The sequence below is a fragment of the Comamonas faecalis genome (assembly GCF_039538025.1).
Taxonomy (GTDB): domain Bacteria; phylum Pseudomonadota; class Gammaproteobacteria; order Burkholderiales; family Burkholderiaceae_C; genus Comamonas_C; species Comamonas_C faecalis.
Genome location: NZ_BAABBP010000005.1, coordinates 57,041 through 111,501, shown reverse-complemented (window position 1 = coordinate 111,501; position 54,461 = coordinate 57,041). Strand labels below are relative to the sequence as shown.

Sequence of the window (54,461 nt, the reverse complement as noted above, 5' to 3'; positions counted from 1 at the left end):
GCGACGCCACCAGCTCGGGCATGACGGGCGAGGCCCAGGCCTGCTGCAGCATGCGCGCCAGCGCATCGGCGCTGATGCGGGCGTCGCGGCTCAGGCCGGCGCCGTTGTCCACCTGCGGCGGCTCGCCGCCGATGCGCGTGCTCCACCAGCGCGCCAGCGCCGCACGCGCGCCGTCGAAGCTGCCCACGCCACTGTCCTGCAGACCCATCGTCAAAAAGAGTTGCTGGGTCATCACGTTGTTGCTGTATTTGTTGATGGAGCGAATCACCTCGGCCAGCGGCGGCGACTGCAGCGTGAGCGCCGGGGCCAGGTTGGGCGGCACGCTGCCCTCGCGCACCTGGCCGGTCAGCGCGCCGCCCACCTCGCGCCACATCGCCTCGATGGCGCGGGCGCCGTAGCCGCCCGGGTCGGCCGGCGCCACATGCCACTGCTGCGCACCGCAACTGGCCGGGTAGCTGCCGGCAAAGGCCACCTGCCGCGCGTCGCCCAGCTGGGGTTGCAGCTGGGCGCGCCAGTCGCCGCAGGCCTGGCCGGCTGGCGCCAGCGCCACGCTGACGGGCAGCTGCACGCCGGCCAGCGGCGGCTCGTAGGCAATGCGTGCCACGCCGGCCGCAGTGTCGGGCGTGAAGCTGAGCGTGAGCGACTTGAAGTTGATCAGCAGCGCGTCGGGCGCCGCGTTGTAGGGGCGCCAGGGTTCGTCGTCGAACGCGGCCGCGTCGTGTGTGGGCAGCACAAACGCGCTGCGGTCGAGCACGATGTCGCCCATCACGACGGTCACGCCCTGCGCGCGCAGGCGCTGCATCAGCAGCCACAGGCGCTCAACGACCAGCTGCGGGTCGCCCTGGCCGCGGATGTAGACATTGCCCTGAAGCCGCCCGTCGACCGGCTGGGCGTCCAGGTAGACCGTCGTCGGCCAGGTATAGGCCGGGCCCAACAGCTCAAGCGCGGCGTAAGTGGTCACCAGCTTCATCACCGACGCCGGGTTGGACTGCGTGTCCGCGCGCCAGGCCAGCAGCGGCTGCGCGCCGGGTGAGGCCGGGGCGACGACGACGGACAGCGCCTGGGCCGGCAGCTTGGCGCGCTGCAGCGCGGCCAGCACCGGCGCGGGCAGCGTGGCGGCGGTGCCCGCAGCTGCGGGCACCGGTGCGGCCAGCGCCAGGCACAGGGCGGCGGCCAGGACGGAGAGGAGGGAGAGCGGGCGCATTGCGCAAGTCTATGCCCGCGCGGGCGCGCCGATGGCCGGTGGGGCGGGCGTATTTCAGGATAATCCGGCGCAATGAAACTGCTTGCCTTCGATACCAGCACCGATACCATGCACGTGGCCGTGCAGCACGGCGACCGCGTGCTGGCGCACCAGGGGCCGGGCGGCGCGCAGGCGTCGGCCCATTTGATTGCCACCGTGCTGGACTTGCTTGCCCAGGCCGGCCTGGCGCTGGATGCGCTTGACGCGCTGGTCTTTGGCCGCGGTCCCGGCTCGTTTACCGGGCTGCGCACCGCCTGCTCGGTTGCGCAAGGGCTGGCGTTTGGCGCGCGCGGCGGCGCCGGCCTGCCGGTGCTGCCCGTCGACACGCTGCAGGCGGTGGCCGAGCAGGCGCGGCTGGATCATGGCTGCACCCAGGTTGTTGCCACGCTGGACGCGCGCATGGGCGAGGTCTACAGCGCGGCCTTGCAGTGGCAGGACGGGCGCTGGCAGCAGCAGGGCGACTTTGCCCTGGGCGCGCCCGAGACGGTGCAGCTGCCCGCGGGCTGGGCGCTGGCGGGCAACGCCCGCGCAGCCTACGGCGAGCGGCTGGCGCCACAGGCGCCGGCGGAGTGCATCGCCACCGCGCTGCCCACGGCGCGCGCGCTGCTGAGCCTGGCGCCGGCGCTGTTGCAGGCGGGCGCGGCGGTGGCGCCCGACGAGGCGCTGCCTTTGTACGTGCGCGACAAGGTGGCGCAGACCACGCAAGAGCGGGAGGCGGCCCGGCGCGCGGCCGGCAAGCCGTGAGCGCGGTGCCGGACATCCCGCAGGAGGCGCGCTTCGAGCCGCTGTCGCTGGCGCGCCTGGACGCGTTGATGGCCGTCGAGGACAGCGCCTACGCCCACCCCTGGTCGCGCGGCAATTTCATCGACGCGATGGCCGCCGGCTACACCATCGAGCTGCTGCTGGCCGGCGAGACGCTGCTGGGCTACTTCGTCGTGATGCAGGGCGTGGATGAGGGCCATTTGCTCAACATCACCGTCGCGCCTGCCTACCAGCGCCAGGGCTGGGCCTGGGTCATGCTCGACGCGCTGGCGCTGTGGGCGCGCGCGCGCAACGCCCAGGCGCTGTGGCTGGAGGTGCGCGTGAGCAACCAGCGCGCGCAGCAGATCTACGAGGCGCACGGCTACCGGCGCGTGGGCCTGCGCAGAAACTACTACCCCGCCGGCGACGGCCTGCGCGAAGATGCCGTCGTGATGAAATTGCCGCTATGAGCCTGGAACTCGACCCCCGCCAGCGGGCCATGCTGCAGGAGATGGGCGTGACCGTCTGGCTGCCGGCGCCGCCGAAGCCGGCGGCCCCGGCGCCTGCTCCGGTCGCGGCCGTGCCCGCCCCTGCCCCTGCCCCCGCTCAGGGATCACCGGCCGCCGCCATGCCGGTGGCACCCCGCCCGCCCGCGGCCGCTGCGCCGCCTGCCGCCCGGCCCGCAGCCGCGCCCGCAACTGCCCCTGCACGTGCGGGCCAGGCGCCGGCGCTGCAGCTGCATGCGCCCGTGCTGCTGTACCCGCAGGGTGCAGATGTGCCGCCGCAGTCCAGTGGCGGCGGCTGGCTGGTCATCGTCGAAGGCCGCGACCCCGCGCAGCCGCTGGCGGGCGACGCCGGCCGGCTGCTAGACAACATGCTGCGCGCGCTCGGCCTGCACCGGAACCCGCGCTGCCACGCGGCCGTGCTCACGCGTGCGGCGCAGGGCGACGGCGCCGCGCCGCAGGCAACCCTGGAGCAGGTTGCGGCCGACCTGCGCCCGGACATGGTGCTGGCGCTGGGCCTGGGCGCGGCGCGCCACGTGCTGGCCAGCCATGAGCCGCTGGGGCGCCTGCGCGCCCAGCCCCACCGATTGGCCGATGGCACGCCCGTGGCCGTCAGCCACGACCCCGGCTACCTGCTGCGCACGCCCCAGGCCAAGGCCGCCACCTGGGTCGACCTGTGCCGCGCGCTGGCGCTGGTGCGCGCGCAGGCCTGATTCCATTTTTAAATCAAACGGTTACTTTGTCGGCTTCGCTTGCCGTGCTGCAGCACTGTCTGCGCTGCGCCTTCGCGTACCCGATTGATTGAAAAATGGAATGACACGGTTTCGCTTTCAGACGCATCACTGCGTTGGTTCGCCCTGCCGTGCCACGGCACTGCCCACGGCTTCCCGCCTCATCTTTGCCGGGTGGGTTTTCTGTTTCTGGCAATCAACAGCAAAAACCACGCGGCGGCACCGGCGATGCCCGCGGCAATGCAGGCCCGGTGCAGCGCGTCGGGCGACACGAGATGGAGCAGCGGATTGCCCGCATACAGCGGCACCAGCGGCGTCATGTCGGCTTGCATGATGCTGTCGATGGCCACGTGCAGCAGCGTGCCGGCCAGCGCGCTGCCCAGCGCCACCTTGGTGGCCAGCTGCGTGGGCTGGGCAAACCGGCCCAGGTTCCAGCGCCACAGCTGGCGGTTGCAGCGTGTCGCCAGCAGGCGGCACACCCACGGGGCGACGGCGGCGACCAGGAAGGCGACCAGCACGGCCACCGGGTAGTTGTGCGTGTAGCCCGGCTGCGCCGGTGCGCAGCGCAGCGCGGCGATCAGCGGCTCGATGTCCATGGCGACCTGGGCCAGGCCAAAGGTCACCATGCTGAAGCGCTGACCGGCGACTGCTTTGATGACCATACCTGGCCCCAGGTGGAAGGCAGTGAAAGGCATAGAGGTTGGGGGAGATGGCAGCCCCGGGCGCGCACCGAAAGCGCGATGGGACGCGGCATTGTTACATAATCGTAACTAAATGTGCGATCCTCTTGCGCGTATCGCCGCAGTGGTGCGGGCTGGGGCGGTGCGCCATGGCGGGCGCGCACTGCTGCGATAATCCCCGGTTTGCGCAAGGCAAGGAGAGCATCGCCATGGAAGCCAGCCCCAGTTGCTAGCTTTCAGCTCCTGCACCGATGGTGGGGGCTGAAAGCGCCCCGTCCCACACAACAACACACCGTCACCGCAATCCGGGAGTGAGCCATGCTCAATGTTTTTTCGCTCGTCAATGGCCGGCTGGTCCAGGAAGAGATCGAGTCGCTGCAGGAGCTGTCGCAGTTCCAGCCGATCTGGGTGGACCTGGAGTCGCCGACGCTGCAGGAAAAGCGCTGGATCAAGCAGTACTACGGCCTTTCGATCCCCGAAGACGCGATGGAGGAGGACATCGAGGAGTCGGCGCGCTTCTACGAGGAAGACAACGGCGAGCTGCACCTGCGCAGCGACTTCCTGATCGACGATGACGACGACCCGCGCTCGGTGCGCGTGGCCTTCATCCTCAACCAGCACAACACCGAGCTCAAGAGCTGCGGCGTGCTGTTTTCGGTGCACGACGCCGACATTCCCGTCTTTCGCCTGGTGCGCATGCGCGCGCGCCGCGCCCCGGGGCTGATCGAGGATGCCAAGGAGGTGCTGCTCAACCTGTTCGACACCGATGTCGAGTATTCGGCCGATACGCTCGAAGGCATTTACGATGACCTGAAGAAGGTCAGCGACCAGGTGCTCGAAGGCCAGGTGACCGACGACTACGCCCAGCAGGTGCTGGCCGACATCGCCTGGCAGGAGGACTTGAACGGGCGTATCCGCCGCAACATGCTCGATACGCGCCGCGCGGTGAGCTTCATGATGCGCAGCAAGATGCTGGACGCCGAGCAGTTCGAGGACGCGCGCCAGATCCTGCGCGACATCGAGTCGCTGGACAGCCACACGCAGTTCCTGTTCGACAAGATCAACTTCCTGATGGACGCGCTGGTGGGTTTTCTGAGCATCAACCAGAACAAGATCATCAAGATCTTCTCGGTGGCCAGCGTCGCGCTGCTGCCGCCCACCTTGATCGCCAGCGTCTACGGCATGAACTTTCAGGCCATGCCCGAGCTGCAGTGGAAGTACGGCTACATATTCGCCCTCGTTCTGATGGTTGCCAGCGCGCTGGTGCCCATGATGTATTTCCGCAAGCGCGGCTGGCTCAAGTAAGCCTGGGCGCCAGGGCGCGTGAAGACTGCCTGAATACGCATTCGCAGCGCTGGCATTGCGCACCGGCGTTGTCGCCCGTGCGCGGCAGGCGTACCGTTCACGACAGATGGACGGCGTGGCGGTGCAGGCGCCATGAAAGACCATGAGCAGGGTTTCTTAAGCTTCGGCTAAGGCAGGCTGTCCACAGTCAATGCAACGCGCAGGCCCGTGTTGGCGCGCGCTTCGATTGTTTTGGACCATGAAAGGAACAGCCATGAATGCAACAGCCCCCACCCCCGTACGCGCCAGCACCACGCTCAGCCTGAAGGGCAAGACTGCCCTCGTCACCGGCGCCGCCAGCGGCCTGGGCAAACGCATTGCCGAGGTGTTTGCCGACGCCGGCGCCAACGTGGTGATTGCCGACCTGCGCCTGGCCGACGCCCAGGCCACGGCCGATGCGATTGCCAAGAAGGGTGTCAAGACGCTGGCCGTCGCGATGAACGTGACCGACGAGGCGGCTGTCGATGCCGGTTTTGCGCAGGTGCAACAAAGCCTGGGCGCGGTCGACATCCTGGTGAGCAACGCCGGCATCCAGATCGTCGCGCCCATCCAGGACTTCACCTTCGCCAACTGGAAGAAGCTGCTGGCGGTGCACCTGGACGGCGGGTTTCTGACTTCGCGCGCCGCGGTGCGCCAGATGATCGCATCGGGGCGCGGCGGCTGCCTCATCTTCATGGGCTCGGTGCACTCCAAGGAGGCGTCCAGGCTCAAGGCCCCCTACGTCACCGCCAAGCATGGCCTGGAAGGGCTGGCCAAGGTGATCGCCAAGGAGGGTGCGGAGCACAACATCCGCGCCAACGTCATCTGCCCGGGCTTCGTGCGCACGCCGCTGGTCGAAAAGCAGATCCCCGAGCAGGCGCAGGAGCTGGGCATCAGCGAGGCCGACGTGGTCAAGACCGTGATGCTCAAGGACACCGTGGACGGCGAGTTCACCACCGTGGACGACGTGGCCCAGGCCGCGCTCACCTTTGCCGCCTGGCCGAGCAACGCGCTGACCGGCCAGTCGCTGGTGGTCAGCCACGGCTGGTTCATGCAGTGAGCGCCAGCGTGCTCACCGCACAACGCACAGGAGAGATGACCATGTCAACCGCTGCACCCCAAACCCTGGGCAGCCACATCGTGATGGCCGTGTTTGATACTCACGAGGGCGCCGATGTCGCCGTGCGCCAGCTCGGCAGCGCCGGCGTGCCGCTGGCCGCCGTGTCGGTAGTGGGCAAGAATTACCACAGCGAAGACCAGCCCGTCGGCTATTTCAACGCGGGCGACCGCGCCCGCTACTTCGGCAAGCAGGGCGCTTTCTGGGGCGGGCTGGCCGGGCTGCTGCTGGGGTCGGGGTTTTTCTTCATCCCGGTCGTCGGCCCAGTCGTGGCGCTCGGCCCGATGGCGTCGATCATCGTCGGCGGCATCGAGGGCGCGGTGCTCGCCGGCGGCGCGTCGGCGCTGGTGGGTGCGCTCACCGCTGTCGGCGTGCCCAAGAATTCGGTCGTGCGCTACGAGACCGCGATCAAGGCCGACAAATTCCTGGTCACCGTGCACGCGCAGCAGGTGGACGTGGCGCGCGTGCAGCAACTGCTGGGCCAGGCCGGCGGCAGCGAGGTGGAGGCCCATGCGCTGGCCACGACGGCCTGACAGACTTTGCTTCAAGCCCCTGCGCGACGGGCGTGAGCGATGACACCACAGGACACGGCATCGTCGTCCTCGGCCACGCCGGTCGAGGAAGGGCCGGGTGGCGCAGGGAGCTGGCCGCTGGCGCTGGCCGTGCTCGGCGTGGTCTATGGCGACCTGGGCACCAGCACCATCTACGCGCTGCGCGCCGCGTTCTCGGCACAGGCGGGGGCGCTGGCGCCCAGCGCGGCCAATGTGCTGGGCATGGTCTCGCTGGTGCTATGGACGCTGCTGCTCGTCGTGACGTTGAAATACGTGGTGTGCGTGCTGCAGGCCGACAACCGCGGCGAGGGCGGCGTCTTCGCGCTGATCGCGCTGCTGCGGCCGTGGCGCGGACTGGATCGCTGGGGCCGGCGCGCGCTGATCCTGACCGGCCTGGCGGGCGCGTCGATGCTGTACGCCGGCATCATGATCACGCCGGCCATCTCGATCCTGAGCGCGGTCGAGGGCCTGGCGATCGTCTCGCCGCGCCTGGGCGGCTTCGTGGTGCCGGCCACCATCGCCATCCTGGCGCTGCTGTTCGCGGTGCAGCATCTGGGCACGGCGCGCATCGGCGCCCTTTTCGGGCCGCTGATGGCGCTGTGGTTTGCCGCCATCGCGGCGCTGGGGCTGTATGGCATCGTGCAGGCGCCCCAGGTGCTGGCGGCGGTCGACCCGCGCCACGCGCTGCATTTCTTCGGCGCCAACGGCGTGGCCGGCTTCGTCGTGCTGTTCGCGGTGTTCCTGGTCACCACCGGGGCCGAGGCGATGTACGCCGACATCGGCCATTTCGGGCGCGCGCCGATCCGTCGCGCCTGGTTCGTCATGGTGCTGCCGGCGCTGGTGCTCAATTACTTCGGCCAGGGCGCCGTGTTGCTGCGCGATGCGCATGCCGTGCAGCAGCCGTTCTTTCACCTGGCGCCGGCGCCGCTGTTGCTGCCGGTGGTGGTGCTGGCGACGCTGGCCACCGTCATCGCCTCGCAAGCGGCCATCACCGGCGCGTTCTCGATGACGCGCCAGGCCGCGCAACTGGGCCTGATGCCACATTCGCGCGTGGTGCAGACTTCGGACGAAACCGTCGGCCAGGTCTACGTTCCACTGGTCAACTGGATGCTGATGGGCGCGGCCATCGTGCTGGTGGTGCTGTTCCAAAGCTCCGACCGGCTGGCCAGCACCTACGGCATCAGCGTCAGCACCACCATGGTGGTGACGAGCATCCTGGCGTTCTTCGTGGTGCGCGAGCGTGGCCACTGGCACTGGGCGGCGGCGCTGCTGTTCCTGCTGGGCTTTCTGCCGATCGACCTGGCCTATCTTGGCGCCAACGCGCTGCAGATCCCGCACGGCGGCTGGTTCCCGGTGCTCGCTGGCGCGGGGTTTTTCACCGTCATGTCCACCTGGCGGCGCGGCGGCGAGCTGCTGGGGCGCCAGGCGGGCGAGAACGCGCGCACGCTGGACGATTTGCTCCATGTCTTCGAGCGCGACCAGGTTGCGCGCGTGGCCGGCACCGCGGTGTTCCTGACGGCGCAGCGCGGCGGCATGCCCGCGGCGCTGTGCCACCACGTCGAGCGCAACCATGCGCTGCAGCGTCAGGTGGTGCTGCTGACGGTGTCGATCGAGGACGTGCCGCGCGTGAGCGGTGACGAGCGCATCGAGCTGCACGATCTGGGCCTGGGATTTTTTCGTGTGGTGCTGCACTACGGCTACATCCAGGGTGTGAACCTGCCCGCCGACCTGGCGGCCTGCGGCGACCGCGGCCTGACGATCGACCTGGCGGCGGCCACCTACTACATCGAATACCGCTCGCCCCTGAGCGCCCACGGCCGGCGCGACGGCATGGCCGCCTGGCGCGACCGCCTGCTGGGCGTGCTGGTGCGCAACTCGGCCGACGTGACCCAGGGCTTTCGCATCCCGGTCGACAAGATCGTCGAGGTGGGCCTGCGGGTGCGCATTTGATGCGCGAATGCCAATGCGCCCGGCGAATCCACTTTGCCTATAGCCAGGACGCCATCGGTTCGATACGGGCAGCCATTTGCCAAGCGCCAGTACGAGGAATACCGTGGAATTCCCCGCAATCGACACAAGGAGACCGTCATGGAAAAAGACATTCAGGGCCCGCAGCGCCTGGGGCCGCTGACCCCACTGGTGGGTGAATGGGAGGGCAACGCCGGCGTCGACCTGTCCTACCACAACGAGGACGACGTCACTGGCGAGACCGGCTACTTCGAGAAGGCCGTGTTCCGCCCCATACCGAAGCAGGAGAACGGCAAGCAGTCGCTCGAAGGCCTGACGTACCACATGACCGCCTGGCGCCACGGCGAGGAGGCCATGAACCCGTTCCATGACGAGGTCGGCTACCTGCTGTGGGAGAAGGCCACCGGCCAGGTCATGCGCGCCGTCGTGTTCGGCCGCGGCATTGCGGTGCTGCAGGGCGCTACGGCCCAGCCGCGCGACAGGGCGATTGCCTTCAAGGCCACGCCCGGCGACCCGTCGTTTGGCATCCTGCAGAACAAATACCTGCTCGAACGCGCCGAGCTGCGCGAGTTCACGACCACCTTCACCTTCAACGCCGACGACAGCTTCAGCTACAGCTCGGATCTGGTGCTCAAGCTGGCGGCCCAGGGTGGCAAGGAAATGCACCACACCGACCGCAACACGCTGCACCGGGTCAAGAGCCATGGCGGCGCCGAAGGCTGACGCGGGCCGCGCGCCCGGGCGTGCGGGTGCATCGCGCAGTGCATATCGATGAAAGAAAACGGTCTAAGAGGATGGCCGTTTTTTGCGCCTGTTCGCAGACGCTTGCGGCACAATGCGCGGGTTTTCCCGTGAGATTGTCCGGCCGCGGCTGCGAGGATCTTGTCCAGTGCACCGCCATGAGGCAGCTGCCGCAGCCTTTCGCGGATGCGCCGCCCGTCCAGCGATGCCGTCCAACCCTTTTTCATCGACCATGAGCGCATTCCTCGAAGAGCGGGTCCTCTCCGTGCACCACTGGACCGACCGCCTGTTTTCCTTCAAAACCACACGCGACCCCGCCCTGCGGTTCTCCAACGGCCACTTCACGATGATCGGGCTGAAGGTGAACGACAAGCCGCTCTTGCGCGCCTACAGCATCGTCAGCGCCAATTACGAAGAGCACCTGGAGTTCCTCTCCATCAAGGTGCCCGACGGCCCGCTGACCTCGCGCCTGCAGCACATCCAGGTGGGCGACTCCATCGTCGTCGGCAAGAAGCCCACGGGCACGCTGCTCATCGACTACCTGCTGCCCGGCAAGCGCCTGTACCTGCTGTCCACCGGCACCGGGCTGGCGCCGTTCCTGAGCGTGATCCGCGACCCCGACACCTATGAGCGCTTCGAGCAGGTCGTGCTGGTGCACGGCGTGCGTCAGGTGGCCGAGCTCGCCTACCACGACTACCTCACGCGCGAACTGCCCAAGCACGAGCTTCTGGGCGAGATGATCAGCGGCCAGCTCAAGTACTACCCCACGGTCACGCGCGAACCGTTCAGGAACCAGGGCCGCATCAACGAGCTGATCGACAACGGCAAGCTGGCCGCCGACCTGGGCCTGCCCGCGCTCAACCCGCTGGAAGACCGCGTGATGCTGTGCGGAAGCCCCGAGATGCTGGCCTCGCTCAAGGCGCTGCTGGAGGGCCGCGACTTCGAGGAAGGCAACACCACGCGCCCGGGCGACTTCGTGATCGAGCGCGCCTTCGTCGAAAAATGACCGCGCCGGCCGACGCTGGGGCCGCTGCCCCGCTGCGCATTGCGCTGGTGGGCATGCCCGGCAGTGGCAAATCGACCGTTGGGCGCCACCTGGCGCGCCGCCTGCGCCTGCCGTTCGCCGACCTGGACCAGTTGCTCGAACAGCAGCTGGGCACCAGCATCCGCCAGCATTTCGAGACGCATGGCGAGCAGGACTTTCGCGACCGCGAGGCCGCGCTGCTGGCCGACCTGGCGCGCGCCGGCGGCCCGCTGGTGCTGTCCACCGGCGGCGGCGCCGTGCTGCGCGAGGCCAATCGCCAGGCGCTGCGCGCGGGGTTCGACCCCGTGATCTACCTGCGCGCCTCGGCCGACGAAATCTTCCGGCGCATCCGCCATGACCGCAGCCGCCCGCTATTGCAGGTGAGCGACCCGCTGGATCAGCTGCGCCAGCTGCACCGCGTGCGCGATCCGCTTTACCGCGAGGTGGCGCACCACGCCGTTGAAGCGAGGCGCCCGTCGGTGCAACGCCTGGTGCAGCTCGTCGTCGCGCAGCTGGAGCTGTCCGGGCGCTGCCCGGCGCTGGCTGACAACGAGCCGCCGGCCGAAGACCCGGGCACGGCGCAGCCGCCACTGGTGCGGCTGCTGCGCATCCACGGCAAGGTGCAGGGCGTGGGCTTTCGCCAGTCCACCGTCGAGGTGGCGCAGGGCCTGGGCCTGCGCGGCTGGGTGCGCAACCGCCGCGACGGCAGCGTCGAGGTGCTGGCCAGCGGCGCCGAGATCGACGTCCAGGCGCTGATCACCTGGGCGCACGGCGGCCCGCCCGCCGCGCGCGTCGAGCGCGTCGAAGTGCAGCCCGCGCTGCTGCAGGCGGGCGACGCGCTGCCCGGCTTCGAGCAGCGCCAGACGCTGTAGCGCGCCTTCCCTCGTTTTTCCTGAGCGCTTCGGCGCTCAGCGCATCGCAAACGACTCGCGGTGCAGGCGCCAGTCGCGGGCGTCGTGGCGTTCGAGCGCGTCGCCGAGGCCCTGCGGGCCGCAGTACCAGATGTCCAGCGCGTCTTTTCCGGCCAGGTTGCGCGGCGACAGGCGTTGGCCGTGGGCCTGGCTGTGCACCGTGAGCGTGACCGCGGGCCGGGCGCCGGCGCACAGCTGGCGCAGGCGCGCCAGCAGCGGGTCGCGGTCGGCGTCGCGGGTGCAGTAGTGCATTTGCACCGGTTGCGCGCCGGGCGGCTGCACATGACCCCTCTGGCGCGCCTCCAGCAGTGCCAGGAATGGCGTGATGCCCACGCCCGCGGCCACCCAGACCTGCTGGCGCCGGGCACTGCCGCGTCCGTCGAAGTGGCCGTAGGGGCCTTCGATGTCCACGCGCTGGCCGGTGCGCAGGCGGCTGGCCAGCGTGCGGGTGTAGTCACCCAGCGGCTTGATGACCAGGCGCAGCAGCGCCTCGCCCGCGTCGCTCTCGGCCAGGCCGTCCGCGCTGGCAATGGTGAACGGGTGCGCGCCTTCGCCGCGGTCGAAGCGCACAAAGGCGAACTGCCCGGCACGGTGGCCCGGCCAGCTGGCGGGCATGGCGCAGGTTACCTCCAGCGGCGCGTCGGCACCCTGGCCCAGCAGCTGCACGTGCGCGATGCGCGCCGCGTGGTTGCGCCGCACGCCCACCCAGCCGGCCAGTGACCACAGCGCGGCGGCGCTGCCGGCCAGCATCAGAGTGACCATCAGGGCGCCCAGCGGCGAGGCCCACAGGTACAGCGGCGTGAGCGCCACCGCGTGGAACACCAGCGCCAGGTACAGCAGCGGCATGGCGCGGTGCAGCACGCGCCAGTTGCGGTAGGGCAGCAGCCGCGTGAGCAGCGTCAGCGCCACCATGGCCAGCAGCAGGTAGAAGGCCCATTCGCCCGCGTCCTTGGCCAGGCCGCGGCTGTCGGTCAGCCAGGCCCAGACGGCGTCGCGCCCGGGCTTGCCGGCGCGGCCCCACAAGTCCTTGATCCAGCCGCCGCCCTCCTTGGCGCCCCAGTGGGCAATGGCCGCCAGCGCCGCGCCGATGCCCGCCCATTTGTGCAGGCGGTAGACCTGGTCCATGCCGCCCAGCGGGCGCTCCAGCAGCGGGTGGCGCAGCGCCAGCACCATTACCAGGCTCATCAGCCCCATGCTCCACAGGCCGCTCAGGTAGATGGCGTGGCGGCGCAGCATCCACCAGCCGCCTGCCGCGCCCTGGGTGTCGACGAGCGGGCTGATTCCCAGGTCGGCAGGCGCGGCGGCGATCCAGGCGGCGGTGATCAAGAGCAGATAGAGCGACAGGGCGGTTTTGGTTCTCATGCGGCCTCCGTGGTGGTGTTGGTGCCGGCGCCGGGCGCGCCGAAGAAGATCAGTGCTTGTCGTAGGTGCGTGTGTGCTCGATGGCGCCGCTGCTGCCGTTGACGTAGAGCTTGACGCTCTCGTTCTGCGCGTTCAGCGCCTTGACCTCGTAGCGGCCCTTGTCCCACTCGATCTCGCGGATCGCGTGCATGCCGGCGGCCTCCATGCGCTGGTAGATGTCGCCAATCGTCAGTTGCGCGCCCTGCGGCGCCATGCGCACCGCGGCCGGTGCTGCGGTGGCGGCGGGCGTGGCGGCTGGCGCGGTCTGGGCCTGTGCCAGCCCGGCGTACAGGCCGGTGGACAGCGCGCCGGCAGCGGCGGCGGCGATGAGGAAGCGGCGGGTAGCGGTGGTGATCATGGTCTGGACTCCTGTGAAGAAAGATGCAACGGCGGGTGCCGCCGTGCCGTCATTGTTCAAAACCCGGCATGAATCGAAGCTGAAGGCGGCGTTCACCAGCGGTTCATCGGCGCGGCGGTATAAAAACGCCATGTCCGCCTTCACCTCTCCCCTGTCGCAACGTATGGTTCAACCAGTGCTGCTGGCCCTTGCGCTGGCGCTGGCCGCGCCGGCATGGGCCGACCACGACCGCAAGGACAGCGACCACGACCGCAAGGACAGCGACCACGACCGCGCGCGCCATGCGCTGCAGCAAGGCCAGGTGCTGGCGCTGCGCAGCGTGCTCGACCAGGTCGAGCGCGAGCAGCGTGGCCAGGTGCTGAAAATCGAATTCGACGAGGACGACGGCCGTTTCTTCTACAAAATCCGCCTGTTGCAGCCGGACGGGCGCGTGGCCAAGCTCAAGGTCGACGCGGTGACCGGCGCCGTGCTGTCGATCAAGCGTAAGGGGGACTGATGCGGATTCTTGTAGTCGAAGACGAGCCCACGCTGAATGCCCAGCTGGTGCAGGCAATCGCGGCGGCGGGCCACACGGTGGAGGCGGCGCTGGACGGCGTGCAGGCGCATTACCTGGGCGAGGTGAGTGACTTCGACGCCGTGGTGCTCGACCTGGGCCTGCCGCAGCTCGACGGCCTGTCGGTGCTGCGCCGCTGGCGCGCGGCCGGGCGCGGCATGCCGGTGCTGATCCTGACGGCGCGCAGCGCCTGGGAGGAGAAAGTCGCCGGCATCGACGCCGGCGCCGACGACTACCTGGCCAAGCCGTTTCATATGGAAGAGCTGCTCGCGCGCCTGCGTGCGCTGCTGCGCCGCCTGGGCGAGCACGCCAGCGCGCTGTGGAGCTGCGGCGCGATCACGCTGGACACGCGCCAGGCGCGCGTGACGGTCGACGGCCAGCCACTGGAGCTGACCAGCCACGAGTTCAAGCTGCTGTCGCTCCTGATGCAGAAAAAAGGCGAAGTGCTCTCGCGCACCGTGCTGTCCGAGCACCTGTACCCCGAGGACAGCGACCGCGACTCCAACACCATCGAGGTCTTCATCGCCCGCCTGCGCAAGAAGCTGCCCGCCGGCAGCATCGAGACCGCGCGCGGCCTGGGCTACCGGCTGGTGGACGCGGGCGCCGGCGCATGACGCGCGCGCCGCGCCTGGGCTCGCTGCGCCTGCGCCTGCTGGCCGGCACGCTGGCCTGGGTGCTGGTCGCGCTGGCGGTCGCCTTCTGGGGGCTGCGCGCGTTGTTCCAGGAGCACATCACGCAGCAGCTGCAGCAGCAGCTGGTCGCGCAGCTCGACATGCTCAGCGCCGCGGTCGACTGGGACGAGCACGACGGCCGCATCCAGGTCGGCCCCATGGCTGCCGATGCGCGCCTGCAGCAGCCGCTGTCGGGCCTGTACTGGCAGATCGACCGCCTGGGCGACGCGCCGAAGGAGGCGCTGCAGCGCTCGCGCTCACTGTGGGATCGCTCGCTGCACCTGCCCGCGCCGCCTGCGCAGTACCCGCCCCAGGGCTGGCGCGCGTTCGACGTGGCCGACGGCCAGGGCCATGTGCTCCTGGCCGTCGCGCGCCCGCTGCAGCTGCCCGAGGACGACGCGCCGCCGCTGCGCCTGGTGGTGGCCGGCGACAAGGCGCTGCTGGCCGAGCCGCTGCAGCGCTTCACCCACATGCTGCTCATTGCGCTGGGCGTGCTGGCCGCGGGCCTGCTGGTGGCCGTGGCGGTGCAACTGCAGCTGGCGCTGCGCCCGCTTGCGCGATTGCGCCAGCAACTGGCCGAGGTGCGCGCCGGCCGCGCGCCGCAGCTGCCCGGCCCCTATCCACGTGAGCTGCAGCCGCTGGTGCAGGAGTTCAACCACGTGCTGGTGCACGACGCCGAGATGGTGGCCGCCGCGCGCACGCAGGCGGGCAACCTCGCGCATGCGGTCAAGACGCCGCTGGCCGTCCTGGCCAATGCAGCGCAGCAAGACGAGTCGCCCCTGGCCCGGCTGGTGGCCGAGCAGGTGGCCAGCGCGCGCCGCCAGGTCGACTGGCACCTGGCGCGCGCGCGCGCCGCCGCTGCGGTGCGCGCCACCGGCATGGCCACGCCGGTGCGCGAGCCACTGCTGGCGCTGCTGCGCACCATGGGGCGGCTGCACGCGCAGCGCGGCGTGCAATTCACGCTGGCAGGCGGTGCGCAGGACGGCAGCTTTCGCGGCGAGACGCAGGACTTGTACGAGCTGCTGGGCAACCTGCTGGACAACGCCGGCAAATGGGCGCGTTCGCGCGTCGAGGTCGATGTGCAACGCCAGGGCGACCAGCTGTGCTTCACGGTCGATGACGACGGCCCCGGCATTCCCGAGGCGGCGCGCACGCAGATGTTCCAGCGCGGCGTGCAGCTCGACGAGCAGCGCCCGGGTTCGGGCCTGGGGCTGGACATCGTGCGCAACCTGGCCGAAACCTATGGCGGCAGCATTGCGGTGCTGACCTCGCCGCTGGGCGGAGCGCGCCTGCGCCTGTGCCTGCCGGCCAGTGGTTGAGGTTTTGTGTATTACTGAGTATTGCTAAATCATCTAATTACAGTAATATTTAGCCCATGAAAGCTTTCGACCAGCCACTGAACGCCAAAGTCTTGCCGCGCGCCCTGCTGCTGGAGCTGCTGCTGGCCAACGACGGGCAGCCGCTGCTGGTCAGCCGCGCGGTGGCCGCCGGCGCGCTGTTCGACATTTCCGCCAACCACCTGCGCGTGGCGCTGGCGCGGCTGTCCGCGCAAAGCCTGGTGCAGGCGGCCGGGCGCGGCGCCTGGGTGCTGGGGCCTGCCGCGCGCGAGCTGGCGCACGACGTGGCCCGCTGGCGCGGCGCGGCGCAGCGCATGCGCGCGGACAACGGCCAGTACGTGGCGGTGCACTGCGCCCATCTGGGGCGTGGCGACCGCACGCAGATCCGCCAGCGCGAACGGGCGCTGCGCATGCTCGGCTTTGCCCCGCTGCACCGCGACCTGTGGCTGCGCCCGGACAACATCGAGGCCGACGTCGCTGCGGTGCGCGCCCGCCTGTACACGCTTGGGCTGGAGAGCGACGCGCTGGTCTGCGGCTGCCACGACCTGGACGCGGCCACACAGGTGCGCGTGCGCCAGCTGTGGGACGCCTCTGCGCTGGACGCGGGTTACCGCAAGACCATCGACCGGCTGCAGGCCTGGCAGCGGCAGGCGCCGCAGCTGGCCATCGACCGCGCGGCGCGCGAATCTTTTTTGCTGGGCAGCGCCGCCATCCGTCAGCTGGTCTACGACCCGCTGCTGCCCGCGTCCTGGGTCGACGCGCCGCTGCGCAGCCGCTTCATTGCCGCGGTGCAGGATTTCGATGCCACCGGACGCGCGCTGTGGCAGCGCCTGTTCGACGGCCTGCCCACCAGTCAGGCCCGCACCGCTGCGCACGCACGTGCCGCGTGAGCAACCACCACCAGAGGAGACCACCATGAACGCCATGAACGACGGCACCGCACCGCACACGCACTACCTGGCCCAGACGCACGAGGTCATCAACGTCTCGTGCGAGCTGGCCGGCTACAACGCCTATACGCAAGACCAGGCGCTGCGCGAAGCGGTGCAGCGCGAGGGTGCGGCCTGGGCCGACGCCGACCTGCAGCGCTTTGGCCAGTACTGCGGCGCGGCCGACACGCTGGAGCAGGGCGCGCTGGCCAACAAGTTCGCGCCCGAGCTGGAGACGCACGACCGCTTCGGCCACCGCATCGATCTGGTCAAATTCCACCCCGCCTACCACCAGTTCATGCGCGCGGCCATCGAGCAAGGCCTGCACGCCTCGCCCTGGACCGACCCGCGCGCGGGCGCCCACGTGGCGCGCGCCGCCGGCAACTACCTGCACACTCAGGCCGAGGCCGGCCACGGCTGCCCGGTCACGATGACGTTTGCCGCCATTCCCACGCTGCGCCTGCAGCCCGACCTGGCCGCGCAGTGGGAGCCAAAAATCACCGCGCGTGCCTACGACCCGCGCAACGTGCCGATGGCCGACAAGCAGGGCCTGACCATCGGCATGGCGATGACCGAGAAGCAGGGCGGCTCGGACGTGCGCGCCAACACCACGCACGCCTACCCCGTCGGCCAGGCCGGCCCGGGCCAGACCTACGAGCTGGTGGGCCACAAATACTTCGTCTCGGCGCCGATGTGCGACGCCTTCCTCACCCTGGCGCAGACGCCCAAGGGCCTGTCGTGCTTTCTGCTGCCGCGCTGGCGCCCGGACGGAACGAAGAACCCGCTGCAGGTGATCCGCCTGAAGAAGAAGATGGGCAACGTCTCCAACGCGTCCAGCGAGACCGAGCTGCGCGGCGCGCTGGCCTGGATGGTGGGCGAGGAAGGCCGGGGCGTGGCCAACATCATCGAGATGGTGGCGATGACGCGTTTCGACTGCATGGTCGGGTCGAGCAGCGGCATGCGCATGGCGCTGTCGCAGGCGCTGCACCACTGCGCGCACCGCAGCGCATTCGGCAAGCTGCTGAGCGAACAGCCGCTGATGCAGAACGTGCTGGCCGACCTGGCGCTGGAGAGCGAGGCGGCCATGGCGCTGTCGATGCGCATGGCGCGCGCGCTGGACGAGCGCGGCGCCAGCCGCCACGAAGAACTGCTAACCCGCCTGATGACGGCCGTCGGCAAGTACTGGATCTGCAAGCGCACGCCCCAGCACGCCTACGAGGCCATGGAGTGCATTGGCGGCAGCGGCGTGATGGAAGACAGCATGATGCCGCGGCTGTTTCGCGAGTCGCCGGTCAACGCGATCTGGGAAGGCAGCGGCAACGTGCAGTGCCTGGACGTGCTGCGCGCCATGGGCCGCCACCCCGAGGTGGTACAGGCCTTCTTCGACGAGCTGCGCGCCACGCAAGGCCAAAACCGTCACCTGGACGCGCAGGTGAGCGCGCTGGCGCAGGAGCTGAAAGATCCGCAGGAGCAGCAGTACCGCGCGCGCCACGTCGTCGAGCGCATGGCGCTGGCCATGCAGGCCTCGCTGCTGCTGCGCGGCGCGCCCGCCTTCGTGGCCGACGCGTTCTGCGCCTCGCGCCTGGATCAGCAGGGGAGCTTCCACTACGGCACCTTGCCGCGCGGCGTGGACGCAGCGGCCATCATCGCGCGGGCCACGCCGCTGCTCGATTGAAGCCTGGCATGGCTGGCACAATCGACGGTTTCGCTTTTTCGGGGAAGGCCACCAGCCATGTTCACAGGCATCGTCCAGGCCACGGCGGGCATCGCCGCCATTGACGAGCGCACCGGCCTGCGCACCTTCACCATCGACTTTCCCGCGGGCTTTTGCGAGGATCTGGCGATTGGCGCCAGCGTCTCGACCAACGGCGTGTGCCTGACGGTGACCGAAATCCTCTCGCCCACGCAGGCGCGCTTCGACGTGATGCAACAAAGCCTGAACATCACCACGCTGGGCAGCCTGCGCGAGGGCGACCGCGTCAACGTGGAGCGCGCGGCCAAGGACGGCGCCGAGATCGGCGGCCACCCGCTGTCGGGCCATGTGGACTGCGTCGCAACGTTGGCGCAGGTGCGCGACAGCGAGAACAACCGCGTCTGGCGCGTTCAAGTGCCTGCCGCGTTTGCGCGCTACATCTTCGCCAAAGGCTATATCGCGATCCACGGCGCAAGCCTGACCGTGTCCGAGGTCAACCGCGCCGAGGGCTGGTTCGAGGTCTGGCTGATCCCCGAGACGCGCCGCGCCACGGTGTTCGAAGGTCTGCAGGCGGGCGACCGGCTCAACGTCGAGATCGAGCGCAGCACCCAGGTGGTGGTCGATACGGTGCGCGAGGCGGTGCAGGAAAGCCTGGGCCGCCTCGCCCCGGTGCTCGAAGCGCTGCTGGCCGAAAAAGGCCTGTCGCTGGACGACTACCTGCCGCGCCCCGCCCTGCCGGCATGACACCGCGCCTGCTGGCGCCGGCCGACCTGCCGGGTCTGCTGGCAGTGCAGCGCGCCTGCTATGGCGACGGCCTGCTTGAGAGCGCCGCGGTCTACGCCCGTCGCCTGGCCGGCAGCGCCAACGCCTCGCTGGTGATCGCCCGTGATGGCCAGGTGCTGGCCTACCTGGCAGCCTACCGCTCGCAGCTGGGCAAGGTCACGCCGCTGCATGGCGACTTCGAGCCCGCCGCCACGCCCGACGCCATCTATCTGCACGACATGGCAGTGCTGCCCGTCTGCGCCGGCCAGGGCCTGGCGCATGCCCTGCTGGCCACGCTGCGCGCCCAGGCGGTTGCCGCGGGGCTGCGCCACGGAGCGCTGGTGTCGGTGCAGGGCTCGCAAGGCTACTGGCAGCGCCAGGGCTTTGCGGTGCAGGTGCTGCAGGACGAGGAGCAGCGTCGGCGCCTGGCCGGCTATGGCGACGACGCCGTTTACATGACCGCAGCGCTGCAGCGCTGATTTGGGTAGGCCCGCTGTCGTCGCTCGCTTTGGCGCTTGCCGCGCTTCGGGATGGTCTGTGCCACGGTTGCCAGATGCCTGGCGCCAAGGTTTCCACAGCCAGGTTTCCACTCCAGAAGATCCGTATCGCATCAGGGTAGACGAGTAATTTTAATTGTCTATAGACAATTAAAAGTTGTATTTGACAATTACTCCCTGAATTTCGAAACTGGGTGCACTCAAAAGGAGACCAGCACCCATGCCCCGACTCACCGATTACCAGAGCTATGCGGACGCCCAGGCGCATTTCTCGTCCGAGAAACTCTGGGAGCTTTTTGATGGCGACCGCGAGCGCCTGAACATCGCCCACGAGTGCGTGGACAGGCACGCCGCCAGCGGCCGTGACGCGCTGATCGTGGCCCACGCGGACGGCGTCGACGAGGTCATCACCTACCGCGAGCTGGCCGAGGATTCGTCGCGCTTTGCGCACTGGCTGGAGCAGCGCGGCGTGCAGCCCGGCCAGCGCGTGGCGATCATGCTCGACCCCTCGCGCGCCTTCTATGCGGCGATGTTTGGCGTCATCAAGCGCGGCGCCATCGCCGTGCCCATGTTCACGCTGTTCGGCCCCGACGGCATCCGCCTGCGCGTCGACGACTGCCAACCCGCACTGATCGTCACCAACGTCGACAAGCAGCCGGTCGCCGCAGGCGTGACGCAGGTGCCGGTGATGGTCTACGACGGCGCCTTTCACGCCAGCCTGCAGACGCTGCCCGCGCACTACGCGGTGCAGACGCGGGCCGACGACCTGGCGATTTTTCAGTACACCTCGGGCACGACGCGCGAGCTGCCCGACGCCGTCAAGCACACGCACAGGGCGCTGGTCACGCTCACGGTGGCCGCGCTGTACGGCACGGGCCTGCGCCCGGGCGACCGGTTCTTTTGCCCTTCGTCGCCCGCCTGGGGCCATGGCCTGTGGCACGGCACGCTGGCGCCGCTGGGCATGGGCCTCACCGTGGGCGCGTACAGCGGGCGCTTTCACCCCGAGCGGCTGCTGCAGGCGCTGTCGCAGCACCGCTTCACCAACATGTCGGCCGCGGCCACGCACTACCGCATGATGAAGAACTGCGGCAAGGCGGGCGACTACACGTTTTGCTTCGACAAGCTTTCGTTCACCGGCGAGCCCATCGACGACGACACGGCCGACTTCGTGCGCCGCACCTTCGGCCTGGAGGTGTGCAGCATGTACGGCACCACCGAGATCGGCGTGGTGCTGGCGAGCTACCCCGGCGCGCCCGATTTCCCCGTCAAGCGCGGCTCGCTCGGCAAGCCCGTGCCGGGCACGCGCATCGAGGTGCACGACGCCGAAGGCCGCCCCTGCCCGCCCGGCGCCACGGGCCAGCTCATGGTGCTGCGCAAGGGCGAATGGATACCGACCAAGGACCTGGGCCGCGTCGATGAAGACGGCTACTACTACCACGGCGGCCGTGCCGACGACGTGATCATCTCCGCCGGCTGGACCATGAGCGCGGTGGAGATCGAAAACGCCATGCTGCTGCACCCCGACGTGCTCGAAGCCGCCGCCATCGGCGTGCCCGACGAGGTGCGCGGCCAGGTCGTCAAGGCCTTTGTCGTCAGCGACCGTGCGGCCAGCGACGCCTTCGTGCAGGAGGTTCAGGACCTGGTGCGCTCCAAGCTGAGCCAGCACGAATACCCGCGCCACGTGGCCTTTGTGCCCGAACTGCCCAAGACCCCCGCCGGCAAGGTGCACCGCAAGGTGCTGCGCGAGCGCGATGCCAGCGCCGCCCCGGCCTGATTTCCGCTTCCCGTCCCTTTCTTTCCCTTCTCCCCTTCCCTTTTCCAACCAGTAGACCCAGGAGACTTCACATGTCAGCAATCTTGTCCCAGCCCCTGCCCGAGCAGCGCAGCTTCCCCAAGATCACCGAAAGCGGCCTCGACGAACTGCGCGAGCGCATCGGCCAGAAGATCGGCAACACCGTCGAGCCCTGGTGCTACGAGGCCACGCGCGACAACATCCGCCACTACGCCCACGGCATCGGCGACGACAACCCGCTGTGGTGCGACCCGGACTACGCGGCCAAGACGCACTACGGCGGCATCGTGGCGCTGCCCAGCTTCCTGTTCTCCACCAGTCGCATCGTCTCGGGCTACGTGGGCGGCCTGCCGGGCGTGCACGCCATGTGGTCGGGCGCCGACTGGACCTGGCACAAGCCGATTCGCCGCAACGACGCCATCCACACCGAGGCGCACCTGAAGGACCTGATCGAGCACCAGACGCGCTTCGCCGGCCGCGCCGTGCAGCAGATCTACCACGTGGATTTCTTCAACCAGACCGGCGACAAGGTGGCCGAGGCCGACAGCTGGTGCTTTCGCACCGAGCGCGACCATGCGCGCGAGGTGGGCACCAAGTACAAGGAGGTGCGCGCACGCGAGCCGCGCCGCTACACCGACGAGGAGCTGGGCGAGGCCTACAAGCTCTACCGCAACGAGGAAATCCGCGGCGCCACCCCGCGCTACTGGGAGGACGTGAAGGAGGGCGAGGAACTGCCCACCATGTTCAAGGGCCCGATGACCGTGACCGGCTTCATCGCCTACGCCCAGGGCTGGGGCGGCCTGTACATCCGCGCCAACAAGCTGGCCTGGAAGCTCATCGATGCGCACCCCGGTGTGGGTATCAAGAACCGCTTCGGCATCCCCGACTGCCCCGAGCGCGTGCACTGGGAGGAAGACTTCGCGCTCGAAGTCGGCGCGCCCGGCGCCTACGACTACGGTCCCGAGCGCACCTCGTGGCTCACGCACCACCTGACCAACTGGATGGGCGACACGGGCTTTTTGCACAAAGCCAGCTGCAAGATCCGCCGCCACAACCCCGAGGGCGACATGCTGTTCATCAAGGGCCGCGTGAAGCGCAAGTTCGTGGAGAACGGCCAGCACATGGTCGAGATCGAGCAGGAGGCCCGCAACCAGGACGACGAGCTGTCGGTACTGGGCGGTGGCGTGGTCATCCTGCCCTCCCGGGGCTGACGACCATGGACGCCAACCGCCACGCTGCGCTGCACGGCCTGAAGGTGGTGGACCTGACCCGCGTGCTTGCCGGCCCTCTGTGCACCCAGATGCTGGCCGACCATGGCGCGCAGGTCGTCAAGGTGGAGCCGCCCGGCGGGGACGAGACCCGCCAGCTCGGGCCGCCGTTCGACCTGGACGGCCAGGCGGCCTACTTCTCGGCCCTCAACCGGGGCAAGCGCTCGATCAGCCTGAACCTGTCCACTCCGGGCGGGCAGGAAGTCCTGCACCGGCTGCTGGCCGATGCGGACGTGCTCATCGAGAACTTCCTGCCCGGCACCATGGAGCGCTGGGGCTTGGGTTACGAGCAGGCGCTGGCGGCCGCCTACCCGCGCCTTGTGTACTGCAGCGTGACGGGCTTTGGTGCTGACGGGCCGCTGGGCGGCCTGCCGGGCTACGACGCCGTGCTGCAGGCGCTGTGCGGGGTGATGAGCATCAACGGCGACGCCGCCACGGGCGCGACCCGCGTGGGCATACCAGTGGTCGACCACCTCACCGGCTACGTGGCGCTGTCGGCCATCCTGATGGCGCTGCTGGCGCGCGGGCACAGCGGACAGGGGCAGCGTGTGGAGGCCACGCTGTATGACACGGCGCTGAGTCTGCTGTTGCCGCACGCGTCCAACTGGTTCGCGTCGCAGCAAAGCCCGCAGCTGCTGGGCAGCGCCCATCCCAACATCGCGCCCTACGACAAGTTCCGTGCGCGCGATGGGGAGCTGTTCATCGGCATCCTGAACGACGGACAGTTCAAGCGCTTTTGCACGCACGTCGGGCTGCAGTACCTGAAGGAGGACGCACGCTTCGCAACCAACACTGCACGCCTGGCGCACCGCGATGAGCTGCGCGCAGCCATCGAGCTGGCCATCGCCCATCTCGACAGCGGGCCGCTGTGCGACGCGCTGATGAGAGCCGGTGTGCCCGCGGGCCCCGTGCTGTCCGTGCCGCAGGCCTTGGCGCATCCGCATTGCGCGCACCGCGACATGGTCGTGCGCACGGGTCGTTACACAGGCCTTCGCGCACCCATGCGGCTGGCAGGCACACCGGGGCGGCCGCAGGCCAGCCCTCCCGCGTTCGCCCAGCACCGGGGCGAGGTTCTGGACGAACTGGGGTACGCCCCAGACGAAAGTAAGGCCCTGCAGGCCAGCGGCGCGGCTCCCGCGTCATTGGCAGGGTAGGCACCCTACGATTCAACCCAAAGAAAAGACCAAGGAGACAACATCATGCGTAAATTTTTCGCACTGTGCGCGGCCACCGCGTGCCTGCTTGCCGGAGCCCCCGTCGCCCATGCCCAGGATTCACAGACCGCTGTGGGCCGCTATCCGTCCAAGCCTGTCCGGATCGTCGTGGCCTACGCCGCGGGCCAGGGTACGGACATCGTCACCCGCTACATCACCGACCTGATGTCCAAGGATCTGGGCGAGCCTTTCGTCGTCGAGAACCGTCCGGGAGCGGGTGGCAACCTTGGATCCGAACTGGTGGCGCGCGCACCAGCCGACGGCTATACCCTCACGATGGGCACCAATGCAACCCACGTGCTCAACCAGTTCCTCTACTCCAAGATACCGTTCGACGCGGAAAAGGACTTCGAGCCCATCGGCCTGGTCGGCGCCTTCTCCATGGTCATGGCGGTGAACACAAGTGCGCCCTTCACCTCGGTCTCCGACGTACTGGGAGCCGCCCGGCGCAGCACGGGCGGCGCCGACATCGCCATGCCCTCGACCACGGCGCGCCTGGTAGTGGAATTGCTCAAGGAGCGCGCCCAGACTCCGCTGTTCGGCGTCCCGTACAAGGGCTCGGGGGGCGCGATCACCGACGTCATCGGCGGCCAGCTGCCGATCATCGTGGATACGCCCACCGCGCTGCGCCCCCACCTGGCCGCAGGCAAGCTGCGCGCCGTCGGTGTGACCTCGGCCCAGCCCAGCAACCTGGTACCGGGGGTAGTGCCGATTGCCGCACAAGGCGTCGATGGCTTCGAAGTCGTGGCCTGGAACGCGCTGTATGCCCCCAAGGGCACGCCGCCCGCGGTCATTGCCGCCTTGAGTGCATCGCTGAACAAGGCGCTGGCGCGGCCCGAGACGCGCCAGAAGCTGCTTGACCTGGGCTTCGAGCCTGCAGGCGGATCGCCGGAACAGCTGGCCGAGTTTGCGCAAGTCGAGCGCAAGAAGTGGGGGCCGCTGATCGAGGCTGCGGGCATACGCGCAGACTGAGCGAGAGAAAGAACGCAAGGGCCCGATTCGGGCCCTTTGTGCGTCATTCCACCAGCAGACCTGAGACCTCGCGTGCCTCTCGCATCATCTCCTGGGCCAGCAGGTCGGTGGCCACCGTCGTGAGCTGGCTGCTCAGCCCCACGACCACCACGGTGTAGGCAAGCCGGCCACCGGCTAAGACGGGAACCGCGACCACCGTCAGGCCGGCCATGAAATGATCCCGGTCCACGCTGAAACCCTGCGCGCGTGCCAGCTCCACTTCCTTCTTCCACGCCTCGAAGCGCGGCGCCTTGTCCCAGTGGATTTGCGCAAATTTCTTGCGCAGATCCGCCCAGCTTTGACCACCATGCGCCGCGATCAGCCGGCCCGTGGCGCTGACCAGGGTGTCGAATCGGCTGCCTACATCGGTGTGCACGCGAAAGGGTTGATTAGAGTGCGACAGGGCCAGCACCACCACGCTGTCCTTGGCTGTGATCTCCACGCCCATGGCCGTGACGCCGAAGCGCCCTGCCAGGCGGTCGAGCGCGGGCTGGATGAGCTGCGGAAAGCCGCTGCGCTCCAGCACGCTGCGCGCCAGGCTGATCATGCCGTTGCCCAGCGCGTAGCGCTTGGTGGCGGCGTCCCATGTCACCAGTTCCTCGGCCACCAGCACCCGCAGGATGTGCAAACAGGTGCTGGGCACCAGGGCCAGTTCGTCGGCGATGGCTTTCACGCCCAAGGGCTGGCCCACCTGGCCCAGCAGCCGCAGGATGGCAATGGAGCGGCTGACCGCGGGTACGGGCCGCACGCGCACTGTGCGCGCTGCGGGTTTCTTCTTTTCGGAGGTGGTGGCCTGTGTCTTGGCGGGCATGGCGGAGCTTCGCGGGTTGAACCGTCCCAGGGGCCCCAGCCAGCTTGCGATGGCGGACGTCATGGCGTGGGGTGGCGAGACAGCGCCAATCTTAGAACGCAGACGCAGACCGTCATGGCTTGTCTCCCGGCGCCGTGCGCACGACCTTCATGAGCGCCTGCGCGGTGAGAACGGTTTCGCCCTCCACCGTTACCTCGCCGCGCAGAAAGGCCAGCGAGCCGGTGCGGCGCACAAGCCGTGCGCCTGCCTGCGCCAGCTGGCCCGCGCGCACCGAGCCGATGAAATGCGTGTCCAGCTGCAGCGTCAGACACGGCAGGCGGCCGCAGGCCTCCCAGGCCACGCTGCTGATGGCGTGATCCAGCAGCGTGAGCAGCGCGCCGCCGTGCACCACTCCGGCGGGGTTGAGGTGCGCCTCATCGGCAAGGATGGCGTAGGCCCATGCATCGCCCTCACGTCGCGTCCACAGCGGCCCCGCCCGTCCCATGAAGCCGGGCAGATCGCGGCGCTTCCAATGTTGCTGAACAAGATCTTCAGGGGTCATGCTGCGCTCCATGGCAAATCGCCGGATGTCGTTCCAGCGGACCAGCTGCACCTGCAGCCGAGGCACCTCGCAATCATTGTATTAGTAAATAATATTTGTATTAGTACAAAAATATTAAAGGTATTCATGCGGCAGCACAGATGGGTGTGCGCGTCCTTCGGGCAAGCACGCCGCAGGCATGGATGTACTGTTCTGTGGAATGGAAACCGTCGGCGCCTGGGCTGACGCGAAGCTTTCAGCCCACGTGGCGATAATCGCCGCCATGCCAAACCGCTGGAAACCCAACGTCACCGTGGCCGCCATCATTGAGCGCGAGGGCCGCTTCCTGCTCGTCGAGGAGCACACCCGCGACGGGCTCAAGCTCAACAACCCGGCCGGCCATCTCGATCCGGGTGAATCCCCCGTTGCAGCCTGCGCGCGCGAGGTGCTGGAGGAGACCGCCTTCGAGTTCACGCCCCGCGCGCTGGTGGGCATCTACCTGAACCGCTTCATCAAGACGCGCACCGGCGACGACATGACCTATATGCGCTTTGCCTTTGCCGGCCAGCTGGGCATGCACCACAGCGCGCGCGCGCTCGACACCGGCATCGTGCGCACGTTGTGGATGAGCGCCGACGAGATCCGCGCCTGCAGCGCACGCCACCGCAGCCCGCTGTTGCTGGCCAGCCTGGAGGACTACCTGGCCGGCCGCCGTTTTCCGCTGGAGCTGGTGCACACCGACGCCAGCGTGTTCAAGACGCCGATCTGATGGCGTTTGGCGAGGCGCTTCAATGAATGGGATCAGCGCAGCGTCACCAGCTTGAACACCGCGCGCGCCGTGCAGACCACGTTGCCAGCTGCATCGGTGACGTCGCCTTCGCAGAACACGGTGCGAGCGCCGCTGCGCAGGATGTGGGCCTCGATCAGCAGATCGGTCGTGGCCGTGGCGAGGAAGTGGGTGTTCATCTCGATGGTGATGACGCCCAGGCCCAGCGGGTCGTGCGAGCGCGCGGCGGCGCTCAGCGTGAAGTCCAGCGCACTCATCATCGCACCGCCGTGGCCGTGGCCGCGGCTGTTGACCAGTTCCGGCCGCAGCGGCAGGCGCGTGCGCGCCAGGCCGGGCGCTAGTCTCACAGGCTCCAGACCGATGTGGCGCATGAACGGTACGTCGATGCCGAAGTAGCCGCGGGCCAGCGCATCGGCCCGCAGTTCGTCGGATGGTGCAGTCGTGACGCTCATTCGATCTCCGCGACGGCCTGGCCTTCGGCGATCTGATCACCCACGGCGACGAGCAGCTTGCGCACGGTGCCAGTGATCTCGGCTTCGACGGGAATTTCCATTTTCATCGACTCGACAATGATGAGGATGGCGCCGGCTTCAATGGCGGTGCCTTCGGCGGCTTCAATGGCGGCGACCAGGCCGGCGATGGGGCTTGCGATGGTGGTCATGGAGGTCTCTTTCAAGGTTGGGTACCCAGTACGCGCTGGGCAATGCGGGTGTCGATGCGGCCAGCCACAAAGTCGGCGTGAGCCAGGACGCGCTGAATGAACGGGATATTCGTCTTCACGCCCTCAATGCGGGTCTGTGCCAGCGCCGTCTGCAGGCGCGCGATGGCGTCCATTCGGTCACGGCCGTGGGCCACGAGCTTGGCGATCATGGGGTCGTAGAACGGCGTGACGGACGCGCCCTGGGTATAGCCGGTCTCCACGCGGATGCCGTCGCCCGTGGGCAGGTCGAAGCATGCCAGCGGCCCCGGCGACGGCAGGAAGCGCACCGGGTCTTCGGCATAGATGCGCGCCTCGATGGCATGGCCGCTGGCCTGTAGCGGGCCTGGCAGCACCTCGCGCATGCGCGCGCCGGCGGCCAGGCGGATCTGGGCCTCGACGATGTCGATGCCAGTGATCTCCTCGGTCACCGCGTGCTCGACCTGCAGGCGTGTGTTCATTTCAAGAAACACAAAGCCGTCCCGCGGCGTGTACAGCATTTCCACCGTGCCGATCACGTCGTAGCCGATACGCGACAGCAGCCCAGACAGCAGCTGCCGCATGTCGGCCAGCTGCGCTTCGGGAATGCCCCCGGGGCGTGCTTCCTCCACCACCTTCTGGTGGCGGCGCTGCACCGAGCAATCGCGCTCGAACAGGATGCGCACATCGCCATGGCGGTCGGCCAGCACCTGGAATTCGATGTGGCGCGGCGCCTCGATCAGTCTTTCCAGGTACAGCTCGGCTGTGCCGAAAAACTTGGCTGCGATGCCGCTGGCCTTGACCCAGGCTGCTTCCAGTTCTTGCGAATCGCGCGCGGGCAGCATACCGATGCCGCCTCCACCGCCGGCGGGCTTGATCAGCACCGGGTAGCCGATGCGCGAGGCCTCGGCCAGCGCCTCGTCGCTGTCGGACAGCACGGGCGAGCTGGCTGCCTGGGGCATGCCTTGCTCAGCCATGAAGGCGCGCGCCTGCGTCTTATGGCCCAGTGCACGTATCCAGCGCGGCGATGGGCCGATGAAGCACAGGCCCTGCCGCTGCACGGCTTCGGCGAAGTCGGCGTTCTCTGACAGAAAGCCGTAGCCCGGATGCACGGCGTCGGCGCCGGTCTCGCGCGCCATTTCGAGCAGGCGCGCCTGGTTCAGATAGCTCTGCTGCGCAGGCGCGGGGCCGATGGCCACGGCCCGGTCGGCGGCGCCCACGTAGGGCAGGCCGGCATCGGCCTCGGAATACACGGCCACCGATTCGATACCCATGCGGCGTAGCGTGCGGATCACGCGTGCGGCTACGTCGCCCCTGTTGGCGACGAGCACACGGCGGGGCAGGCGAACGTCGCTCATACGGAACCTCCCTGCGCCACGGCGACGACGGCATCGACGATGACGGGCGCTTGCGCGCCGCGCGCCACCAGCACCGGGTTGGCATCGACCGACTGCACCTGGCCGGCCTGGGCCAGCATCCAGTCTCCCAGGCGCACCATCATGTCGGCCAGCGGCTCCAGTTCCACAGCCGGCATGCCGCGCACGGCGGCAAACGCAGGCGCGATGGCGAGGCGACGAATCGCGGCCAGTGCCTGCGTGCGGCCGAACGGCGCGACGAGGAATTGCACATCCTTGAGCACCTCGACCAGCACGCCGCCCTGGCCGATCATCACGGCCACGCCAAATTCGGCATCGACATGCGCGCCCAGCGCCAGCTCGAAATCGGCTTTGTGCTGCGCACCCAGCAGCAGGCCGCCGTCCTGCGCGCCCAGGTTGCGCAGAGTGGCCGCGAAGTCGTGGAAAGCCTGCACGGCCTGCTGTGCTTCGCGCAGGTTCAGCCGTACCAGGCCATGTTCGGACTTGTGTGCCAGGTCGGCCGACACGCCCTTGGCCACCAGCGGTGCGCGCAGGGTGCCGAAGGCGGAGCGTACCTGCTCCTCGCTGGTGGCGACCGCATGGTGCATCACCGGCAGACCGGCGGCCTGCAGCCGTGCCAGGCTGGAGGGCTCGTCCAGTGTGGCGGCTGCCGCCGCGCCGGGCGCGGGCACGGCCGGGGGCTGGGCCGCCATGCCTGCCTGCGCGGCCTTCTCGGCCAGTAACGCCAGGCCGCGCATGGCGGCACGTTCGCTCCAGAAGGTGGGAACGCCCTGCGCCTGGAAGGCCTGGGCCACCCAGTCCTGGTTCACGCTGACGGCGATCGGGATGCCACTGTCCTGCGCGAAGCGGCTGGCCTGGGCAGCGAAATCGGCGAAGTCGTAGCCTTCGCCGCCAATTGGAAAGCCCACGTGCACCAGGTCGGCTGCGCCACTGCCGAACAGTGCATGTAGGGTGTCGCCAAAGGTCTCGGGCTTGCCCAGCAAAGCCGTGGTCATGTCGATGGGGTTGCGCGCCGTCACGTAGGACGGCAGGGCTTGTTTGAGGCCCGTGAGCGTGGCGGCATCGAACTGCTCCACGGCCAGGCCGAATTCCTCGGCAGCGTCGGCCGCGAGCACGCAGGTGGCGCCGGAATTGCTGATGCTCACCACCCGGGCGCCGCGTGCGGCAGGCTGCGAGAGGAACAGCGGCGCGTAGTCGATCAGCTCGCGGAAGTCCGCCAGGCGCGGTATGCCGTGCTGGCGCAAGAAGGCATCGGCCAGCGCGTCCTCGGCCGCCAGCGCGCCGGTGTGCGAGCTGGCCGTAGCCTGGCCGGCACTGGTGCGCCCGGCCTTGACGGCCAGAATGGTGATGCCGCGCTCGCGCGCCAGCCGCGCGGCGTCAGCCAGATAGACGCTTTGGCGTAAGGTCTCGACGTAGAGCACGACGAGGCGGATGTTCTCGTCCTCCACCACGGCGCGCACAGCCTCGGCGGCGCAGACGTCGGCCTCGTTGCCAGTGGAGACCATATAGCGCACGCCTATGCCCGCACGGCGCAGCCCGCCGTAGAGAATGGCCGCGCCCGCGCCGCTCTGGCTGACGATGGCTACTGGGCCGTCGCCCGGCGGGCTCTCGTTGATCATGGTTGAGAAGTTGAGGATCGCGCCGCTGGAGAAGTTGGCCACGCCCTGGCAGTTGGGGCCGAACAGGCGCAACCCGCCGCGCCGGGCGCGGGCCACCAGATCGGCCTGTCGCGCACGGCCCGCGTCACCCAACTCGGCAAAGCCGGACGAGTAGATCACCGCCGCCTTGGCACCTACAGCCACGCAGTCGTCGATTGCGGCTGCTACGTCCTCTCCGGCCAGGCTGATGATCACGGCGTCGGGCGCCTCGGGCAGGGCTTGCAACCCCTTGTAGGCGGGCAGGCCCTGTACCTTGCTACGGTTCGGGTTGATCGGGAAGATACGGCCCGCGTAGCCGTGGCGGCGCATGTAGTCGATGGGCCGGCCACCGGCCTTGATGGGGTTGTCCGACGCGCCCAGTACGGCCACGGCGCGGGGGCTAAGTGCTTGTAGCAAAGACATGCCTGGGCCCTTCAGTCCAGCGAGATGGCTTCACGCTGGATGACCTGTTTCCAGTCCGCCACCTCCGTGGCGATGCGCTGGGCGAAGGGCTCGGGCGCCAGCATCACCATATCGCCTTGGCTGTTGAGCACATTGCGCGCATGTTCGTCCTGGAGCATGCCTTTGGTAGCTTCGTAGAGCTTGCTCACGATAGCCGGCGGCGTGCCAGCGGGCGCGAACAGGCCGGCCCAGAAGGTGACGTTGAAGTCTGCATAGCCGGCCTCGGCCATGGTGGGCACGTTGGGCAACTGCTTCATCCGCTGGGGTGCGGTGACGGCCAGCGGCAGCAGCTTGCCGGCGGTGATCTGTGGCAACGCACTCCAGGTGTCGAACTGGATGTCCAACTCGCCGCTGAGCACGGCCAGCTGTGCCTGCGAGGCGCTTTTATACGGCACGTGTGTGGTCTCGACACCGGTGCGGTTGCTCCAGGACGCAAAGGCCAGATGGGCGATATTGCCGGGACCAGCCGAGCCGTAGCTGATCTTGTCTGGGTTGCGCTTGGCGTAGGCAATCACGTCCTGCGCGGAACGGATTTGGTTCTTTCCGGCCCAGCCCGGGTTGACGGTGAGGATGAAGGGCGCGTCCAGCAGCATGGTGACGGGCGCGAAGTCCTTGGGCTGGTACGTGATCTTCTTGTAGATCTGTGGGTTGATGGTGATGCTGCTGGAGTTGGTGACCAGCAGCGTGTAGCCGTCAGGCGCGGAGCGCGCCACTTCGCCCACGCCGATGGCGCCGTTGGCGCCAGGCTTGTTGTCAACGATCACCGGCTGGCCCAGCTGCTTGCTGAGCTGGTTCGATACAGCGCGCGCAATGGTGTCGGTGAACGAGCCTGCCGGGAAGCCCACGATGATGCGGATGGACTTGGCGGGCCAGTTGTCTGTCTGTGCGTGCGCAGGCGCTGCAGCCAGCCAGGATGTGGCCAGGCACAGTGCCAGAGCGGTGCGGCGCGTGGGGTGCCAATGTCTTGTGGTCATTTCTGTCTCCTTACAGGTTTTAGGCAAAATCGGGCCTTGAAGCTTGTGTATCAAGCGTCGGAAGCTATGGTTTCTATAGTTGATCAGGGGCGCATGCCGAAGCGCGGCGCGCCCGGCTCGCGCAGCGGTGCTGCCAGGTTGGCGAACTCGCACAGCAGTCGACGTGTGTTGCGTGGATCGATCACCTCATCGATGCCAAAGGCCTCGGCTGTGCGAAACGGCGAGGTGAGACTGCGTACGCGCTGTTCGATCTCGGCACGCTTTTGCACAGGGTCGTCTGCGCCCTCGATCTCGGCCTTGTAGGCCACCTCCAGCCCGCCCTCGATGGGCAGCGATCCCCAGTTGGCCGAGGGCCAGGCGTAGCGGAAGTTGAAGCGCCCCATGTGCTGGTGACCGGCGGCGGCCACGCCATAGGCGCGGCGGACGATGATGCTGCACCACGGCACCGTGGCCTGGTAAACGGCGGCCAGTGCACGTGCGCCGTAGCGCATGATGCCGGCTTTCTCCGCCTCGACGCCGATCTGGAAGCCAGCGATATCGACCAGGTTCACCACCGGCAGGTGGAAGGCCTGTGCCAGATCGACGAAGCGCGTGAATTTCTCGGCCGAGGGGCCGTCCCAGCCACCGCCGTAGAAATATGGATCGCTGGCCACCACGGCCACGGGCCAGCCGTCGACACGTGCCAGTCCGGTGACGATGGCCCGGCCCCAGTGGCGGCCCATTTCCAGGAACGAGCCCTGATCCACCAGGCATTCGACAATGGGGCGAATTTTGTAGACCTTGCGGCTGTCGCGCGGAATGGCCGAGAGCAGCCATTCGTCGCGGCGCGCGGCGTCATCCTGCACCTCGCCGCGCGCGGGTAGCTCATGCACCGACGATGGCAGGTAAGACAGGAAACGGCGTATGCGATCGAAGGCTTCCTCCTCGCTGGCCACCTCGTCGTCCACCACACCGTTACGCGTGTGGATTTGGCTGCCACCCAGTTCTTCCTTGGTCACGTTCTGGCCGATACGCGCCACGACCGGTGGTCCGGCGTTGAACAACTGGGCTGTGCCCTTGACCATCACCGAATAGTGGCTGGACGCCACACGCGCTGCGCCCATGCCGGCCACCGAACCCAGCGCCAGCGACACTACAGGTACGGCGGAGAGGTTTTGCACCACCTGGCTCCAGACCTTCATGGTCGGCACGCTGGTATAGCCCTTGGTCTCGATGTTGCGCACCGAACCGCCGCCGCCCGTGCCGTCCACCAGGCGCACCATGGGCAGGCGCAGGTCGTGCGCCATCTTTTCGGCAAAGATCAGCTTGTCGCCCACGGCGCCGTCGTTGGCGCCGCCGCGCACAGTGAAGTCGTCGCCCACCACGACCACGGGTCGCCCGCCGATGCGTGCGCGCCCCATCACCAGGTTGGACGGGGTGAACTCCACGAGACGGCCTAGGCTGTCGTACTGGCCCGAGCCGGTGAGCGAGCCCACTTCGACAAAGGAATCCTCATCCGTACAGGCCGTGATGCGCTCGCGCACCGTCAGCTTGCCCGCTGCCTTGTGGCGTGCCACCTTGTCGTCTCCGCCCAGTTTCGCCGCCAGTGCATGGCGATATGCGATTTCATCTACTTCGGGTTGCCAGCTCATGTCATTGCCTCCTATACAAAAACTAAAGCACAAGTCGTGCCATGTTTTAAATAATTGATTTTATTGAATTTTTTTTAATATCTTAAATAATGTCCTTGTTGTGGACATGTGCGGTGGACACCGGAGACAATATGTCCACTAAAAACACACTATGGAAACCAATGCAGACGGTCTTTCTTGCCGGGCAGCGGCTTGGCGTCCTCGTCTGGCAGCGCGGCGAGCCTGTGCCCGCTGTGCGGCTAGGGTTGGCGCGCGATCCGCTGCTGTGCGCCGCCGTGAGCGAGGTGCGGGCCATGCGCAAGTTGGAGACGGGCACGCTGTTCCATGTGGATGTGCCCGGCGGGCGCGGCGCCAGCGCACGTTACGTGGTAGTTGCGCTGGGCGACGAGGCCGTTGAAGTCGCTCTGGTGCGCACAGCCGACGAATCGGCCGCGCTGCTTGACTTCGTGGCATCCGTGCCATTTGCGTTCGCCATCCTGAACATGTTCCTCACCAACCCCTACCAGGCCATCACCGTGGCCGACCGGGAGGGCTTGATGCGCTATATCAGCCCGGTGCACGAGAAATTCTTTGGGCTGGCGCCGGGCTCAGCCATGGGCCGCAAGGCCGAGGAGGTGATCCCCAACTCGCGCCTGCCGCAGGTGGCCCGCAGCGGCAAAGCCGAGATTGGCGAGATGCTGCAGCTTGGCTCTGGCGTGACGCGTATCGTCAATCGCATTCCGGTTTTCGAGGACGGCGCGCTCGTAGGCGCGGTGGGCCAGGTCAGCTTCAGCGGCATGCAGGCGCTCAACCGCATGCAGCAGCGCCTGAACCAGCTGAACGACGAGGTGCAGCACTACAAGCGCGAACTGCACCAGCTAAGGCGCACCCCGTCACCCAGCACGCTGGTCGGCAGTAGCGCGCCCATGCAGCGCCTGGCGCGTGAGATCGACGCGGTGGCACCGCTGGACGTACCCGTGCTCATCCTCGGTGAAAGTGGTAGCGGCAAGGAGCTGGTGGCACAGGCCCTGCATGCGCGCGGGCGCGATCCCCAGGCGCCGCTCGTTAGCCTGAATCTGGCGGCGCTGCCCGCGACACTGATTGAGGCTGAGCTATTCGGCTACGAAGCCGGCGCCTTCACTGGCGGCAAGAGGCAGGGCCAGCCCGGCAAGCTGGAGCAGGCGGAGGGCGGTACGCTGTTCCTCGACGAAGTGGCCGACATACCGATGGAGATCCAGGTCAAGCTACTGCGCGTGCTGGAAGACAGGCAGGTGCAGCGCCTGGGCGCGCGTGAAGGACGGCATGTGAATTTCCGCATCGTGGCCGCCACGCACCGCGATTTGCGCGCGCTGATCGACAGCGGACGCTTCCGGCTGGATCTGTTCTATCGCTTGAGCGGCGTCGTGCTGCAGGTGCCCGCCCTGCGCCAGCGCGTGGAAGATATTCCGGCCCTGATGCAGCGCTTCGCCGAGTCGTTCTGCGAGCGCAATGGCCTCGCCCTGCCGCGCATAGCGCCGGGCGTCATCAGCTACCTGGCGCAGCAGAGCTGGCCGGGCAATGTGCGCCAGCTGCGCCAGCGCGTCGAGGAGGCGCTGGTGTTCTGCGACGGCCAGCTGCTGAGCGTCGAGAACTTTGCCCGCCACCAGGATCTGCCGGCCCGGCCGGCGCAGCCGCCCATGGCGCCGCCTGCGCCTGCGGCGATGCCTTTGAGGAGCCTGGAGCACGCGGCCATCCTCGACGCCATTGCGCGCCATGGCGGCAACAAGAAGCGTGCGGCACAGGAGCTGGGCATCTCGCGCTCCTACCTCTACAAGGTATTGGCGGGCGGCTGAGTCCAGAAGCCGTCAGTGCGTGGCAGCGGCGCTCACTGCGCCGTGATCCTGCGCTCGCGCACGATGGCGCCCCACTGCTCGTATTCCTTCTTCATGAAGGCGGTGAACTCGGCGCGCGTCGTGGGGTGGGGCGAGAGGCCGTGCTTGTTCAACGCCTCCTTCACGCCAGCATCGTTCAGCGCCTTCACGATCTCCTTGTTCCAGCGCTCGAGCAGCGGCGCGGGCGTCTTGCCCGCGGCCACGAAGGCATACCAGTTCAGCGCCTCGAAGCCCGGGTAGCCCGACTCCGCCACCGTGGGGATGTTCGGCAGGTAGGCCGGGCGCGTCAGGCCGGTGGTGGCCAACGGGATCAGCTTGCCGGTCTCCACATGCGGCATGGCCGTGGGCGGCGCGGCAAAGTAGCTGGTCACGCGCTCGCCCAGCAGGTCCTGCAGCGCCGGGGCGCCGCCCTTGTAGGGCACATGCACCATGTCGATGCCGGCGCGCTGGTTGAACAGCTCGCCCGCCAGGTGCGAGGCCGAGCCCGCGCCGGTCGACGCGTAGTCCACGCTGCCGGGCTTCTTCTTGGACAGTTGCACGAATTCGGCCAGCGTCTTCACGCCGGCGCCCTTGTGCACCACCAGCACGTTGGGAAAGTACACGCCGCCGGAGATCGGTGCCAGGTCCTTGAACGGGTCGTAGGGCAGCTTCATCAGGTGCGGCGCGATGGTCAGCGGCCCCACCGAGCCAAACAGCAGCACCGTGCCGTCCGCCGCGCCCGCCGCCACCTGCTGGTGGGCGATGTTGCCGCCCGCGCCACCCTTGTTCTCCACCACCACGGCCTGGCCGATGTTCTCGGCCAGCTTCTTGGCGATCAGGCGCGCCGCCGCGTCGGCCGCGCCACCGGGCGCAAAGCCCACGACCAGGGTCACCGGCTTGGCCGGCGGGAAGTCCTGGGCCAGCGTGGGGCCGGCGAAGGTCAGGGAGGCTGCGGCCACTGCGGCAGCCTGGATCAGGGTACGTTTCTTCATGGCGGGGCTCCTGTAGTATTTTTTAGGTCAAATAGGGCTAGAACGCTTTTAGATAAAGCGCATTTAGCTATGCTTTTGCAAGCAATCAATCACTCCCCAACCCGATGGGATGGGGCTGGCGCTTCTCGGTGTTGTGGCGCAGCAGCGCCGCCGTGCGGAACACGCCGTGCGCAAACTTGCCGTAGGGCAGCGTGGCAAACAGCGCCATCACCGCGCCCAGGTGCAGGCACAGCAGCAGCGCCAGAGCCGGCGTGCTGCGGGCCAGCCACAGCACCAGGCCGCTGGCGGCCACCAGAAACAAGAGGGCGATGAAGCCCAGGTCCATGGGCTTTTGCGCCGCGTCGCCATGCGCGGGGTGGCGCGTGCGGTTCAGGTGCCACAGGCCGGCCGTGCCCAGCACCATGAACACCCCGCCCACGGCGCCCAGCAGCTTCGGGATGCTGGGCAGGTCGTAAGGCGCCTGCCAGCCGAAGACGTAGTGGTACACCGTGGCCAGCGAGGTGGCGGCAAAGCACAGCAGGAAGCCGTAGAAGGTCAGGTGGTGGGCGCGGCGGCGCTTCAGGGTATAGGCATCGTCCTCGTTGTGGCAGCCTTCGCCATGGCCGCCGTCCAGGTACTTCAGGCGCAACACGTCGTGCGTGGCTTCCGTGGCCGCGGCGCCGCTCACGCCGACCCCGCTGGTGGCGGGCTTCACGTCGCGCCAGAAGCCGCGCACGCCCATGGCCAAGGCGAACACCACGAACAGGAACACGGGCGCGAACAGGCCCACCAGCAGGTTGTGCGGGAACAGGCGGTAGAAATTGGCGCCCAGGTCGGCCCCCCACAGCGCGGTCAGGCCGCCGCCCTGCAGCGCGGCGCCCAGCACCAGGAACAGCGTCAGCCCCGCCACCAGGGCCAGCGACAGGGTCAGGCCGTTCCTCTGGTACAGCCGGCCCAGCGCGGGCGGCCAGGCGTAGTCGGCATAGGTCTGGCCGCGCACCTGGGCCATGGCCTGCGGGATGTTCACCGCAAACTCGTGCGGCGGCGCGTACTGGCAGGCGTGCAGGCAGGCGCCGCAGTTGTGGCACAGGTTGGCCAGGTAGTGCACATCGGCCTTGGTGAAGTCCAGGCGGCGCGTCATGGCCGGGAACACGGCGCAAAAGCCCTCGCAGTAGCGGCAGGCGTTGCAGATCTGCATGACGCGCGCCACCTCGGTCTCGGCGGCGCTTTGCGTCGGCACCGGCACGATGGGAATCACGCGGGCGGGCCCGCCCTGGGCCAGGCCTATCGCTTCGTCGGTCAGGGATTTCAGGGTTTGCATGGTGTTCAGCCCTCGTCTTGCACCGCGCCGTGCGCGGCGGCCTGGCCCGCGGCGGCCAGTGCGGCGTTGCGCCCGGCCATGCGGCCGAAGGCCGTGCCGATGGACATGCCCACGCCGGCGGTGTAGCCCTTGCCGAGCACGTTGCCGGCCATCATCTCGCCGGCCACGAACAGGTTGCGGCTGGGCTGGTTGCCAAAGCGCACGGCGGCCGTGTCGTCGGTGTGCAGGCCCAGGTAGGTGAAGGTGACGCCGGGCTTGAGCGCGTAGCCGTAGAACGGCGCGGTGTCGATGGGCCGCGCCCAGTGGGTCTTGGCCGGGGCCAGGCCCTCGGTATGGCAGTCGTCCAGCGTGGTGTGGTCGAACCGGCCCACGCGGCAGGCGGCGTTGTAGGCGTTCAGCGTCTGCATGAAGGTCTCGACGGGCAGGCCGAGCTTCTGCGCGAGTTCAGGCAGGCTGTCGGCCTTCACACCGGGGAACACCGGCGGCATGAAGCGGCCGATGGCCTTGCTGTCGATGATGGAGTAGCCGATCTGCCCCGGCTGCTGCGCCACCAGGCGGCCCCAGATGGCGTAGCGCTTGGGCCAGAAGTCCTCGCCCTCGTCGTAGAAGCGCTCGCCCTCGCGGTTCACCACCACGCCCAGCGACACGCAGTCGATGCGCGTGCAGATGCCGCCGTCGAACAAAGGCGCGCGCGCGTCGATGGCCACCATGTGTGCCTGCGTGGGGTCGCCGATGCGGTCGGCGCCGTGGTCGTCGAGCAGGTGCTTGAGCAGCACGCCGCGGTTGTAGGCCGTGCCGCGGATCAGGAAGTTGTCCGCCGGCCACTCGCCGCGCGCGTTCTGGCCCCAGGCCTCGCGCAGCCATTCGCGGTTGGACTCGAAGCCGCCGGCGGCCAGCACGCAGCTCTTGGCGGTGATGCGCTGGCCCTTCACCCAGGCGGCCTGGAAGGTGCCGTTCTCGATCTCGATGCGCTCCACGGGCGATTCGTAGCGCACCTGCACGCCCAGCGCCTCGGCGCTGCGGTAGTAGGCGTTCACCAGCGCCTTGCCGCCGCCCATGAAGAAGGCATTGGTGCGCGCCACGTGCAGCGTGCCGGCCAGCGCGGGCTGGAAGTGCACGCCGTGGCGGCGCATCCAGGGGCGGCAGGTGCTGGACGCGCGGATCACCAGGCGCGCCAGGGGCTCGTCGGTCAGGCCGCCGGTCACCTTCAGCAGGTCCTGCCAGTATTCCTCTTCGGGGTAGGCGTCCACCAGCACGTCCTGCGGCGCGTCGTGCATGCAGCGCAGGTTGCGGGTGTGGGCGGAGTTGCCGCCGCGCCAGGCGCGCGGGGCCGATTCCAGCAGCAGCACGCGGCTGCCGGCCTCGCGCGCCATCAGCGCGGCGCACAGGGCGGCATTGCCGCCGCCGATGACCAGGACATCGGTGTTCATGCCTGCTCCAGGCTGCGAGGGATGCGCACGGTAGCGCGTGGGGCATGACGCTTCACGGCGGTCTTTTCCATGGTGTGGTGGGGAGCGCCGACTGTAGGCTCCACGCCAGCGCTTGCGCAGAGGGCGCGCGGCAAGGCCCCATCACGGATCGTGATGGGTGGTTAGACCAGGCTGGCGCCGACCCACTGGCCCGAGCCAACCAGCGTGCGCACGCAGTCGGCCAGCACCACGCGCGCGGCCAGCGCGGCGGGCGAGAGCTCGTCGTCCGACAGGCTGCACAGCGAGGCAAGGCGGCAGGCGGGGGCCTCGGCGATCTCGGCCATCTCGAAGCGCTGGTCGGCGTCGGGGTAGCGCCCCACGGCGGACCAGGGCTGGATGGTGCTGCCCAGGCCCATGTTCACCGCATCCATGAGCAGCTCAAGCGAGTCGATCTCCATCGCGATGCGCGGCACCAGGCGCACATGTGCGAACGCGGCCTCCAGCGTGCTGCGCAGGCCGTGCGGGCCCGTGGGCAGGATCAGCGGCTCGTCCTGCAGCTGCGCCAGAGGCAGCTTGTGCGGCAGCGGCGCGCGCATTGCCGCTGCTGCCGGCACACCCTGCTGGCGGCTGCGGATCAGGAAAAGCCGCTCCTCCAGCAGCGGCAGCATGCTCCAGCGCCGCGCGGGCTGGGTGTCGAACAGCACGGCCAGGTCGAGCTGGCGCGCGTTGAGCATGCCGCTCAAATGGCCCGAGAGGCTGCCCACCATGTGCAGCCGCACGTCGGGGTAGCGCTCGCGCATGGCGCGCATCAGCGGCACGCCGAGCACCGAGGCCGTAGTGGGCGCCAGGCCGATGCTGACCATTCCCGACAGCCGCGCCTCGCGCGCCGCGCGCGCCGCCTCGTCGGCATGGCGCAGGGCCAGTTGGGCCTCGCGAAAGAAGGCCAGCCCGGCTTCGGTGGGCACCACGCCCTTGTTGGTGCGCTGCAGCAGCCGCGTGCTGAGCTCGCCCTCGAGCCGGCTGATCTGCTGGCTCAGGGCCGACTGCACCATGTCGAGGTCGATGGCGGCGCGGCCCATGGAACCGAGTTCGACGATGCGGACGAAGTAGCGTAGCTGGCGCAGTTCCATGGCGGGCGGGGCAAGGGGCTGCGGCGCGCGGGAGTCCGCCGCCGTCAGCCGCAATGGTCGCACAGTCGCGCGCGGCGTCGCCTGCTCAGAAGTGGTGCAGCACGCCCAGCGTGACGCCCGTGGCCCGCGCCTTGTGGCCCGCGCCCTGGTAGCCTCCGCGCCAGCGCGTGGCATCGAACTCGGCGTACAGGCGCGTGCGGCGCGAGAGCTTGTATTCGCCGAACGCGACGAGGCGGCCGTAGCCGTCGCCGGCCTGCAGCGTGCGGGTGCGGTCCACCTTGTAGTAGGCCAGCGTCAGATCGGCCGCGGGCGTGGCCGACCAGGTGCCGCCCGCGGAAAGCACGCGCTGCTCGGTGCGCGCGGTGGCGGATGTCCGCGCCTGGCTGCGCCCGGCCGTGGCGGCCCAGCGCACGCTGCCCCACTGGTATGCGGCGCCGAGCAGGTAGGCGTCGAGATCACGTGCGTTCGCGTCCTTGAAGGTCTGGTAGGCGCCCGACAGCGCGAATCCCTGCCGCGCATAGGCCAGGCCCAGCCCTGAGGAGGACAGGCGCGCGCTCCCGCCGGCCAGCTCTCCGAAACCATGCATGGCGCGCACCGTCATCGCGCCGAAGTGCCCCGTGTACTTGAGCGCGTTATCGAGCCGGTAGGAGCCGCTCGTGGAACCCGCGCTGCCGTACTGGATGCCCAGGCCGTGCTGGCTCAGCGCCGCGACGTTGATGTTGGGGTTGAAGCTCGCGAAGCGCATGCCCAGCGGATCCACGGGCGAGACCGCGTCGGCCAGCAGCGTGGTCTGGCGCCCCGCCGCCAGCGTGCCCCAGACGCCCTGCAGGCCCAGCCAGCTGGCGCGGTCAAAGAACTTGCTGCTGTTGGCCGAGGCGCCGGTGTCGGCGTTGATGCCGGCCTCCAGATTGAACAGCGCCTTGGTACCGCCGCCCAGATCCTCGCTACCGCGCAGGCCCCAGCGGCTGGTGTTGCCCACGCCGCTGTGGAGGCTGGTGTGCGAGTTGGCCGAAGGCGCATGGCCGGGCGTGAGGCCCGAGGTGTGGCGCACGCCCAGGTCCACGATGCCGTAGAGCGTCGCGCTGCTGGCCTGGGCGAAGGCGGGGGCGGCCGTGGCGGCCAACAGGGCGCACAGCGCCCGGGTCGTCTGTATCAAGGTCTTCTCCTCCATGGGGTGCATGTGTTGCGAGGTCAGTCGGCGCTCAGTTGGGCCTTGGTGACCACGCCGCGCCACTTGGCGAGCTCCTGGCGCACGGTCTGTCCCAGGGCGTCGGGCGAGCTCGGATCAACCACGGCTCCCTGGTCCTCGATGCGGCGCACCACGTCCTTGTCGGCAAGAGCCGTCAGCAGGGCCTGGTTGAGCCGATCTACCACGGTACGTGGTGTCTTGGCGGGCGCAAACAGCGCATACCACTGCGTGACATCCACGCCGCGGATGCCCAGCTCTTCCAGCGTGGGAACCTGCGGCAGCAGTTTGGAGCGCTTGCCGCCGGCGATGGCCACCGCGTTGAGCTTGCCGCTCTTGACGTAGGGGTAGCCAGCAAACAGGCTCGGGAACATCAGCTGCGTCTGTCCGGCGATGGTGTCGGTCATCGCGGGTGCCGACCCTTTGTAGGGCACATGCGCCAGGTGCGCACCGGTTTCGATCTTGAACATCTCGGCCGCGAAGTGCGGCGCCGTGCCATTGCCGGCGGACGCGTAGTTGTACTTGTCGGGAGCTGTCTTCGTCAGCTGCACGAACTCCGCGACGGTTCTGGCGGGCACCTGGGGGTTCAGCACCATGAGCGTGGGCGAATAGCAGACCATGCCTATGGGCTCGAAGCTGGCAACCGGGTCGTAGCGCAGCTTCTGCAGTGCGGGGTTCATGCCATGCGTGGCGATGTAGCCGAACAAAATGGTCTGTCCATCAGGCGCGGCCCGGGCCACGAATTCGGATGCGATCGCGCCATTGGCGCCGGCCTTGTTGTCCACCACGACCGACTGGCCGAGCAGCTGCGACAGCTTCTGCGCGAGCACGCGCGCCATGGCGTCGTTTCCGCCACCTGCCGCGGTGGGCACGACCAGCGTGACGGGCTTGGCCGGAAAGGACGCGATGGCCGGGCCCGCCGTAAGCAGGCCCGCGAGCGCGAGGGCGCTGCCCAGGGCCCGCATGCGGCGGCGTGGGGAAATGGACTGATGCATGGCTGAGGTCTCCTTGTCGTTGAGGTGAAGCGAAGAAAAGATGTGTGTGGCCGGGTCAGGCCAACGCGTGATCTGGCACGTACAAGGTGCCTTCGAAGATCTTTCGGGCCGTGCGCACAAGGCAGGCCTGGCGCAGCTGCGGGTCCGCGTCCGTTCCGCCGAGCTCGACATCGACCTCGATGCGGCCCGCGGGGTGCTGCACGGCCACGCGATGGGTGCCGGCGCCCGGCCGCCACTGCGCGCCGTAGGCCACCGTGCCCGGCAGGGCGAGCGCCGCAGCCACGCCAATGGCGCCAGTGGCCGCATGCGAGCGGTGGCAGCGCCGGGGCGTGAAGTAGCGCGAGACGATCTGGCCGGGACGGGCGCCGGGCGCGACGACAACCGGCTTGGGCAGCACGCTGTCCGATACGTCGCCCAGGCCCATGCGCAGGCCGGCCGCGCGGCGCAGGGCTTCCAGGCGCGCGAGGAGTGCGCCATCGGCATCAAGCGCTGCAGGCGTCTCGTCGCCGCGCAGGCCCAGATCCTGGGCGCGCACGAGCACCATGACCTGCGCCGCATCGATACAGCTGAGTTCGACGCCGTCGATGGTGTCGGTACGCCGGCTCGTGGGAAATAGGCTGCCGGTGACCGAGCCCCAGGCATCCAGGAAGCTCAACAGCACCGGCGCCGCCGTACCCTGCACGCCATCGATGTGCGCATCGCCTTCGTAGCGCACGCGGCCGTTTCGCGTGCAGACACGCACGTCGATGCGCGAGCGCGTATTGACGTTGAAGACCCGCACCAGCGTGGTGTCTGAGCCGGGTGCCGCAGGCACCAGGCCCTGCTCGATGGCAAAGGGGCCCACGCCCGCCAGCATGTTGCCGCAGTTGGGGCGCGTGTCCACGCGCGCCTCCTCCACGCTGACCTGGGCGAAGAGATAGTCCACGTCGCAGTCGGCGCGCCGGGAGCGCGAGACGATGGCCACCTTGCTCGTGAGCGAGTTGCCGCCGCCCAGGCCGTCGATCTGCAGCTCGTGCGGCGAGCCCAGGGCCGCGAGCAGCATGCGGTCGCGCGCTGCAGGGTCTTGCGGCAGCCAGTCGGCCAGGAAGAACGGCCCTCGGGAGGTGCCGCCGCGCATCAGGATGCAGGGAAGGTCGTAGCTCATGGGTCGGCATGGTGCGCGGCCCCGGCTCTTCTGTGAATTGCATTGTTGACAACGATTGATGCGTATGGCGCAATAGCCGTTCACTCACCCAGCCCCATGCCATGAACATCAAGTTCGACCTCGCCGATCTCCAGGCTTTCGCCGCCGTGGCCGAGCTGCAGAGCTTTCGCGCGGCGGCCGAGGCCATCCATCTCTCGCAGCCGGCCTTCAGCCGCCGCATCGACAAGCTCGAAGAGGCGCTGGGCGTGCGCCTACTCGACCGCACCACCCGACGCGTCACGCTCACGACCGTGGGCCGCGACTTCGCACGCAAGACACAGCAGTGGCTCGACGACCTGGACGGCATGCTCATGGGCCTGGGCGACGTGGCCGCACGCCGCATGGGCGAGGTGACGATCGCCTGCGTGCCTTCGGCCGTGTATTACTTCCTGCCGCAGGTGGTCAAGCGCTACCACGAGCGCTTTCCGGGCATCCGCGTGAAGATCCACGACGCCAGCGCCAACGAGGTGCTGCTGGCCGTGGCCCAGGGCGATGCCGACTTCGGCCTGAACTTCATCGGCAGCCAGGAGGCCGAGATCGAGTTCAAGCCCGTGCTGGCCGAGCGCTTCGTGGCCGCCTGCCGGCGCGACCACGTGCTCGCGCGCCGCAAGAAGGTGAGCTGGGCGGAGCTCGGGCAGCACGACTTCATGTCGGTGGGCAAGACCTCGGGCAACCGCCTGCTCATGGACCTGGCCCTGGCCAACGTGCCCGACCGCCCCCAGTGCCGCTACGAGGCCAAGCACGTGACCACGCTGCTCGGGCTGGTGGAGGCGGGCCTGGGCGTGGCCGCCGTGCCCAGCCTGGCCATGCCGGGCAAGGACCATCCCACGCTGGTCTCGATTCCACTCGTGGAGCCCGTGGTCACGCGGCAAATGGGCCTCATCAAACGTCGGGGACGCTCCCTCTCTCCCGCCGCGCAGCAGCTGTATGACCTGCTGGTGACTACGCGCACTTTGCGGCCGCGAAGTGCCCTGGCGCCACAAAAAATACAATCGGGGCGATGACAGCATCCACCAAGCAGCGCGTCGTCGTCGGCCTCTCGGGCGGTGTCGACTCGGCCGTGACCGCCCACCTTCTCAAACAACAGGGCCACGAGGTGGTCGGCATCTTCATGAAGAACTGGGAAGATGACGACGACAGCGAATACTGTTCGTCCAACATCGACTTCGTGGACGCCGCCGCCGTGGCCGACGTGATCGGCATCGAGATCGAGCATGTGAACTTCGCCGCCGATTACAAGGACCGCGTGTTCGCCGAGTTCCTGCGCGAATACCAGGCCGGGCGCACGCCCAACCCCGATGTGCTCTGCAATGCCGAGATCAAGTTCAAGGCCTTCCTCGACCATGCCTTGCGCCTGGGGGCCGAAAGAATCGCCACCGGCCACTACGCACGCGTGCGCCAGAACCCGCAGACGCAGCTGTTCGAGCTGCTCAAGGGCCTGGACCCGTCCAAGGACCAGAGCTACTTCCTGCACCGCCTGAACCAGGCGCAGCTGTCCAAAACGCTATTCCCCGTAGGCGAACTGCACAAGACCGAAGTGCGCCGCATCGCCGCCGAGATCGGGCTGCCCAACGCGAAGAAGAAGGACTCGACCGGCATCTGCTTCATTGGCGAGCGGCCGTTCCGCGAGTTCCTCAACCGCTATATCAGCCATGAGCCCGGCCCCATCCTGAACGAGCGCGGGCGCAGGCTGGGCCGCCACGTGGGCTTGTCGTTCTACACCCTGGGCCAGCGCCAGGGCCTGGGGATTGGCGGCGTCAAGGACAAGGGAGCGCCGTGCGAGAACCCGGCGGCCGCCGAGCGGCCGCGCGGCGCGGGCGACCATGCGCCTTGGTACGTGGCGCGCAAGGACCTGGAGCGCAATGCGCTGATCGTGGTGCAGGGCCACGACCACCCCTGGCTGCTGTCGCATGGCTTGCAGGCGCAGGATGTGAGCTGGGTGGCCGGCCATGCGCCGGCGCCCGGCAGCTACGCGGCCAAGACGCGCTACCGCCAGCAGGATGCGCCCTGTCAACTGGCCGAGGCGTCTGGCGGTTTTGCGCTGCAGTTCCCCGAGGCGCAATGGGCCGTGACGCCGGGCCAGAGCGCGGTGCTCTACGACGGCGAGGTCTGCCTGGGCGGCGGCGTGATCGGCTCCGCACAGCCCTTGGCTTGACGCAACCATTGCCCGCGCACGCCGCCGTCGCCCGGCGCGCGTGCCATGCTCGGCCCCATGCCTGGCGCTTCCAGGGCCTTGCCCGCCATCGACCTGAACCGCTGCACCGGCTGCGGCTGGTGCGTTGCGGCCTGCCCGCCGCACGTGCTGTCGCTGCATGTGCTGCCCGGCAGCGGCTGGGGCATCAAGCGCGCGGTGCTCGATGACGCCACCGGTTGCACCGGCTGCGCGCTGTGCGCGCTGCGCTGCCCGATGGATGCGATCCGCATGGTGCGGCGCGCGCCAAAGACCTGACCGCCGCCTGGGCGCGGTGCCGTCGGCTACCATCCCTGTACACAAATACAGCGTGACGGGCGGCGCCGCAGCCGCGGGCCACGCGCTTTTCTCGTAATGGATCCCTCCACCTGGGCCGATGAGGCCATGCAGCAGTTCGATGCCGTCGTCTCGACGACGGCCGGCTTTCGCCCGCGCGAGGGCCAGCTGCGCATGGCCGCGCAGGTGGCGCACACCTTCAGCCAGGCGCAGCTGGGGCGCGAGGCCGATGCCTCGGCCAGCGGCGCGCGCGCGATCGCGGTGATCCAGGCGGGCACCGGCGTGGGCAAGTCGCTGGCCTACAGCGCGCCGGCCATCAGCGTGGCGCTGTCGCGCGGCGTGCGCGTGGTCATCTCGACGGCTACCGTGGCGCTGCAGGAGCAGCTGGTGCACAAGGACTTGCCGCAGCTGGCCGCGCGCATGGAGCAGCCGTTTGCCTTTGCGCTGGCCAAGGGGCGCGGGCGCTATGTGTGCAAGCTCAAGCTCGAACGCCTGGCCAGCGGCGCCAGCGACGACGAGGACATCCCTGACGACCTGCTCGCCGGCGAGGCCCACGCGCAGCGCCAGGCGCAGCTGCAGTCGCCCGAGCAGCGCCTGCGCCAGCAGTTCTACACCGGCCTGGCCGACGCGCTGGTGCGCGGCGACTGGGACGGCGACCGCGACCAGTTGGGTACGCCGCCCGAGCCCGAGCAGTGGGCGCCCGTGGCCGCCGACGCGCACACCTGCACCGGCAAGCACTGCCCGCTGTTTTCCAGCTGCAGCTACTTCGAGCGGCGCAAGGAGCTGGTCGCCGCGCAGGTCATCGTGGTCAACCACGACCTGCTGCTGTCGTCGATGGGCGCGCGCCTGCTGCCCGAGCTGGACAACTGCCTGCTGGTGATCGACGAGGCCCACCACCTGCCGGCCACCGCGCTGTCGCAGTTCGCCTGCGAGATGGACTTGTCGCGCCTGACCTGGATGGATCGTCTCACCAGCCGCGCGCTGCGAGTGGGGCAACTGGTCGAGGTCGAGGAGACGGCCGACATCCCGCAGCACGCCGCCCGCCTGCGCGCGGCGCTGCAAGATCTCGCGCGCCTGGTGCTCGACGTGTACCGCGAACCGCTGCAGGCGCCCACTGCGGGCGGGCGCAGCTTTGCCGCCCGCCAGCCGGCGCGCACACGTGTGGCTGGCGGCGTGCTGCCCGAGGTGCTGGTCGAGCCGCTGGCGCAGATTGCCCACCACGCCGGCGGCTACCTGGAGTCGCTGCGCGCGATTGCCAAGGCGCTGCGCAGCGCGATGCGCGACACGCCGCAGGAGGCGCGCCGCCTGTCGCAGCTGTACGCCCAGGTCGGCGCGATGACGCCGCGCCTGGAGGCCGTCTACGCCTGCGCCCAGCTGCTGCTGCAGGACGCGCCCGAGGGCGCGGCGCCCGCGGCCAAGTGGTTCACGCTGGCGCAGGAGGGCGACTACCTGGTCGTGCGCGCCCACGCCAGCCCGGTGCTGCCCGGCAGCACGCTGCGCACCCATTTGTGGCCGGCGGCGCGCGCGGCGGTGCTCACCTCGGCCACGCTGACCAGTTGCGGCGAGTTCGACTTCTTTTTGCGCGAGGCCGGTCTGTACGGCGACGAGGCGGTCACCACGCTGCAGGTGGACAGCCCGTTCGACTACGCGCGCCAGGGCCAGCTGGTGGCCGCGGCCACGCAGGCCGACCCGCGCGACGCGGCCGGCTACACCGCCGAGATGGTGCAGGCGCTGCTGGACGACGTGCGCCAGGTCGAGGCCGGCGCGCTGGTGCTGTTCACCTCGCGAGAGCAGATGCGCCAGGCCGTCGACGCCCTGCCCGCCGAGCTGCGCGCGCGCGTGCTGGTGCAAAACCAGCAGCCGCGCCAGCTGCTGCTCAAAACCCACCGCGAGCGCGTCGCCCAGGGCCTGCCGTCGGTCATCTTCGGCATGCAGTCGTTCGGCGAGGGTCTGGATTTGCCGGGCGCGCTGTGCGAGTCGCTGTTCATCGCCAAACTGCCGTTCGCCCCGCCCGACGACCCGGTGGGCCAGGCGCGCGCCGAGTGGCTACGCGCCGGCGGGCGCGACCCGTTCAGCGAGATCGTCGTGCCGGCCACCGCCGTGCGATTGGCGCAGTGGGTGGGCCGCGCGATACGAACCGAAGAAGACCAGGCGCATGTCTACTGCTACGACAAACGCCTGGTGCGCACCGGCTACGGCCAGCGGCTGCTGGCCGGCCTGCCGCCGTTCACGCTGGTGCGCCGTGGTGCATGACGGTGTCCGGCGCTGACTGCTCGGCACGCGCCTGGCGCCGGCGCAGCACGCGATCCCAGGCTTTTTCGTGGAAGAAAAAGGCAAAGGCCTGCACCGTCGGCTCCAGCAGGCTGAGCGTGAGCGACGCCCACAGGTTGCCGGTGACCGCATAGGCCACCATGGCGGCCACGCTGACGTGGATGACGTAGTAGGTGCCGGTTTTCATCAGCATCTGGGCGTTGGTTCTGGCGAGTTTGCGGATGCGGGTCATGGTGAAATCTCCAAATGATGAGCAAATGATAATCATTCTCATTTATCACAGTCAAGCCCATGGTGATTGGATGTCGCGATCGCTGCGACAGACAATGCACGGCGTGGCTCGACAGCATGCGGGCAGCAACCAAAGGAGACACGAGATGAAGATTGCCGCTGTCCAGATGGTCTCGGGGCCGTCGCGCGACGCCAACCTGCAGCAGGCGCGCGCGCTGCTGCGCCAGGCCGCGCAGGCCGGCGCCGAGCTGGTCGCCCTGCCCGAATACTTTTCGGCCATGGGCCTGCACGACACCGACAAGCTGGCGCTGGCCGAGCCCTTTGGCGACGGGCCGGCGCAGCAGTTTCTGGCCCAGGCGGCGCGCGAGCTGGAGCTGTGGATCGTCGGCGGCACCGTGCCGCTGCAGGCACCGACGCCCGACCGCGTGTTCAACAGTTCGCTGGTCTACGCGCCCGACGGCCGCTGCACGGCGCGCTACGACAAGATCCACCTGTTTCGCTTCGAGGACGCCGACAACCACTTCGACGAGGCGCGGACGATTGCGCCCGGCCAGCAGCCGGTGAGCGCCGAGGTCACCGACCGCAGCGGCGGGCGCTGGCAGCTGGGCCTGTCGGTCTGCTACGACCTGCGCTTTCCCGAGCTGTACCGCGCCCATGCCGGCTGCGACCTGCTGCTGGTGCCCAGCGCCTTCACCTATACGACGGGGCGCGCGCACTGGCAGGTGCTGCTGCGTGCGCGCGCCATCGAGAACCAGGCCTATGTGCTGGCGCCGGCGCAAGGCGGCGTGCACGACGGCGGCCGTCACACCTGGGGCCACAGCATGCTGGTCGATCCCTGGGGCGAGGTGCTGGCGCTGCAGGCCCAGGGCGCGGGCGTGGTGATGGGCGAGTTGCAGCGCACGCGCCTGGCGCAGGTGCGCGCCAGCCTGCCGGCGCTGCGCCACCGCGTGCTCGGCGTGGCGCCATGAGTGGCTGGAGCCAGGCCGGCGCGCAGTTGCTGCAGCGCCTGCCGCTGCAACTGCGCCGGCGCATCGTGCACCTGCAGCGCTGGCTGCTGTGGGCGGCGCTGGTGGTGCTGGTGGTGGCCATGCTGGTTCTGCAGCTGTGGCTGACCGGGCGCTACGAGGCATCGGCGGTGCAAGACCGCATCGAGCGCGACGACGCCAATGCCGCCGCCGACATGCGCGCGGCGCTGGGCCACAACCTGCAGAGCCTGCAGGCGCTGCAGGCGCATGCACCCGACCCGCTGCAGTGGCAGGTGCGCGCGGCCGACCTGCTGGAGCTGCGCCGCGAGCTGGTGAGCATCACCTGGCGCGACGCGCAGCTCAAGCTGCACATGCAGGTCGAGTCGCCCTACCGCGCACCGCAGCGCGGCGCGGATCCGCCGCCTTCCACCGAGGCTCCCAGCGCCGTTGCCTTTGCCTGCGCCAATGCACTGCGCCAGCAGTCGCCGTCGTATGCCGACAGCTACTTCCAGCCCATGCCGGGCGGCCTGGGCGAGGAACTGCTGCCGGTGTGCCTGCCCCAGGTCGAGCACGGCCGCGTCAAGGGCTATGTGGTCGCCGTCTACTCGCTGCAGTCCATGCTGGCCGAGCTGGTCGAGCGCAGCCTCAAGCAAACGCGCGAGCTGTCGTTCACCGAAGTGGACGGCACGCGCCTGGCCATCGTCGCCGCGCAGCGCCGAGGCACGCGCGCCTTCACCGCGCAGCAACTGCTGAGCCTGCCCGGCGTCACGCTGGTGCTGCGCATGGACGGCTGGCACCAGCCGCCCAGCGTCTACCCCAACGTGCTCACCGCGCTGGTGACCGTGATGTCGATTGCGCTGGTGTCGGTCGTCGTCGTGCTGGTGCGCGACAACCGCCGGCGCCTGCACGCCGAGCGCGAGCTGGGCGAGGCGCTGGCGCTGCGCAAGGCGATGGAGAATGCGCAGATCACCGGCCTGCGCGTGCGCGACCTGCAGGGGCGCATCACCTACGTCAACCCGGCGTTCTGCGCCATGGTGGGCTACGACGAGCAGGAACTGCTGGGCAGCAGCTCGCCGGCCGTCTACTGGCCGCCGGATCGCTTCGAGGAGTATCTGCAGCACCACGCCGAGCTGGCCGCGCAGGGCACGGCCGCCCCGCGCGAGGGCTATGAGGCGCAGTTCGAGCGCAAGGACGGCACGCGCTTTGCGGTGATGATCTATGAGGCCCCGCTGCTCAACACCAAGGGCGTGCAGACCGGCTGGATGGGCGCTTTCGTCGACATCAGCGAGCAGCGCCGCGTCGAGGCGACGTCGCGCCTGGCGCAGGAGCGCCTGCAGGCCACGGCGCGCCTGACGGCAATGGGCGAGATGGCGTCGCTGATCAGCCATGAACTCAACCAGCCGCTGGCGGCCATCTCCAGCTATGCCCACGGCTCGCTCAATCTGCTGCAGTCGGCCGGCGCGGCGCCGCTGCCCGCGGCCGACCGCAGCGACCTGGACACCGGCCTGCAGCGCATTGCCGAGCAGGCCGAGCGCGCCGGGCGCGTGATCAAGAGCGTGCATGCCTTCGTGCGCCGCCGCTCGCAAGAGCGCAGCAGTGTTACCGCGCAGGCGCTGGTCGACGCGGTGCTGCCGCTGATCCGCCTGCAGGCGGCCTCCGGCGCGGTGCGCCTGACGATCGACATCGCCCCCGGCCTGCCGCCCATGCTGTGCGACGTGACCATGGTCGAGCAGGTACTGCTCAACCTGGCGCGCAACGCCATCCAGGCCATGGCCGAAAGCCACGCGCCGCAGCGCGAGCTGGTGCTGGCCGTGCGCCTGGCGCGCGGCCCCGGCATGCGCCGCTGGCTGCAGTGGGCCGTCCGCGACACCGGGCCGGGCATCAGAGACGAGGTGGCCGCCCAGCTGTTCACGCCGCTGTTCACCACGCGCGCCGAAGGCATGGGCCTGGGCCTGAGCCTGTGCCGCACCGTGATCGAGCAGCACGGCGGCGTGCTGGACTTTCACGCGCGGCCCGGCGGCGGCACCGCCTTTGTCTTCACCCTGCCCGCGCAGTGATGCGCCCATACTGCGCGCACTGTTTCTAGAATGCCCGCATGACAGCATCCGCCCCACCCGTGAACGCCAGCCTGGCCACCGTCTACATCGTCGACGACGATGCCCAGGTGCGCGAGGCGCTGGCCTGGCTGCTGCGCACGCGGCGCCTGCTCAGCGAATGCTTTGACAGCGCCGAGGCGTTCGAGCAGGCGCAGGCCCTGCGCGCCGAGCAGCGCCACCCGGCCTGCCTGCTGCTGGACGTACGCATGCCGGGCATGAGCGGGCTGGCGCTGTTCGAGCGGCTGCTCGAACACGGCCTGACCGACGCCATGCCGGTGATCTTTCTGACCGGCCACGCCGACGTGCCGACGGCCGTGGCCACGGTCAAGCGCGGCGCTTTTGATTTCTGCGAGAAGCCCTTCTCGGACAACCAGCTGGTCGACCGCATCCAGGCGGCGCTCACACAGTCGCTGCAATGGCTCGAAGCTCGTCAGTCGGGGCAGGCGGTGCGCGGGCGCATCCAGGCGCTGACCGAGCGCGAGCGCGCCGTGATGGAGCAGGTCGCCGCCGGCCAGCCCAACAAGCTGATCGCGCAGCAGCTCGACATCAGCGTGCGCACCGTCGAGGTGCACCGCGCCCGCGTGTTCGACAAGATGGGCGTGAAATCGGCCGTCGAGCTGGCCAACCTGCTGCGTGACAGCAGCTGATTCCATTTCTATATCAACCGATTACTTTGTCGGCTTCGCTTGTCGTGCTACAGCACTGTCTGCGCTTCACCTTCGCGTACTCGATCGATATAGAAATGGAATGAAGCGCATGAAAAAGCCCGCCGGGCACGGGCCGGGCGGGCTTGGGGGAGGCACCCGGTTATTCAGCCCTGGCGCTCGCCCACGTAGATCTCGACGCGGCGGTTGCGCGCGCGGCCGTCGGCCGTGGCGTTGCTGGCAATGGGTTCGCGCGAGCCGCGGCCTTCGGTCTGGATGCGCCGCCCGTCCACGCCGCGGTCGACCAGGTAGTTGCGCGTGCTGGCGGCGCGGTCGCGCGACAGCGGGTCGTTGATCGCGTCGCTGCCCGTCGAGTCGGTGTGGCCGACGATGCGCACCTCGGCCGCCGGGTTGTTGCGCAGGCCCTCGGCAAAGCGATCCAGGATGGCGCGGAAGTTGGGCTGGATGTCGGCGCGGTTGGTGGCAAACGAAATGTCGCTGGGGATGTCCAGCTTGAGCTGGTTGTCCGCCGTCTGCGTCACGCCCACGCCGGTGCCCTGGGTGACCGCTTCCATCTCCTGCTTCTGCTTTTCCATGTGCTGCGACCAGATATAGCCGCCCAGCGCGCCGGCGGCGGCGCCTATGGCCGCGCCCTTGCCGGCGTGGCCGCTTCCGGTCATCGCGCCGATCACCGCACCGCCGACCGCGCCAACGCCGGCGCCCGTGGCCGTGCCGCGCTGGGTTTGCGACATGTCGGCGCAGCCGGTGGCCACGACGGCCAGCGACAGACAGCTGATGGCGATTGCTTTACGCATGGTGTTTTCTCCTTGTTTGCAAGATTGACGATGGTGCGCGCGGCGTTGGCGGCGCGCACATGACAGCGTCAAAGCTTAGTGCGTCGCCAGGGCTTTGTTTGTAGACAAACGTGAATGTTGCGCCCCGGTGTTCCGTGTGGCGCGTGGTCAGTGCGGCCGATCCGGCGGCCCCGCCGCAGGCTGCTGCGCCTGGCTTTGCGGGTCGTCCCGTGCCGGCGGCTCGCCGCGCTTGCGCCCCGAGAACATCGTCCACCAGATGATGAAGACAAAGACGGCGAGCGCCAGCAGCGCTTCAAGCAAAATCACGCCCATGAATGTTCGTCTCCTGCGCTGGTTTGTAACGGCGCTGATTGTAGGCACGCTGGCCGCCTGCGCCACGCGTGAGCCCGCCGCTCCCGAAAGCCCAGCCGCCGCCGCTCCCGGCAAGCTGGCGCCGCTCAAGGGCCCCATGGTCGTTCCTGGGACGCTGGCGCAGTCCAAGAGCCGCTGGGTGCCGGTGGACTGGAGCGAACTGCCCGGCTGGAGCGAGGACAGCCCGCACGAGGCCTGGAACGCCTGGCTGCGCAACTGCGAGCGCCCGGCGCCCGCCTTTGCGCCGCTGTGCGAGCAGGTGCGCCAGCTGTCGATTGCCGGCGACGAGGCGCAGCGCGGCTGGATGCTCGAACACCTGCAGCCCTACCGCATCGAGTCGCTGGAGGGCAACCCAGAGGGCATGCTGACCGGCTATTACGAGCCGTTTCTGGAGGCCTCGCGCCAGCGCGGCAATGGCTTCGAGGTGCCGTTGTACCAGCCGCCGGCGGGCCTGGCGCAGCGTCAGCCCTGGTACACGCGCCAGCAGATCGAGCAGCAGCCCGAGGTGCAGGCGCAGCTGGCCGGGCGCGCGATTGCCTGGGTGCGCGACCCGGTGCAGGCGCTGGTGCTGCACATCCAGGGTTCGGGGCGGCTGAATTTGCTCGAAGCCGACGGCAGCACCCGCGTGGTGCGCCTGGCCTTTGCCGGCACCAATGGTCAGCCCTACCGCAGCGTGGGCAGGTGGCTGCTCGACCGCGGCCTGG

Annotated in this window: 53 protein-coding genes and 1 pseudogene (2 of these 54 running past the window's edge); 32 read left to right on the top strand and 22 right to left on the bottom strand. The window is 68.9% G+C overall.

Annotation, left to right across the window (positions count from 1 at the left end):
- Positions 1 to 1,204 carry the 5' portion of a D-alanyl-D-alanine carboxypeptidase/D-alanyl-D-alanine endopeptidase gene (gene dacB, locus ABD767_RS04505; RefSeq protein WP_103044388.1) on the bottom strand. Its footprint begins 257 nt before the window's first position, so 1,204 of the gene's 1,461 nt are visible here — the first part of the coding sequence; the start codon lies at positions 1,202 to 1,204; the stop codon falls past the left edge of the window.
- A 72-nt stretch (positions 1,205 to 1,276) separates the two neighbouring features.
- On the opposite strand from dacB, the gene tsaB reads away from it, so the two are divergent.
- The 3 genes from tsaB to ABD767_RS04490 are packed head-to-tail and all read left to right on the top strand — an operon-like array spanning position 1,277 to position 3,200.
- Positions 1,277 to 1,987, top strand: coding sequence for a tRNA (adenosine(37)-N6)-threonylcarbamoyltransferase complex dimerization subunit type 1 TsaB (gene tsaB, locus ABD767_RS04500; RefSeq protein ID WP_103044387.1), 711 nt, complete (start codon positions 1,277 to 1,279; stop codon positions 1,985 to 1,987).
- Positions 1,984 to 2,454 (top strand): ribosomal protein S18-alanine N-acetyltransferase, encoded by a 471-nt coding sequence (gene rimI, locus ABD767_RS04495; RefSeq protein ID WP_344868441.1) that lies wholly within the window; start codon positions 1,984 to 1,986, stop codon positions 2,452 to 2,454. Before tsaB ends, rimI begins: the two co-directional genes overlap by 4 nt.
- A complete protein-coding gene (locus ABD767_RS04490; RefSeq protein WP_103044386.1) occupies positions 2,451 to 3,200 on the top strand; it encodes a uracil-DNA glycosylase family protein in 750 nt (249 codons plus the stop codon). The genes rimI and ABD767_RS04490 overlap by 4 nt, the downstream gene beginning before the upstream one ends.
- A gap of 179 nt (positions 3,201 to 3,379) precedes the next feature.
- Here the strand turns inward: ABD767_RS04490 and ABD767_RS04485 are convergent, their stop codons facing one another.
- Positions 3,380 to 3,880: a hypothetical protein gene (locus ABD767_RS04485; RefSeq protein WP_103044188.1), complete on the bottom strand. Its 501-nt coding sequence runs from the start codon at positions 3,878 to 3,880 to the stop codon at positions 3,380 to 3,382.
- 336 nt (positions 3,881 to 4,216) lie between these two features.
- Between ABD767_RS04485 and corA the strand changes: the two genes are divergently transcribed.
- The 8 genes and pseudogenes from corA to ABD767_RS04445 all read left to right on the top strand — a co-directional run bounded on the left by corA (position 4,217) and on the right by ABD767_RS04445 (position 11,494).
- Positions 4,217 to 5,203: a magnesium/cobalt transporter CorA gene (gene corA, locus ABD767_RS04480; RefSeq protein ID WP_103044187.1), complete on the top strand. Its 987-nt coding sequence runs from the start codon at positions 4,217 to 4,219 to the stop codon at positions 5,201 to 5,203.
- A 253-nt stretch (positions 5,204 to 5,456) separates the two neighbouring features.
- A complete protein-coding gene (locus ABD767_RS04475) occupies positions 5,457 to 6,281 on the top strand; it encodes a 3-hydroxybutyrate dehydrogenase (RefSeq protein ID WP_103044186.1) in 825 nt (274 codons plus the stop codon).
- Between the two features lie 41 nt (positions 6,282 to 6,322).
- Entirely contained in the window at positions 6,323 to 6,871 is a 549-nt protein-coding gene (locus ABD767_RS04470) for a quinol:electron acceptor oxidoreductase subunit ActD (protein WP_103044191.1), read from the top strand.
- Between the two features lie 39 nt (positions 6,872 to 6,910).
- Positions 6,911 to 8,839 carry a KUP/HAK/KT family potassium transporter gene (locus tag ABD767_RS04465; RefSeq protein ID WP_103044185.1) on the top strand — a complete coding sequence of 643 codons (1,929 nt, stop codon included), beginning with the start codon at positions 6,911 to 6,913 and terminating at the stop codon, positions 8,837 to 8,839.
- Positions 8,840 to 8,977: 138 nt separating this feature from the next.
- Positions 8,978 to 9,580: a heme-binding beta-barrel domain-containing protein gene (locus ABD767_RS04460; protein ID WP_103044184.1), complete on the top strand. Its 603-nt coding sequence runs from the start codon at positions 8,978 to 8,980 to the stop codon at positions 9,578 to 9,580.
- Positions 9,581 to 9,830: 250 nt separating this feature from the next.
- Positions 9,831 to 10,604, top strand: coding sequence for an FAD-binding oxidoreductase (locus tag ABD767_RS04455; protein WP_103044183.1), 774 nt, complete (start codon positions 9,831 to 9,833; stop codon positions 10,602 to 10,604).
- Positions 10,601 to 11,149: pseudogene (locus ABD767_RS04450) on the top strand (shikimate kinase); the annotation flags it as partial. The gene ABD767_RS04455 and the pseudogene ABD767_RS04450, both read left to right, overlap by 4 nt.
- A 66-nt stretch (positions 11,150 to 11,215) precedes the next feature.
- Positions 11,216 to 11,494 (top strand): acylphosphatase, encoded by a 279-nt coding sequence (locus ABD767_RS04445; RefSeq protein WP_344868487.1) that lies wholly within the window; start codon positions 11,216 to 11,218, stop codon positions 11,492 to 11,494.
- A 36-nt stretch (positions 11,495 to 11,530) separates the two neighbouring features.
- Here the strand turns inward: ABD767_RS04445 and ABD767_RS04440 are convergent, their stop codons facing one another.
- Positions 11,531 to 12,895, bottom strand: a complete 1,365-nt coding sequence (locus ABD767_RS04440) for a ferric reductase-like transmembrane domain-containing protein (RefSeq protein ID WP_103044181.1) — start codon at positions 12,893 to 12,895, stop codon at positions 11,531 to 11,533.
- Between the two features lie 49 nt (positions 12,896 to 12,944).
- Positions 12,945 to 13,292: a PepSY domain-containing protein gene (locus ABD767_RS04435; RefSeq protein ID WP_103044180.1), complete on the bottom strand. Its 348-nt coding sequence runs from the start codon at positions 13,290 to 13,292 to the stop codon at positions 12,945 to 12,947.
- 130 nt (positions 13,293 to 13,422) lie between these two features.
- Between ABD767_RS04435 and ABD767_RS04430 the strand changes: the two genes are divergently transcribed.
- The 11 genes from ABD767_RS04430 (at position 13,423) to ABD767_RS04380 (ending at position 24,980) form a co-directional block, all read left to right on the top strand.
- Positions 13,423 to 13,788 (top strand): PepSY domain-containing protein, encoded by a 366-nt coding sequence (locus tag ABD767_RS04430; RefSeq protein ID WP_425549892.1) that lies wholly within the window; start codon positions 13,423 to 13,425, stop codon positions 13,786 to 13,788.
- Positions 13,788 to 14,459 carry a response regulator gene (locus tag ABD767_RS04425; protein ID WP_103044178.1) on the top strand — a complete coding sequence of 224 codons (672 nt, stop codon included), beginning with the start codon at positions 13,788 to 13,790 and terminating at the stop codon, positions 14,457 to 14,459. The genes ABD767_RS04430 and ABD767_RS04425 overlap by 1 nt, the downstream gene beginning before the upstream one ends.
- Positions 14,456 to 15,835 carry an ATP-binding protein gene (locus tag ABD767_RS04420; RefSeq protein ID WP_103044177.1) on the top strand — a complete coding sequence of 460 codons (1,380 nt, stop codon included), beginning with the start codon at positions 14,456 to 14,458 and terminating at the stop codon, positions 15,833 to 15,835. Before ABD767_RS04425 ends, ABD767_RS04420 begins: the two co-directional genes overlap by 4 nt.
- A gap of 56 nt (positions 15,836 to 15,891) precedes the next feature.
- Positions 15,892 to 16,743, top strand: coding sequence for a PaaX family transcriptional regulator C-terminal domain-containing protein (locus tag ABD767_RS04415; protein WP_103044176.1), 852 nt, complete (start codon positions 15,892 to 15,894; stop codon positions 16,741 to 16,743).
- Between the two features lie 25 nt (positions 16,744 to 16,768).
- The gene (locus ABD767_RS04410; RefSeq protein WP_103044175.1) at positions 16,769 to 18,457 is read left to right on the top strand and encodes an isovaleryl-CoA dehydrogenase; all 1,689 of its coding nucleotides are present in this window, start codon (positions 16,769 to 16,771) and stop codon (positions 18,455 to 18,457) included.
- 57 nt (positions 18,458 to 18,514) lie between these two features.
- Complete coding sequence (locus ABD767_RS04405; RefSeq protein WP_103044174.1) at positions 18,515 to 19,219, top strand: riboflavin synthase subunit alpha; 705 nt, start codon at positions 18,515 to 18,517, stop codon at positions 19,217 to 19,219.
- The gene (locus ABD767_RS04400) at positions 19,216 to 19,716 is read left to right on the top strand and encodes a GNAT family N-acetyltransferase (RefSeq protein ID WP_103044173.1); all 501 of its coding nucleotides are present in this window, start codon (positions 19,216 to 19,218) and stop codon (positions 19,714 to 19,716) included. Before ABD767_RS04405 ends, ABD767_RS04400 begins: the two co-directional genes overlap by 4 nt.
- Positions 19,717 to 19,954: 238 nt before the next feature.
- The gene (locus ABD767_RS04395) at positions 19,955 to 21,508 is read left to right on the top strand and encodes an AMP-binding protein (protein ID WP_103044172.1); all 1,554 of its coding nucleotides are present in this window, start codon (positions 19,955 to 19,957) and stop codon (positions 21,506 to 21,508) included.
- 71 nt (positions 21,509 to 21,579) lie between these two features.
- On the top strand, positions 21,580 to 22,737 hold the full coding sequence (locus tag ABD767_RS04390) for an FAS1-like dehydratase domain-containing protein (protein WP_103044171.1): 1,158 nt from the start codon (positions 21,580 to 21,582) through the stop codon (positions 22,735 to 22,737).
- A gap of 5 nt (positions 22,738 to 22,742) precedes the next feature.
- Positions 22,743 to 23,948: a CoA transferase gene (locus tag ABD767_RS04385; RefSeq protein ID WP_103044170.1), complete on the top strand. Its 1,206-nt coding sequence runs from the start codon at positions 22,743 to 22,745 to the stop codon at positions 23,946 to 23,948.
- 45 nt (positions 23,949 to 23,993) lie between these two features.
- The gene (locus ABD767_RS04380) at positions 23,994 to 24,980 is read left to right on the top strand and encodes a tripartite tricarboxylate transporter substrate-binding protein (RefSeq protein WP_103044169.1); all 987 of its coding nucleotides are present in this window, start codon (positions 23,994 to 23,996) and stop codon (positions 24,978 to 24,980) included.
- A gap of 43 nt (positions 24,981 to 25,023) precedes the next feature.
- Here ABD767_RS04380 and ABD767_RS04375 read toward each other — a convergent pair whose 3' ends face one another.
- Both ABD767_RS04375 and ABD767_RS04370 read right to left on the bottom strand, forming a co-directional pair.
- The gene (locus ABD767_RS04375; protein WP_103044168.1) at positions 25,024 to 25,893 is read right to left on the bottom strand and encodes an IclR family transcriptional regulator domain-containing protein; all 870 of its coding nucleotides are present in this window, start codon (positions 25,891 to 25,893) and stop codon (positions 25,024 to 25,026) included.
- 49 nt (positions 25,894 to 25,942) lie between these two features.
- Entirely contained in the window at positions 25,943 to 26,371 is a 429-nt protein-coding gene (locus ABD767_RS04370; protein WP_344868413.1) for a PaaI family thioesterase, read from the bottom strand.
- 262 nt (positions 26,372 to 26,633) lie between these two features.
- Here ABD767_RS04370 and ABD767_RS04365 point away from each other — a divergent pair, with 262 nt between their 5' ends.
- The gene (locus tag ABD767_RS04365) at positions 26,634 to 27,119 is read left to right on the top strand and encodes an NUDIX domain-containing protein (RefSeq protein ID WP_103044167.1); all 486 of its coding nucleotides are present in this window, start codon (positions 26,634 to 26,636) and stop codon (positions 27,117 to 27,119) included.
- A 32-nt stretch (positions 27,120 to 27,151) separates the two neighbouring features.
- Here the strand turns inward: ABD767_RS04365 and ABD767_RS04360 are convergent, their stop codons facing one another.
- The 6 genes from ABD767_RS04360 to ABD767_RS04335 all read right to left on the bottom strand — a co-directional run bounded on the left by ABD767_RS04360 (position 27,152) and on the right by ABD767_RS04335 (position 33,893).
- Positions 27,152 to 27,589 (bottom strand): hotdog fold thioesterase, encoded by a 438-nt coding sequence (locus ABD767_RS04360; protein ID WP_103044166.1) that lies wholly within the window; start codon positions 27,587 to 27,589, stop codon positions 27,152 to 27,154.
- Positions 27,586 to 27,798 (bottom strand): biotin/lipoyl-containing protein, encoded by a 213-nt coding sequence (locus tag ABD767_RS04355; protein WP_103044189.1) that lies wholly within the window; start codon positions 27,796 to 27,798, stop codon positions 27,586 to 27,588. Before ABD767_RS04355 ends, ABD767_RS04360 begins: the two co-directional genes overlap by 4 nt.
- An 11-nt stretch (positions 27,799 to 27,809) precedes the next feature.
- A complete protein-coding gene (locus ABD767_RS04350) occupies positions 27,810 to 29,171 on the bottom strand; it encodes an ATP-binding protein (protein ID WP_103044165.1) in 1,362 nt (453 codons plus the stop codon).
- Positions 29,168 to 31,249, bottom strand: a complete 2,082-nt coding sequence (locus tag ABD767_RS04345) for an acetate--CoA ligase family protein (RefSeq protein ID WP_344868409.1) — start codon at positions 31,247 to 31,249, stop codon at positions 29,168 to 29,170. Before ABD767_RS04345 ends, ABD767_RS04350 begins: the two co-directional genes overlap by 4 nt.
- Positions 31,250 to 31,260: 11 nt before the next feature.
- Positions 31,261 to 32,262, bottom strand: a complete 1,002-nt coding sequence (locus tag ABD767_RS04340; protein ID WP_103044163.1) for a tripartite tricarboxylate transporter substrate-binding protein — start codon at positions 32,260 to 32,262, stop codon at positions 31,261 to 31,263.
- 83 nt (positions 32,263 to 32,345) lie between these two features.
- The gene (locus ABD767_RS04335; RefSeq protein WP_103044162.1) at positions 32,346 to 33,893 is read right to left on the bottom strand and encodes a carboxyl transferase domain-containing protein; all 1,548 of its coding nucleotides are present in this window, start codon (positions 33,891 to 33,893) and stop codon (positions 32,346 to 32,348) included.
- Positions 33,894 to 34,054: 161 nt separating this feature from the next.
- Here ABD767_RS04335 and ABD767_RS04330 point away from each other — a divergent pair, with 161 nt between their 5' ends.
- A complete protein-coding gene (locus ABD767_RS04330) occupies positions 34,055 to 35,704 on the top strand; it encodes a sigma 54-interacting transcriptional regulator (protein ID WP_103044161.1) in 1,650 nt (549 codons plus the stop codon).
- A gap of 32 nt (positions 35,705 to 35,736) precedes the next feature.
- Here ABD767_RS04330 and ABD767_RS04325 read toward each other — a convergent pair whose 3' ends face one another.
- From ABD767_RS04325 to ABD767_RS04295, 7 genes are all read right to left on the bottom strand, one after another.
- Positions 35,737 to 36,714, bottom strand: a complete 978-nt coding sequence (locus ABD767_RS04325; RefSeq protein WP_103044160.1) for a tripartite tricarboxylate transporter substrate-binding protein — start codon at positions 36,712 to 36,714, stop codon at positions 35,737 to 35,739.
- Positions 36,715 to 36,799: 85 nt separating this feature from the next.
- Positions 36,800 to 38,014 carry a tricarballylate utilization 4Fe-4S protein TcuB gene (tcuB, locus tag ABD767_RS04320; protein ID WP_103044159.1) on the bottom strand — a complete coding sequence of 405 codons (1,215 nt, stop codon included), beginning with the start codon at positions 38,012 to 38,014 and terminating at the stop codon, positions 36,800 to 36,802.
- A 5-nt stretch (positions 38,015 to 38,019) separates the two neighbouring features.
- Positions 38,020 to 39,444: an FAD-dependent tricarballylate dehydrogenase TcuA gene (gene tcuA / locus ABD767_RS04315; RefSeq protein ID WP_103044158.1), complete on the bottom strand. Its 1,425-nt coding sequence runs from the start codon at positions 39,442 to 39,444 to the stop codon at positions 38,020 to 38,022.
- A 161-nt stretch (positions 39,445 to 39,605) separates the two neighbouring features.
- Entirely contained in the window at positions 39,606 to 40,553 is a 948-nt protein-coding gene (locus ABD767_RS04310; RefSeq protein ID WP_103044157.1) for a LysR substrate-binding domain-containing protein, read from the bottom strand.
- Between the two features lie 85 nt (positions 40,554 to 40,638).
- Positions 40,639 to 41,724: a porin gene (locus tag ABD767_RS04305; protein ID WP_103044156.1), complete on the bottom strand. Its 1,086-nt coding sequence runs from the start codon at positions 41,722 to 41,724 to the stop codon at positions 40,639 to 40,641.
- 20 nt (positions 41,725 to 41,744) lie between these two features.
- Complete coding sequence (locus ABD767_RS04300) at positions 41,745 to 42,734, bottom strand: tripartite tricarboxylate transporter substrate-binding protein (RefSeq protein ID WP_103044155.1); 990 nt, start codon at positions 42,732 to 42,734, stop codon at positions 41,745 to 41,747.
- A 55-nt stretch (positions 42,735 to 42,789) separates the two neighbouring features.
- Entirely contained in the window at positions 42,790 to 43,878 is a 1,089-nt protein-coding gene (locus tag ABD767_RS04295; protein ID WP_103044154.1) for a 4-oxalomesaconate tautomerase, read from the bottom strand.
- 101 nt (positions 43,879 to 43,979) lie between these two features.
- On the opposite strand from ABD767_RS04295, the gene ABD767_RS04290 reads away from it, so the two are divergent.
- The 4 genes from ABD767_RS04290 to dinG all read left to right on the top strand — a co-directional run bounded on the left by ABD767_RS04290 (position 43,980) and on the right by dinG (position 48,637).
- Positions 43,980 to 44,921: a LysR substrate-binding domain-containing protein gene (locus ABD767_RS04290; RefSeq protein ID WP_103044153.1), complete on the top strand. Its 942-nt coding sequence runs from the start codon at positions 43,980 to 43,982 to the stop codon at positions 44,919 to 44,921.
- Complete coding sequence (gene mnmA / locus ABD767_RS04285; protein WP_103044152.1) at positions 44,918 to 46,072, top strand: tRNA 2-thiouridine(34) synthase MnmA; 1,155 nt, start codon at positions 44,918 to 44,920, stop codon at positions 46,070 to 46,072. The genes ABD767_RS04290 and mnmA overlap by 4 nt, the downstream gene beginning before the upstream one ends.
- A 57-nt stretch (positions 46,073 to 46,129) precedes the next feature.
- On the top strand, positions 46,130 to 46,366 hold the full coding sequence (locus ABD767_RS04280) for an ATP-binding protein (RefSeq protein ID WP_344868407.1): 237 nt from the start codon (positions 46,130 to 46,132) through the stop codon (positions 46,364 to 46,366).
- 96 nt (positions 46,367 to 46,462) lie between these two features.
- Positions 46,463 to 48,637: an ATP-dependent DNA helicase DinG gene (gene dinG, locus ABD767_RS04275; RefSeq protein ID WP_103044150.1), complete on the top strand. Its 2,175-nt coding sequence runs from the start codon at positions 46,463 to 46,465 to the stop codon at positions 48,635 to 48,637.
- On the opposite strand, the gene ABD767_RS04270 is transcribed toward dinG, so the two are convergent.
- Positions 48,612 to 48,887, bottom strand: coding sequence for a DUF2061 domain-containing protein (locus ABD767_RS04270; RefSeq protein ID WP_103044149.1), 276 nt, complete (start codon positions 48,885 to 48,887; stop codon positions 48,612 to 48,614). The genes dinG and ABD767_RS04270 overlap by 26 nt on opposite strands.
- A 145-nt stretch (positions 48,888 to 49,032) precedes the next feature.
- Between ABD767_RS04270 and ABD767_RS04265 the strand changes: the two genes are divergently transcribed.
- Genes ABD767_RS04265 through ABD767_RS04255 form a run of 3 tightly spaced genes read left to right on the top strand, consistent with a single transcriptional unit; the run spans position 49,033 to position 52,594 of the window.
- Entirely contained in the window at positions 49,033 to 49,854 is an 822-nt protein-coding gene (locus tag ABD767_RS04265) for a nitrilase-related carbon-nitrogen hydrolase (RefSeq protein WP_103044148.1), read from the top strand.
- Entirely contained in the window at positions 49,851 to 51,908 is a 2,058-nt protein-coding gene (locus ABD767_RS04260) for an ATP-binding protein (protein WP_103044147.1), read from the top strand. The genes ABD767_RS04265 and ABD767_RS04260 overlap by 4 nt, the downstream gene beginning before the upstream one ends.
- Positions 51,909 to 51,946: 38 nt before the next feature.
- Positions 51,947 to 52,594, top strand: a complete 648-nt coding sequence (locus ABD767_RS04255; protein ID WP_103044146.1) for a response regulator — start codon at positions 51,947 to 51,949, stop codon at positions 52,592 to 52,594.
- A 164-nt stretch (positions 52,595 to 52,758) separates the two neighbouring features.
- On the opposite strand, the gene ABD767_RS04250 is transcribed toward ABD767_RS04255, so the two are convergent.
- Positions 52,759 to 53,406 carry a YiaD family glycine zipper/OmpA-like lipoprotein gene (locus ABD767_RS04250; protein ID WP_103044341.1) on the bottom strand — a complete coding sequence of 216 codons (648 nt, stop codon included), beginning with the start codon at positions 53,404 to 53,406 and terminating at the stop codon, positions 52,759 to 52,761.
- Positions 53,407 to 53,553: 147 nt separating this feature from the next.
- Entirely contained in the window at positions 53,554 to 53,718 is a 165-nt protein-coding gene (locus ABD767_RS04245) for a hypothetical protein (RefSeq protein WP_344868400.1), read from the bottom strand.
- Between ABD767_RS04245 and mltA the strand changes: the two genes are divergently transcribed.
- Positions 53,651 to 54,461: the 5' portion of a murein transglycosylase A gene (gene mltA / locus ABD767_RS04240; RefSeq protein ID WP_344868485.1), read on the top strand. The gene runs 401 nt beyond the window's last position; only the first 811 of its 1,212 coding nucleotides appear in the window; the start codon lies at positions 53,651 to 53,653; its stop codon lies off the right edge, out of view. The genes ABD767_RS04245 and mltA overlap by 68 nt on opposite strands.

What these genes read in the sequence shown, in the direction of transcription:
- tsaB (WP_103044387.1), top strand. Translation starts at nt 1,277, where the DNA reads ATGAAACTGCTTGCCTTCGATACCAGCACCGATACCATGCACGTGGCC.
- ABD767_RS04490 (WP_103044386.1), top strand. Translation starts at nt 2,451, where the DNA reads ATGAGCCTGGAACTCGACCCCCGCCAGCGGGCCATGCTGCAGGAGATG.
- ABD767_RS04485 (WP_103044188.1), bottom strand. Translation starts at nt 3,880, where the DNA reads ATGGTCATCAAAGCAGTCGCCGGTCAGCGCTTCAGCATGGTGACCTTT.
- corA (WP_103044187.1), top strand. Translation starts at nt 4,217, where the DNA reads ATGCTCAATGTTTTTTCGCTCGTCAATGGCCGGCTGGTCCAGGAAGAG.
- ABD767_RS04475 (WP_103044186.1), top strand. Translation starts at nt 5,457, where the DNA reads ATGAATGCAACAGCCCCCACCCCCGTACGCGCCAGCACCACGCTCAGC.
- ABD767_RS04470 (WP_103044191.1), top strand. Translation starts at nt 6,323, where the DNA reads ATGTCAACCGCTGCACCCCAAACCCTGGGCAGCCACATCGTGATGGCC.
- ABD767_RS04465 (WP_103044185.1), top strand. Translation starts at nt 6,911, where the DNA reads ATGACACCACAGGACACGGCATCGTCGTCCTCGGCCACGCCGGTCGAG.
- ABD767_RS04460 (WP_103044184.1), top strand. Translation starts at nt 8,978, where the DNA reads ATGGAAAAAGACATTCAGGGCCCGCAGCGCCTGGGGCCGCTGACCCCA.
- ABD767_RS04455 (WP_103044183.1), top strand. Translation starts at nt 9,831, where the DNA reads ATGAGCGCATTCCTCGAAGAGCGGGTCCTCTCCGTGCACCACTGGACC.
- ABD767_RS04440 (WP_103044181.1), bottom strand. Translation starts at nt 12,895, where the DNA reads ATGAGAACCAAAACCGCCCTGTCGCTCTATCTGCTCTTGATCACCGCC.
- ABD767_RS04435 (WP_103044180.1), bottom strand. Translation starts at nt 13,292, where the DNA reads ATGATCACCACCGCTACCCGCCGCTTCCTCATCGCCGCCGCCGCTGCC.
- ABD767_RS04430 (WP_425549892.1), top strand. Translation starts at nt 13,423, where the DNA reads ATGTCCGCCTTCACCTCTCCCCTGTCGCAACGTATGGTTCAACCAGTG.
- ABD767_RS04425 (WP_103044178.1), top strand. Translation starts at nt 13,788, where the DNA reads ATGCGGATTCTTGTAGTCGAAGACGAGCCCACGCTGAATGCCCAGCTG.
- ABD767_RS04420 (WP_103044177.1), top strand. Translation starts at nt 14,456, where the DNA reads ATGACGCGCGCGCCGCGCCTGGGCTCGCTGCGCCTGCGCCTGCTGGCC.
- ABD767_RS04415 (WP_103044176.1), top strand. Translation starts at nt 15,892, where the DNA reads ATGAAAGCTTTCGACCAGCCACTGAACGCCAAAGTCTTGCCGCGCGCC.
- ABD767_RS04410 (WP_103044175.1), top strand. Translation starts at nt 16,769, where the DNA reads ATGAACGCCATGAACGACGGCACCGCACCGCACACGCACTACCTGGCC.
- ABD767_RS04405 (WP_103044174.1), top strand. Translation starts at nt 18,515, where the DNA reads ATGTTCACAGGCATCGTCCAGGCCACGGCGGGCATCGCCGCCATTGAC.
- ABD767_RS04400 (WP_103044173.1), top strand. Translation starts at nt 19,216, where the DNA reads ATGACACCGCGCCTGCTGGCGCCGGCCGACCTGCCGGGTCTGCTGGCA.
- ABD767_RS04395 (WP_103044172.1), top strand. Translation starts at nt 19,955, where the DNA reads ATGCCCCGACTCACCGATTACCAGAGCTATGCGGACGCCCAGGCGCAT.
- ABD767_RS04390 (WP_103044171.1), top strand. Translation starts at nt 21,580, where the DNA reads ATGTCAGCAATCTTGTCCCAGCCCCTGCCCGAGCAGCGCAGCTTCCCC.
- ABD767_RS04385 (WP_103044170.1), top strand. Translation starts at nt 22,743, where the DNA reads ATGGACGCCAACCGCCACGCTGCGCTGCACGGCCTGAAGGTGGTGGAC.
- ABD767_RS04380 (WP_103044169.1), top strand. Translation starts at nt 23,994, where the DNA reads ATGCGTAAATTTTTCGCACTGTGCGCGGCCACCGCGTGCCTGCTTGCC.
- ABD767_RS04375 (WP_103044168.1), bottom strand. Translation starts at nt 25,893, where the DNA reads ATGACGTCCGCCATCGCAAGCTGGCTGGGGCCCCTGGGACGGTTCAAC.
- ABD767_RS04370 (WP_344868413.1), bottom strand. Translation starts at nt 26,371, where the DNA reads ATGACCCCTGAAGATCTTGTTCAGCAACATTGGAAGCGCCGCGATCTG.
- ABD767_RS04365 (WP_103044167.1), top strand. Translation starts at nt 26,634, where the DNA reads ATGCCAAACCGCTGGAAACCCAACGTCACCGTGGCCGCCATCATTGAG.
- ABD767_RS04360 (WP_103044166.1), bottom strand. Translation starts at nt 27,589, where the DNA reads ATGAGCGTCACGACTGCACCATCCGACGAACTGCGGGCCGATGCGCTG.
- ABD767_RS04355 (WP_103044189.1), bottom strand. Translation starts at nt 27,798, where the DNA reads ATGACCACCATCGCAAGCCCCATCGCCGGCCTGGTCGCCGCCATTGAA.
- ABD767_RS04350 (WP_103044165.1), bottom strand. Translation starts at nt 29,171, where the DNA reads ATGAGCGACGTTCGCCTGCCCCGCCGTGTGCTCGTCGCCAACAGGGGC.
- ABD767_RS04345 (WP_344868409.1), bottom strand. Translation starts at nt 31,249, where the DNA reads ATGTCTTTGCTACAAGCACTTAGCCCCCGCGCCGTGGCCGTACTGGGC.
- ABD767_RS04340 (WP_103044163.1), bottom strand. Translation starts at nt 32,262, where the DNA reads ATGACCACAAGACATTGGCACCCCACGCGCCGCACCGCTCTGGCACTG.
- ABD767_RS04335 (WP_103044162.1), bottom strand. Translation starts at nt 33,893, where the DNA reads ATGAGCTGGCAACCCGAAGTAGATGAAATCGCATATCGCCATGCACTG.
- ABD767_RS04330 (WP_103044161.1), top strand. Translation starts at nt 34,055, where the DNA reads ATGCAGACGGTCTTTCTTGCCGGGCAGCGGCTTGGCGTCCTCGTCTGG.
- ABD767_RS04325 (WP_103044160.1), bottom strand. Translation starts at nt 36,714, where the DNA reads ATGAAGAAACGTACCCTGATCCAGGCTGCCGCAGTGGCCGCAGCCTCC.
- tcuB (WP_103044159.1), bottom strand. Translation starts at nt 38,014, where the DNA reads ATGCAAACCCTGAAATCCCTGACCGACGAAGCGATAGGCCTGGCCCAG.
- tcuA (WP_103044158.1), bottom strand. Translation starts at nt 39,444, where the DNA reads ATGAACACCGATGTCCTGGTCATCGGCGGCGGCAATGCCGCCCTGTGC.
- ABD767_RS04310 (WP_103044157.1), bottom strand. Translation starts at nt 40,553, where the DNA reads ATGGAACTGCGCCAGCTACGCTACTTCGTCCGCATCGTCGAACTCGGT.
- ABD767_RS04305 (WP_103044156.1), bottom strand. Translation starts at nt 41,724, where the DNA reads ATGGAGGAGAAGACCTTGATACAGACGACCCGGGCGCTGTGCGCCCTG.
- ABD767_RS04300 (WP_103044155.1), bottom strand. Translation starts at nt 42,734, where the DNA reads ATGCATCAGTCCATTTCCCCACGCCGCCGCATGCGGGCCCTGGGCAGC.
- ABD767_RS04295 (WP_103044154.1), bottom strand. Translation starts at nt 43,878, where the DNA reads ATGAGCTACGACCTTCCCTGCATCCTGATGCGCGGCGGCACCTCCCGA.
- ABD767_RS04290 (WP_103044153.1), top strand. Translation starts at nt 43,980, where the DNA reads ATGAACATCAAGTTCGACCTCGCCGATCTCCAGGCTTTCGCCGCCGTG.
- mnmA (WP_103044152.1), top strand. Translation starts at nt 44,918, where the DNA reads ATGACAGCATCCACCAAGCAGCGCGTCGTCGTCGGCCTCTCGGGCGGT.
- ABD767_RS04280 (WP_344868407.1), top strand. Translation starts at nt 46,130, where the DNA reads ATGCCTGGCGCTTCCAGGGCCTTGCCCGCCATCGACCTGAACCGCTGC.
- dinG (WP_103044150.1), top strand. Translation starts at nt 46,463, where the DNA reads ATGGATCCCTCCACCTGGGCCGATGAGGCCATGCAGCAGTTCGATGCC.
- ABD767_RS04270 (WP_103044149.1), bottom strand. Translation starts at nt 48,887, where the DNA reads ATGACCCGCATCCGCAAACTCGCCAGAACCAACGCCCAGATGCTGATG.
- ABD767_RS04265 (WP_103044148.1), top strand. Translation starts at nt 49,033, where the DNA reads ATGAAGATTGCCGCTGTCCAGATGGTCTCGGGGCCGTCGCGCGACGCC.
- ABD767_RS04260 (WP_103044147.1), top strand. Translation starts at nt 49,851, where the DNA reads ATGAGTGGCTGGAGCCAGGCCGGCGCGCAGTTGCTGCAGCGCCTGCCG.
- ABD767_RS04255 (WP_103044146.1), top strand. Translation starts at nt 51,947, where the DNA reads ATGACAGCATCCGCCCCACCCGTGAACGCCAGCCTGGCCACCGTCTAC.
- ABD767_RS04250 (WP_103044341.1), bottom strand. Translation starts at nt 53,406, where the DNA reads ATGCGTAAAGCAATCGCCATCAGCTGTCTGTCGCTGGCCGTCGTGGCC.
- ABD767_RS04245 (WP_344868400.1), bottom strand. Translation starts at nt 53,718, where the DNA reads ATGGGCGTGATTTTGCTTGAAGCGCTGCTGGCGCTCGCCGTCTTTGTC.